58 protein-coding genes and 1 pseudogene (2 of these 59 running past the window's edge) are annotated in these 55,431 nt (G+C 61.6%); 22 read left to right on the forward strand and 37 right to left on the reverse strand.

The window, feature by feature from the left end:
* The 10 genes and pseudogenes from FJ942_RS23565 to FJ942_RS23610 all read left to right on the forward strand — a co-directional run.
* Positions 1-482: the 3' portion of a sugar ABC transporter substrate-binding protein gene (locus tag FJ942_RS23565; protein WP_140899088.1), read on the forward strand. The gene continues 817 nt to the left of window position 1, outside the view; the window shows 482 of its 1,299 coding nt (coding positions 818-1,299); the start codon falls outside the window, past its left edge; its stop codon occupies positions 480-482.
* A gap of 76 nt (positions 483-558) precedes the next feature.
* Positions 559-1,557 carry an ABC transporter permease gene (locus tag FJ942_RS23570; protein ID WP_140632209.1) on the forward strand — a complete coding sequence of 333 codons (999 nt, stop codon included), beginning with the start codon at positions 559-561 and terminating at the stop codon, positions 1,555-1,557.
* Entirely contained in the window at positions 1,554-2,582 is a 1,029-nt protein-coding gene (locus tag FJ942_RS23575; RefSeq protein WP_140899090.1) for an ABC transporter permease, read from the forward strand. The genes FJ942_RS23570 and FJ942_RS23575 overlap by 4 nt, the downstream gene beginning before the upstream one ends.
* A 16-nt stretch (positions 2,583-2,598) precedes the next feature.
* Positions 2,599-4,149 (forward strand): FGGY family carbohydrate kinase, encoded by a 1,551-nt coding sequence (locus FJ942_RS23580; protein WP_140581066.1) that lies wholly within the window; start codon positions 2,599-2,601, stop codon positions 4,147-4,149.
* 5 nt (positions 4,150-4,154) lie between these two features.
* On the forward strand, positions 4,155-5,642 hold the full coding sequence (locus tag FJ942_RS23585) for a sugar ABC transporter ATP-binding protein (RefSeq protein WP_181170011.1): 1,488 nt from the start codon (positions 4,155-4,157) through the stop codon (positions 5,640-5,642).
* 97 nt (positions 5,643-5,739) lie between these two features.
* Positions 5,740-6,741 (forward strand): fatty acid desaturase, encoded by a 1,002-nt coding sequence (locus FJ942_RS23590; RefSeq protein ID WP_140581060.1) that lies wholly within the window; start codon positions 5,740-5,742, stop codon positions 6,739-6,741.
* Positions 6,742-6,747: 6 nt separating this feature from the next.
* A complete protein-coding gene (locus FJ942_RS23595; RefSeq protein ID WP_140899092.1) occupies positions 6,748-7,998 on the forward strand; it encodes an FAD-dependent oxidoreductase in 1,251 nt (416 codons plus the stop codon).
* Positions 7,998-9,103: pseudogene (locus FJ942_RS23600) on the forward strand (zinc-binding dehydrogenase). The gene FJ942_RS23595 and the pseudogene FJ942_RS23600 overlap by 1 nt, the downstream one beginning before the upstream one ends.
* Positions 9,104-9,231: 128 nt before the next feature.
* On the forward strand, positions 9,232-9,948 hold the full coding sequence (locus FJ942_RS23605; RefSeq protein WP_210243348.1) for an alpha/beta hydrolase: 717 nt from the start codon (positions 9,232-9,234) through the stop codon (positions 9,946-9,948).
* Positions 9,935-10,825, forward strand: coding sequence for a LysR substrate-binding domain-containing protein (locus FJ942_RS23610; RefSeq protein WP_140899096.1), 891 nt, complete (start codon positions 9,935-9,937; stop codon positions 10,823-10,825). The genes FJ942_RS23605 and FJ942_RS23610 overlap by 14 nt, the downstream gene beginning before the upstream one ends.
* Positions 10,826-11,119: 294 nt before the next feature.
* On the opposite strand, the gene FJ942_RS23615 is transcribed toward FJ942_RS23610, so the two are convergent.
* Positions 11,120-11,722 (reverse strand): NAD(P)-binding domain-containing protein, encoded by a 603-nt coding sequence (locus tag FJ942_RS23615; protein ID WP_140899098.1) that lies wholly within the window; start codon positions 11,720-11,722, stop codon positions 11,120-11,122.
* An 87-nt stretch (positions 11,723-11,809) separates the two neighbouring features.
* Positions 11,810-12,544: an SDR family oxidoreductase gene (locus tag FJ942_RS23620; RefSeq protein WP_140899100.1), complete on the reverse strand. Its 735-nt coding sequence runs from the start codon at positions 12,542-12,544 to the stop codon at positions 11,810-11,812.
* Positions 12,545-12,821: 277 nt separating this feature from the next.
* On the opposite strand from FJ942_RS23620, the gene FJ942_RS23625 reads away from it, so the two are divergent.
* A complete protein-coding gene (locus FJ942_RS23625) occupies positions 12,822-13,733 on the forward strand; it encodes a LysR family transcriptional regulator (RefSeq protein ID WP_140557395.1) in 912 nt (303 codons plus the stop codon).
* Between the two features lie 99 nt (positions 13,734-13,832).
* Entirely contained in the window at positions 13,833-14,402 is a 570-nt protein-coding gene (locus FJ942_RS23630) for a GNAT family N-acetyltransferase (RefSeq protein WP_140560466.1), read from the forward strand.
* Between the two features lie 109 nt (positions 14,403-14,511).
* On the opposite strand, the gene FJ942_RS23635 is transcribed toward FJ942_RS23630, so the two are convergent.
* Positions 14,512-15,351, reverse strand: a complete 840-nt coding sequence (locus tag FJ942_RS23635; RefSeq protein ID WP_140515124.1) for a hypothetical protein — start codon at positions 15,349-15,351, stop codon at positions 14,512-14,514.
* Positions 15,352-15,907: 556 nt separating this feature from the next.
* Here FJ942_RS23635 and folP point away from each other — a divergent pair.
* Complete coding sequence (gene folP / locus FJ942_RS23640; RefSeq protein ID WP_246679884.1) at positions 15,908-16,684, forward strand: dihydropteroate synthase; 777 nt, start codon at positions 15,908-15,910, stop codon at positions 16,682-16,684.
* A gap of 9 nt (positions 16,685-16,693) precedes the next feature.
* On the opposite strand, the gene pqqE is transcribed toward folP, so the two are convergent.
* The 8 genes from pqqE to FJ942_RS23685 all read right to left on the reverse strand — a co-directional run bounded on the left by pqqE (position 16,694) and on the right by FJ942_RS23685 (position 24,236).
* The gene (gene pqqE, locus FJ942_RS23645) at positions 16,694-17,815 is read right to left on the reverse strand and encodes a pyrroloquinoline quinone biosynthesis protein PqqE (protein ID WP_140557402.1); all 1,122 of its coding nucleotides are present in this window, start codon (positions 17,813-17,815) and stop codon (positions 16,694-16,696) included.
* Entirely contained in the window at positions 17,812-18,108 is a 297-nt protein-coding gene (pqqD, locus tag FJ942_RS23650; RefSeq protein WP_140665675.1) for a pyrroloquinoline quinone biosynthesis peptide chaperone PqqD, read from the reverse strand. Before pqqD ends, pqqE begins: the two co-directional genes overlap by 4 nt.
* Complete coding sequence (gene pqqC, locus FJ942_RS23655; protein ID WP_140498254.1) at positions 18,105-18,863, reverse strand: pyrroloquinoline-quinone synthase PqqC; 759 nt, start codon at positions 18,861-18,863, stop codon at positions 18,105-18,107. Before pqqC ends, pqqD begins: the two co-directional genes overlap by 4 nt.
* On the reverse strand, positions 18,860-19,798 hold the full coding sequence (gene pqqB / locus FJ942_RS23660; protein WP_140899105.1) for a pyrroloquinoline quinone biosynthesis protein PqqB: 939 nt from the start codon (positions 19,796-19,798) through the stop codon (positions 18,860-18,862). The genes pqqC and pqqB overlap by 4 nt, the downstream gene beginning before the upstream one ends.
* Before the next feature lie 413 nt (positions 19,799-20,211).
* Entirely contained in the window at positions 20,212-20,772 is a 561-nt protein-coding gene (locus FJ942_RS23670; RefSeq protein ID WP_140899108.1) for a PQQ-dependent catabolism-associated CXXCW motif protein, read from the reverse strand.
* Complete coding sequence (locus FJ942_RS23675) at positions 20,769-21,662, reverse strand: substrate-binding domain-containing protein (protein WP_140899110.1); 894 nt, start codon at positions 21,660-21,662, stop codon at positions 20,769-20,771. Before FJ942_RS23675 ends, FJ942_RS23670 begins: the two co-directional genes overlap by 4 nt.
* Positions 21,634-22,158, reverse strand: a complete 525-nt coding sequence (locus tag FJ942_RS23680) for a c-type cytochrome, methanol metabolism-related (protein WP_140515133.1) — start codon at positions 22,156-22,158, stop codon at positions 21,634-21,636. The genes FJ942_RS23675 and FJ942_RS23680 overlap by 29 nt, the downstream gene beginning before the upstream one ends.
* A 176-nt stretch (positions 22,159-22,334) precedes the next feature.
* Positions 22,335-24,236: a methanol/ethanol family PQQ-dependent dehydrogenase gene (locus tag FJ942_RS23685; RefSeq protein ID WP_140498243.1), complete on the reverse strand. Its 1,902-nt coding sequence runs from the start codon at positions 24,234-24,236 to the stop codon at positions 22,335-22,337.
* A 686-nt stretch (positions 24,237-24,922) separates the two neighbouring features.
* Between FJ942_RS23685 and FJ942_RS23690 the strand changes: the two genes are divergently transcribed.
* Positions 24,923-25,276, forward strand: a complete 354-nt coding sequence (locus tag FJ942_RS23690) for a hypothetical protein (RefSeq protein ID WP_140498241.1) — start codon at positions 24,923-24,925, stop codon at positions 25,274-25,276.
* A gap of 53 nt (positions 25,277-25,329) precedes the next feature.
* On the opposite strand, the gene FJ942_RS23695 is transcribed toward FJ942_RS23690, so the two are convergent.
* The 6 genes from FJ942_RS23695 to FJ942_RS23720 all read right to left on the reverse strand — a co-directional run bounded on the left by FJ942_RS23695 (position 25,330) and on the right by FJ942_RS23720 (position 30,077).
* Positions 25,330-26,139 (reverse strand): quinoprotein dehydrogenase-associated SoxYZ-like carrier, encoded by an 810-nt coding sequence (locus FJ942_RS23695; RefSeq protein ID WP_246679885.1) that lies wholly within the window; start codon positions 26,137-26,139, stop codon positions 25,330-25,332.
* A gap of 171 nt (positions 26,140-26,310) precedes the next feature.
* A complete protein-coding gene (locus FJ942_RS23700) occupies positions 26,311-27,282 on the reverse strand; it encodes a quinoprotein relay system zinc metallohydrolase 2 (RefSeq protein WP_140899112.1) in 972 nt (323 codons plus the stop codon).
* Positions 27,283-27,316: 34 nt separating this feature from the next.
* On the reverse strand, positions 27,317-28,057 hold the full coding sequence (locus tag FJ942_RS23705; RefSeq protein WP_140560505.1) for an ATP-binding cassette domain-containing protein: 741 nt from the start codon (positions 28,055-28,057) through the stop codon (positions 27,317-27,319).
* A complete protein-coding gene (locus FJ942_RS23710; protein WP_224519073.1) occupies positions 28,026-28,772 on the reverse strand; it encodes an ABC transporter permease in 747 nt (248 codons plus the stop codon). Before FJ942_RS23710 ends, FJ942_RS23705 begins: the two co-directional genes overlap by 32 nt.
* A 77-nt stretch (positions 28,773-28,849) precedes the next feature.
* A complete protein-coding gene (locus FJ942_RS23715) occupies positions 28,850-29,836 on the reverse strand; it encodes an ABC transporter substrate-binding protein (RefSeq protein WP_140899114.1) in 987 nt (328 codons plus the stop codon).
* 31 nt (positions 29,837-29,867) lie between these two features.
* Positions 29,868-30,077, reverse strand: coding sequence for a hypothetical protein (locus FJ942_RS23720; protein ID WP_140498232.1), 210 nt, complete (start codon positions 30,075-30,077; stop codon positions 29,868-29,870).
* A gap of 360 nt (positions 30,078-30,437) precedes the next feature.
* On the opposite strand from FJ942_RS23720, the gene FJ942_RS23725 reads away from it, so the two are divergent.
* A complete protein-coding gene (locus FJ942_RS23725) occupies positions 30,438-30,818 on the forward strand; it encodes a cytochrome c family protein (protein WP_140498230.1) in 381 nt (126 codons plus the stop codon).
* 48 nt (positions 30,819-30,866) lie between these two features.
* Here FJ942_RS23725 and gph read toward each other — a convergent pair whose 3' ends face one another.
* The 10 genes from gph to FJ942_RS23775 are packed head-to-tail and all read right to left on the reverse strand — an operon-like array spanning position 30,867 to position 40,838.
* Positions 30,867-31,568 carry a phosphoglycolate phosphatase gene (gph, locus tag FJ942_RS23730; protein WP_140566588.1) on the reverse strand — a complete coding sequence of 234 codons (702 nt, stop codon included), beginning with the start codon at positions 31,566-31,568 and terminating at the stop codon, positions 30,867-30,869.
* The gene (locus FJ942_RS23735) at positions 31,565-32,122 is read right to left on the reverse strand and encodes a thioredoxin family protein (protein ID WP_140899116.1); all 558 of its coding nucleotides are present in this window, start codon (positions 32,120-32,122) and stop codon (positions 31,565-31,567) included. The genes gph and FJ942_RS23735 overlap by 4 nt, the downstream gene beginning before the upstream one ends.
* Positions 32,123-32,143: 21 nt before the next feature.
* Positions 32,144-32,830, reverse strand: coding sequence for a ribulose-phosphate 3-epimerase (gene rpe, locus FJ942_RS23740; protein ID WP_140899118.1), 687 nt, complete (start codon positions 32,828-32,830; stop codon positions 32,144-32,146).
* A gap of 58 nt (positions 32,831-32,888) precedes the next feature.
* Positions 32,889-33,827 (reverse strand): CbbX protein, encoded by a 939-nt coding sequence (cbbX, locus tag FJ942_RS23745; RefSeq protein WP_140515140.1) that lies wholly within the window; start codon positions 33,825-33,827, stop codon positions 32,889-32,891.
* 7 nt (positions 33,828-33,834) lie between these two features.
* Positions 33,835-34,269, reverse strand: a complete 435-nt coding sequence (locus tag FJ942_RS23750; RefSeq protein WP_140498220.1) for a ribulose bisphosphate carboxylase small subunit — start codon at positions 34,267-34,269, stop codon at positions 33,835-33,837.
* Between the two features lie 18 nt (positions 34,270-34,287).
* Positions 34,288-35,781 (reverse strand): ribulose-bisphosphate carboxylase large subunit, encoded by a 1,494-nt coding sequence (locus tag FJ942_RS23755; RefSeq protein WP_140498217.1) that lies wholly within the window; start codon positions 35,779-35,781, stop codon positions 34,288-34,290.
* A 21-nt stretch (positions 35,782-35,802) separates the two neighbouring features.
* On the reverse strand, positions 35,803-36,882 hold the full coding sequence (gene fba, locus FJ942_RS23760) for a class II fructose-bisphosphate aldolase (RefSeq protein ID WP_140515142.1): 1,080 nt from the start codon (positions 36,880-36,882) through the stop codon (positions 35,803-35,805).
* 11 nt (positions 36,883-36,893) lie between these two features.
* Entirely contained in the window at positions 36,894-38,900 is a 2,007-nt protein-coding gene (gene tkt / locus FJ942_RS23765; RefSeq protein ID WP_140899120.1) for a transketolase, read from the reverse strand.
* A gap of 10 nt (positions 38,901-38,910) precedes the next feature.
* On the reverse strand, positions 38,911-39,783 hold the full coding sequence (locus tag FJ942_RS23770; protein ID WP_140498210.1) for a phosphoribulokinase: 873 nt from the start codon (positions 39,781-39,783) through the stop codon (positions 38,911-38,913).
* Between the two features lie 8 nt (positions 39,784-39,791).
* A complete protein-coding gene (locus tag FJ942_RS23775; RefSeq protein WP_140899122.1) occupies positions 39,792-40,838 on the reverse strand; it encodes a class 1 fructose-bisphosphatase in 1,047 nt (348 codons plus the stop codon).
* A gap of 124 nt (positions 40,839-40,962) precedes the next feature.
* On the opposite strand from FJ942_RS23775, the gene FJ942_RS23780 reads away from it, so the two are divergent.
* Positions 40,963-41,895, forward strand: a complete 933-nt coding sequence (locus tag FJ942_RS23780) for a LysR family transcriptional regulator (protein ID WP_140899124.1) — start codon at positions 40,963-40,965, stop codon at positions 41,893-41,895.
* A gap of 101 nt (positions 41,896-41,996) precedes the next feature.
* Here the strand turns inward: FJ942_RS23780 and FJ942_RS23785 are convergent, their stop codons facing one another.
* From FJ942_RS23785 to FJ942_RS23810, 6 genes are all read right to left on the reverse strand, one after another.
* On the reverse strand, positions 41,997-42,623 hold the full coding sequence (locus FJ942_RS23785) for a hypothetical protein (RefSeq protein ID WP_140581029.1): 627 nt from the start codon (positions 42,621-42,623) through the stop codon (positions 41,997-41,999).
* A complete protein-coding gene (locus tag FJ942_RS23790) occupies positions 42,623-43,483 on the reverse strand; it encodes an ABC transporter permease (protein ID WP_181165322.1) in 861 nt (286 codons plus the stop codon). Before FJ942_RS23790 ends, FJ942_RS23785 begins: the two co-directional genes overlap by 1 nt.
* Positions 43,484-43,494: 11 nt before the next feature.
* Positions 43,495-44,283, reverse strand: coding sequence for an ATP-binding cassette domain-containing protein (locus FJ942_RS23795; protein WP_140899126.1), 789 nt, complete (start codon positions 44,281-44,283; stop codon positions 43,495-43,497).
* A 70-nt stretch (positions 44,284-44,353) separates the two neighbouring features.
* Positions 44,354-44,797: a hypothetical protein gene (locus FJ942_RS23800; RefSeq protein WP_140498197.1), complete on the reverse strand. Its 444-nt coding sequence runs from the start codon at positions 44,795-44,797 to the stop codon at positions 44,354-44,356.
* A 29-nt stretch (positions 44,798-44,826) separates the two neighbouring features.
* Positions 44,827-45,777 carry a YVTN family beta-propeller repeat protein gene (locus tag FJ942_RS23805; RefSeq protein ID WP_246674746.1) on the reverse strand — a complete coding sequence of 317 codons (951 nt, stop codon included), beginning with the start codon at positions 45,775-45,777 and terminating at the stop codon, positions 44,827-44,829.
* Positions 45,778-45,819: 42 nt separating this feature from the next.
* Positions 45,820-47,049, reverse strand: coding sequence for an ABC transporter substrate-binding protein (locus FJ942_RS23810; RefSeq protein WP_140498192.1), 1,230 nt, complete (start codon positions 47,047-47,049; stop codon positions 45,820-45,822).
* 68 nt (positions 47,050-47,117) lie between these two features.
* Between FJ942_RS23810 and FJ942_RS28605 the strand changes: the two genes are divergently transcribed.
* Genes FJ942_RS28605 through FJ942_RS23830 form a run of 5 tightly spaced genes read left to right on the forward strand, consistent with a single transcriptional unit; the run spans position 47,118 to position 51,692 of the window.
* The gene (locus FJ942_RS28605; RefSeq protein ID WP_181170015.1) at positions 47,118-47,342 is read left to right on the forward strand and encodes a hypothetical protein; all 225 of its coding nucleotides are present in this window, start codon (positions 47,118-47,120) and stop codon (positions 47,340-47,342) included.
* Positions 47,339-49,165 carry a (5-formylfuran-3-yl)methyl phosphate synthase gene (locus tag FJ942_RS28940; protein ID WP_140623845.1) on the forward strand — a complete coding sequence of 609 codons (1,827 nt, stop codon included), beginning with the start codon at positions 47,339-47,341 and terminating at the stop codon, positions 49,163-49,165. The genes FJ942_RS28605 and FJ942_RS28940 overlap by 4 nt, the downstream gene beginning before the upstream one ends.
* Before the next feature lie 3 nt (positions 49,166-49,168).
* On the forward strand, positions 49,169-49,720 hold the full coding sequence (locus FJ942_RS23820; RefSeq protein ID WP_140515154.1) for a flavoprotein: 552 nt from the start codon (positions 49,169-49,171) through the stop codon (positions 49,718-49,720).
* Positions 49,713-51,107: a DUF6513 domain-containing protein gene (locus FJ942_RS23825; RefSeq protein WP_140899129.1), complete on the forward strand. Its 1,395-nt coding sequence runs from the start codon at positions 49,713-49,715 to the stop codon at positions 51,105-51,107. Before FJ942_RS23820 ends, FJ942_RS23825 begins: the two co-directional genes overlap by 8 nt.
* Positions 51,108-51,692, forward strand: coding sequence for a DUF447 domain-containing protein (locus FJ942_RS23830; protein WP_140685167.1), 585 nt, complete (start codon positions 51,108-51,110; stop codon positions 51,690-51,692).
* 20 nt (positions 51,693-51,712) lie between these two features.
* On the opposite strand, the gene FJ942_RS23835 is transcribed toward FJ942_RS23830, so the two are convergent.
* Positions 51,713-52,759 carry a hydantoinase/oxoprolinase family protein gene (locus FJ942_RS23835; protein WP_140685168.1) on the reverse strand — a complete coding sequence of 349 codons (1,047 nt, stop codon included), beginning with the start codon at positions 52,757-52,759 and terminating at the stop codon, positions 51,713-51,715.
* On the opposite strand from FJ942_RS23835, the gene FJ942_RS23840 reads away from it, so the two are divergent.
* Positions 52,709-53,500: a HisA/HisF-related TIM barrel protein gene (locus FJ942_RS23840; protein WP_140515158.1), complete on the forward strand. Its 792-nt coding sequence runs from the start codon at positions 52,709-52,711 to the stop codon at positions 53,498-53,500. The genes FJ942_RS23835 and FJ942_RS23840 overlap by 51 nt on opposite strands.
* Positions 53,501-53,635: 135 nt before the next feature.
* Here FJ942_RS23840 and fae read toward each other — a convergent pair whose 3' ends face one another.
* From fae to FJ942_RS23855, 3 genes are all read right to left on the reverse strand, one after another.
* Positions 53,636-54,142 (reverse strand): formaldehyde-activating enzyme, encoded by a 507-nt coding sequence (fae, locus tag FJ942_RS23845; protein ID WP_140498176.1) that lies wholly within the window; start codon positions 54,140-54,142, stop codon positions 53,636-53,638.
* Between the two features lie 148 nt (positions 54,143-54,290).
* Entirely contained in the window at positions 54,291-55,151 is an 861-nt protein-coding gene (locus FJ942_RS23850) for a triphosphoribosyl-dephospho-CoA synthase (protein WP_140515159.1), read from the reverse strand.
* A 12-nt stretch (positions 55,152-55,163) separates the two neighbouring features.
* On the reverse strand, positions 55,164-55,431 hold the end of the coding sequence (locus FJ942_RS23855; protein WP_140515160.1) for a RimK family alpha-L-glutamate ligase. The gene runs 680 nt beyond the window's last position; the window shows 268 of its 948 coding nt (coding positions 681-948); the start codon falls outside the window, past its right edge; it ends in the stop codon at positions 55,164-55,166.

Below are 55,431 nucleotides of genomic sequence, written 5' to 3' on the forward strand. Positions count from 1 at the left end.
GCAACACGGCCGGCTACAAGGTGCTGGCCAACTACCACACCAACAGCCAGCGCACGCTGGCGTTCAAATCGACAGCGGATGCCCTCCAGGCCTTTAAGGACATCTCGGTGTCGTTCAACACCGGCGGCGAGGAGGCCATGGGTGCGCTCGACGCGATCCGCGAAGCCAACCGGCTGAACAGCGCGCCGGGCGGCAAGAAGATCATGATACTCGCCAACGACGACGCCCGCGAGGTGTTGAAGGAGATCAAGGCCGGCAATATCGACATGGTATCGCCCTACACGCCCTTGATCGGCGACATCGGCATCCGCGCCGTCGTCATGCACATCGGCGCCAAGGCGAGCCTCAACGAAGCGCCGCCCAAGCTTATCATGACGCCGAACCTGCCGATGATCACCAAGGAAAAGATGAACATCGAAGGTATCGAGACGCTGACGCCCGACGAATGGCCCTATGCATATGGCCCGGAGGTCTCGGGCTGATATCCGCTCCCAGGACGACCGCCGGCCCTCTCGCGGGAGGGGCGGCGGTTGCTGATCCAAGGCAGGCGAGTGCGTCATGACGATGAATACTCTTGAGACAAAAGTGGTCGAGCCCGCGTTGCCGGCACGGCCTTCCGATGCTTGTCGGCATCTGAGCATCGGAGCGATAAGCCGGGTGGCGGTGCTGGCAGCTCTCGTCATCCTCGGGCAGGTGATCGCGCCGTCCTTTCTTTCCCTTGCCAATATCCACGTGATCCTGCTGGCTGTGGCCGCGATCGGCATCATGGCCTATGGCATGACGCTGGTCGTCATTACCGGCGAGATCGACCTTTCCGTCGCCGGCGCGGCCATCCTCTCTTGTGTCGTGGGAGGGCTGCTGATTCCGACCGGATCGGCGGTGCTGGTCATCGGCGCTACGCTTCTCACCGGGCTGGTCGTCGGCTTGATGAACGGCGTGCTTGTCGCCGTCTTGGGCATTCCGTCGCTGATCGCTACGCTTGGCATGCTGGGGATAAGTCGCGCGCTCGCCAACATAGCGTCCGGCGGGCAGGCGCTCTATCCCGAAGCCATTAGTGCTTACCTCTGGTTTGGCCGTGGCAATATCGCCGGCATTCCGGTCCCGGTCGTGCTGCTTGTCGTTCTCGGCGTCGCCGCGATCGCGCTGACCAAGTATTCGATCTTCGGTCGCGAACTCTACGCCACCGGCGGGAACGTCAGGGCCGCCGCGCTGTCAGGCATCAATGTCGTAGGCGTACGCACCACTGTCTTCATTATCTCGGGCGCCTGTGCCGCGCTCGCCGGCATGCTGGAGAGCGCACGGCTGTCCTACATCAATCCTGCCGGGCTTGAAGGCATGGAGCTTTCGGTGCTGGCGGTGACGGTATTGGGCGGCGCGGCACTCGCCGGCGGTTCAGGTTCCATCGCGGGCACTTTGGTTGCCGCCCTCATCATCGGTATCGTCAACAACCTCCTCAACCAGTTTGGCGTCAGCATATACCTGCAGCAGGTGGTAACCGCGGCGGTCATCCTGGCGGTGGTCTTGCCCGGCATGCGGCAGCGGGGGATCGCGAAATGAGTGCCATTGAACTGTCCGGTCCGTCGTCGTCCCGTGCAGCCCCATTTCCGCAGGGTCTGCTCCGCGACCCGATCGTTTGGTTGATCGCTGTTATCTTCCTGGTCGGCGCGCTGACCTCCGAATACTATTTGACCGCGCTGAATCTCGAAAACCTGATGCGCAACGTGGCCGTCATCGGACTGCTGTCGCTCGGAATGACGGTGGTGCTGCTCACCGGCCGCATCGACCTCTCCGTGGCGGCGCTGATGATCTTTTCGATCATTGTCGGCGTGGTCGCGATGGCGGAGATCGGGCCGATGCTGGGCAGCCGCTGGTTGGTGCGCGGCAACACCTATGCGGGGCCGATCGTGCCGGTGATTCTGATCGCGCTTGCGACTGGCATCATCGCCGGCGCTATCAACGGCGTCGGCGTTGCCTACTTGAAGGTTACGTCCTTCATCATGACGCTGGTCTCGTTGACCGCGCTGCGCGGCTTCAACTACGTGCTCACCAACGGCCATCCCTATTACCTCAAGGCGCCATTCTATGGCTGGATCGGCGACAGCAAGATCCTCGGTATGCCGGTGAGCTTCCTGATCTTCCTCGCGGTGCTCTTGGCGCTCATCGCCTTCGTCAACGGAACTGTGCGCGGCGCTCGCCTCTACGCCATCGGCGGCAACGAGAAAGCGGCACTCTATGCCGGCATCAAGACGGATCGCTACGTACTGCTGGCCTACGTCATCAGCGGGCTCTGCGCCGCCATTGCCGGCGTCGTCTTTACGGCGCGGCTGAAGTCGGTCGACGCACCGCTTGCGGCAGGCTACGAACTGACGGCCATCGCCATCGCCGTCATCGGTGGAACAGCGCTTTCAGGGGGCGTCGGGTCGCCATGGCGCACGTTGCTCGGCAGCGTTGCCTTTGCCGCCGGCTTGAACCTGCTGGCGATCTGGGGCGTCGGCACCTGGTATCAGAACCTGGCGGTCGGCATCGCACTCATCGCATCGGTCGGCCTGTCGAAGATGAGCCGCAAGAAGACACATCCATAATGGGGAGAGGCATTTCATGGGCGGACATCTAACGCTCGGCATCGACATCGGCACGACCAACGTCAAGGCGGCGATCCTCGATACCAACACGGGAAAGGTGGTGGCGTTCGGCTCGCAGGAGCATCCGTTGTTCCATCCGTTCCCCGGATGGGCGGAACAGGAAGCCTCGAACTATTGGGGGGCGGTCGTATCAGCCGTCAGGCAGTGCCTGGAGCAGGGCCGGTTTTCCGACGACATCGCGGCGATCGCGCTGTCTGGCCTGGTCGGCGTCACGTTGCCGGTCAGCGATCAGGGCAAGCCGCTGCGTCCGGCGATGATATGGATGGATTCCCGCTCGGAAGAAGAATGCGAGGATATTCGCCGCAGCGTCGGCGAGGCGACCATCAACAAGAACAACGGTAACCGCGTCGCCCCATGGTTCATCGATCCCAAGGCGTTGTGGATCAAGAAACACGAGCCCCACATCTTCAACGCAACGCACAAGTTCCTGTCGCCATCCGGCTACTGCACCTACCGCATGTGCGGCAACTTCACGATGAACACCGGTGACGCCGGCCTGGCCTATGCGTACGAGTACCAGAAGGAGCGTTGGAACGAATCCATTGCTACGGCGATCGGCATCCCACTGGAGAAATTCCCACGCCTATACCAGTCTCACGAGGTGGTGGGCGAAGTCACCAGGCAGGCGGCGGAAGAGACCGGACTGCGCCCCGGCACCATCGTGGCGGCCGGCGGCACCGACATCAGCTCGGCGGCACTGGGCGTTGGTGTAACCAAGGCCGGCGAGGCCTATTATTCGATGGGCACTGGCTCGAACCTCGGCATCATGATCCCGACCGAGCAGGACGTCCACGAATATCGCATCTTGAAATGGCCGCACGTACTGCCCGGCCTGACCATGTTCGACGGGCCGATGGCCTTCACCGGCGCATCGCTGAAATGGTTTCGCGACCAGTTCGGGGATTCCGAGTTCCGGCTGGCCGAGCGCATGGGTCACAATGTCTTCGATCTTTTCACAGAGCAGGCCAAGCATGTGCCCGCCTGTTCCGACGGTCTGCTCTATTTGCCGTATCTCGGCAATACGCTGTCGCCGAACTGGAACAGCAGCGCCGCGGGTGTCTTCTTCGGCGTGCGCCCGACGACGACGCGCGCGCATTTCATTCGGTCGCTTATCGAAGGCGTTGCATTCGACCTGTACTCGAACGTGCGTATCGCCAATCAGGCCGGCGTGAATGTCGATGGGCTGATCCTGAACGGCGGCCCGACCAAGAGCCGTTTCTGGAACCAGATCACCGCCAGCGTCGTGAATCTGCCGCTCAAGGTGCCGGACATCGGCGAAGCAGCGCCCATCGGCGACGCCATCCTCGCGGGCGTTGCGGCTGGCATATACAAGTCGCCGATCGAGCCCCTCGAAAGCATCGTGCGTATCAAGGAGACAATCGACCCGGATCCGAAGCTGCACGAGCGCTACCAGGATTTCTTCGAGGTCTGGTCCTCGATTTATCAGAATTTGCGTGGCGACATGGATCGTCATCGCGCCCTGCTCAACCAATACCATTCGGGATGACAGCGATGGATACCCCGCTGCTCGAGGTCCAGTCGATCCGCAAAACGTTTCCCGGCGTGGTCGCGCTGGCCGACGTCACCTTCGACCTGAAGGCCGGGGAGGTGCATGCACTGGTTGGCGAGAACGGCGCGGGCAAGTCGACGCTGCTGTCGGTCATGAACGGCCTGATCGCGCCGGACAGCGGGGAGATCCGCATCGATGGCCAGCCGGTCGTGTTAAGCGATCCGACGGTCGCGTTGGCGAACCGACTGTCTCTGGTCCACCAGGAACTGGTGCTGTGCCCGAACCTCAGCGTCGCCCAGAACATCTTCCTCGGCCGCGAGCCCGCGGCCCGCCTCGGCCGCAACAACCGGGCGGCGCTCAACTGCATGGCGCGGGAACTCCTCGACGAAATCCATGTCAGCCTCGATCCCTCGCGTCCGGTCGGCGAACTCAGTCTGAACGAGCAGCAGATCGTCGAGATCTGCCGTGCGCTGGCAAGCCGGCCGAAAGTGCTGGTTTTCGATGAGCCGACCGCTTCGTTGAACGATGATCAGGTGGGTCACCTGCTTGCCGTCATCCGCAAGCTGAAGGCAAGTGGCCTCGGCATAGTCTATGTCTCGCATCGGCTCGGCGAGGTGCTGGACATAGCCGATCGCGTGACCGTGCTGCGCGACGGCCGTGTCGTTGGCACGCGCGACGTTGCCGACCTCGACGAGACGGCGCTCGTCTCTCTGATGGTTGGGCGCGAGCACAAGCCGGGCCAGAGCGCTTACAAGGAGCGCCGGCAAGGTTCCGTCGCCCTGGAGACCAAGGCGATCGGCAAGGCCGGGGTGTTTGACGACATATCCCTTGAGGTGCGTGCCGGCGAGGTCGTCGGCATCGCCGGCCTGCTTGGCTGCCAGCGTGAAGCCGTCGCGCGTGCGATCTTCGGCGCCTCATCGATCGACCGCGGGGAAATTCTTGTGCACGGCAAGAGCGTGGCGTTTCGCTCACCGCGCGATGCAATCGTTTCCGGCATCGCCTTCATGCCGGCCGACCGCAAGGGTGAGGGGCTGGTCCTGCCGATGAGCGTCGGCGACAATCTCGGGCTGACGGTCCTGCGCAGCTTTGGCCGCCGCAGCTTTCTCAAGCGCCGACGGAAAAATGCATCAGCCAATGACCTGGTGCGCAAGCTTGCTATCAAGGCCAGCGGCCTGTCGCAGCCCGCTTCCCAGCTCTCGGGCGGAAACCAGCAGAAGATCGTCATCGGCAAATGGATTGCGCGCGGCGGCGATATCGTAATCGCCGAAGATCCGACGCGGGGTGTCGATGTCGGCGCGAAATTCGAGATCTGGCGTGCGATCCAGGGCCTTGCCGATGAAGGCAAAGCGGTGCTGCTGCTCACCACGGAGCTGCAGGAAATGATGGACGCTTGCGACCGTATCCTGGTCATGAGCCGTGGTCGGATAACCGGGCATTTCCAGCGCAAGGAATTCTCGGCCGAGGCGATAGCTCATTGTTTCGTCGCCTGAACGCAGGATCGATAACGGTATGGAAACAATGAATTTTCTATTTCCCATCCGGGTCGGTAGGTCTCCTCGATAACGATTAATTTGAAGGAGGATCGGCATGCAGGGCGATAATTCTGCCAGCTATGCGGGCATCGGCGGCATCGGCAGCAAGATTTGGCCGCTGACGGGACCCGAGATCATTTCGCGTGACAAGCTGAAAAGGCTTCGCACGCGCACCAACGGACCGGGCCTTGTCCGGCTCGCGGTGCACATCAGCGCGTTGGTGCTTGGCGCTCTCGCCGTCTATCTGTCGTCAGGCACGCCATGGCTCCAGATACCGGCGATGTTCGTCTACGGCGTCGTTATCGTGCTGTTGTTTGCACCGCTGCACGAATGCTCGCACGGCACGGCCTTTCACTCGCGCTGGATCAATCACCTCATTGGCTTCGCCGTCGCCGCGTTCACCTTCCGGCCCTTTCTGTATTTCAAATACCGCCATGCCGCGCACCATACCTACACCCAGCACGAGGACCACGATCCCGATATCGTGCCGTTCCCCACCTCGCTGCGCGACTATTTCGGGCAGATACTCGGCCTGTCCTTCTGGCCCAAGCTCGCCGGTACCCTATGGCGTGGCTCGATCGGGCGCTTCACCGAAGAAGAGCGCGAATTCCTGCCGGAATCCGTCTGGAAGCAGGTGATGTTGGAGATCCGGCTGCTGGTCTTGGCTTACGTCGTCGTCGCTGTCTTCTCGATCTACTACGGAAGCACGATCGCGTTGGTCTACTGGCTGCTACCGCGCATCATGGGCGAACCGGTGCTGCGCGCCATACGCATGGCCGAGCATACCGGTGCGGAAGAAAGCCCTAACCTGCTCGCCAACACCCGCACCACCCTGGCGAATCCGGTCCTGCGGATGCTCTATTGGAACATGCCGTTCCACGCCGAGCACCACTTGGCCTCGTCCGTGCCGTTCCATGCGCTCGGCGACCTTCACAGTGAGGTTTCGCCGCATCTGCAATGCGTCAGCAAGGGATACATCCAGGTGCATCGCGAGATAATCCGCGAAGTGCTGAAGAACGATCGTCCCGGCGCCGCACCAGCCGGCCAGGAGGCTTGATCGGCCGTGGCTGGTTTGGGACGAACGGCCGGCGTGGTGATCGTCGGCGCAGGACATGGCGGCGGTCGTACCGCCGAGCGGCTGCGGCACGGTGGCTTCGTTGGCCCGATCGATGTGATCGGGATCGAACACGAGTTGCCATATGAGCGCCCGCCGCTATCGAAGAGCGTGCTGACCGCGGCCGAGGTTCCGGCGAACGCCTATCTTCTGCCGCCGGCTCGCTGGAGCGAGCTCGGTGTCAGGTTTCATCTCGGTGCCGAGGCGACCAGCATCGACCGGCAGGCCAAGGCGGTGATGCTGGCCGATGGCAACGGGCTGTCGTACCGCAAGCTGGTGCTCGCGACCGGGCTCTCGCCGCGCCGCATCGAATCGCTGGAGCCGGTCGCGGACCGGGTCGCCTATCTCCGCTCGTTTCAGGACGCGCTCGACTTGCGCGACCGCATCCTGCCCGGCTCTTCGGTGGTGCTGGTGGGGGCAGGGCTCATCGGTTTGGAAGTCGCGGCGAGCGCAGTGAAGCGCGGTGCGACCGTGACGGTGCTGGAAACAGCGGATCGTCCGCTGAGCAGGCTGCTCCCGCCTTATATGTCGCAATGGCTGGCGGGCGTTCATCGGCAGGCGGGCGTCAGGATTCTCTGCGGCAGGCAGGTCGCTGCTTCCGAGCCGTTGGGCGGCAAGACATTGCTCCGACTGAACGATGGCACCCAGATCGAGGCCGACGTCGTGCTTGTCGGCATCGGTGGAACACCGAACGATCAGCTCGCCCGCGATGCCGGGCTCGACGTCGACAACGGCATCGTGGTCAACGAGTTCGGCCAGACCAGCGATCCCGATATCTTCGCCGCCGGGGACGTCGCCTCGCATGAGAATCGTCTGTTCGGTAGGCGCTGGAGGCTCGAATCCTGGAAGAACGCCGAAGACCAGGGCGGCATCGTCGCCGCACAGATCTGCGGCACCCCGGCGTCATATGACGAGGTGCCGTGGTTCTGGACCGACCAATACGACCTGAACATCCAGATTGCGGGAATACCAGGCGATCGGGAACCCGCCTATGAGCGCGGCAGGCCGGGCGACCGCACCTATCTCGCCTACTTTGCCGATGCGGAGCGTCTTGTCGGCGCTATCGGCGTCGCCTGCGGACGCGACATCCGCATCGCTCGCGAGACGATCAGGACCGGCGGCCGACTGAATCCTGCCGAACTCGCAGGGAAGGGGTTTGCGGCATTTGGCGCAGCTCAGCCTGAAAGGCTGGCATTGTGATCCGCTCTGTCGCCGCGATCTGTTTCGAGCCGAACAAGCCACTGGCCGTCGAAGAGGTCCAGGTGGCGCCGCCCGGCCATGGTGAAGCACTGGTCGAGATTGTCGCTTCCGGCCTTTGCCATACCGATCTGACCGCGCTGGAAGGCGTCAACGCGACCTGTGTCTATCCATTGATCCCGGGCCATGAGGGCGCGGGTCGCGTGCTCGAGGTGGGCGAGGGGGTTTACGACCTGAAACCCGGCGATCACGTTATCCCGCTCTACGGTCCCGAGTGCATGCATTGCCGGATGTGCCGCAGCGGCCGCACCAATCTCTGCTGGACGATCAAGCCGACGCGCGACAGAGGCGTGATGCCGAATGGCACGTCGCGTTTCGCATTCGAGACCCAGCCCGTGCATCATTTCATGGGAACATCGACACTGTCTCGTTATACGGTTGTCCCGGAGATCGCACTGGCCAAAATACGGCCGGATGCCCGCTTGATAAAGTCTGCCTGTTCGGCTGTGGCGTCACTACCGGCGTGGGCGCCGCGCTGGCCGAAATTCGCGAAGACGACGCCGTCGCCGTTTTCGGTCTGGGCGGCATCGGCATCAATGTCGTGCAGGGTGCGCGGTTGGCGGGCGCCAAGACTATCATCGGCATTGATGTCACCGATCGCAAGAACGCGCTTGCCCGAGCCTACGGCATGACCGACTTCGTCAATGCCGGCCGCGAAGGCGCAAAGGTCGTGCAGGCGATCCGCGACTTGACGGACGGCGGCGTCGACGTGGCTTTCGAATGCACCGGCATTGTCCCGGTCATGCGCCAAGCTTTCGACTGCTGCCAGCCTGCCTGGGGTACGGCGGTGCTGCTCGGTGTCGAGCCTCCAGGTACGGAACTGGGCTTTCCGCCGGTCGGTGTCCGTTACGGGAGGAGCATCCGCGGCAGCTATTTCGGCGGCGTCAAGGGGCGCAGCGGGCTCGGCCGCCTGATCGACTTCTATATGGAGGGTCGGCTGGATCTGGACCGGCAGATCACCCACACGCTTGCGCTCGATGAGGTCAATCGCGGCTTCGACCTGATGCGGGCGGGAGAAACTGTTCGCAGTGTCGTCCACTTCGAGTGAGCGGCATGGGGCTTGCCAATGAAGCCGGCTACGTCTTCCGCGACCGTTATCCGGAGCGCGAGCATGTTTATCGCCGGTTCGACGAGGCGAGCGCCGCAGCGCGCGCTTCCTTTCCATGCCGCCGCGACGTGCCCTATGGCGCGCATCCTCGCCAGATCTTCGACTTGTTTCCAGGAAGTGACGGCGCGCCGCTGGTCGTCTTTGTTCACGGCGGCTATTGGCAGAGCCTCGACAAGGATCGCTATTCGTTCGTCGCGGCGGCGCTCGTGCCGCGTGGTTTCTCGGTGGCGCTGCTCAACTACCCGCTTGCGCCGGCTGCCGGCGTCGCGGAGATCGTCGAAAGCGTCCGCGGCTGCCTGCCAATGGTCCTGGAAGCGCTCCGGCCGCCGCCGCCGTTCTGGATCGCGACTGGCCATTCGGCGGGAGGGCATCTCGCCGCGATGCTGGCAATGACGAGCCTCGCCGCGAATGTGGCGCTCGCGGCCTGTGCGCCGATCAGCGGCATCTTCGATCTCGAGCCTCTGGTGGAAACGTCGCTCAATGCGGCTCTGGAGCTGGATCAGGAGCGAGCCGCAAAACTCAGCCCGATACGCCGCCGGCCGATGGCTTGCCCGTTGACGGCCTTTGTCGGGGCCGCCGAAACATCGGACTTTGCGCGGCAGTCGCGACAGTTCGTCGAACATTGGCGTGCAGCCGGCCAGCATGCCGAACTGGTTTCGCTGCGGGACAAAAACCACTACACGGTCCTATGCGATCTGCTGGAGGAGCGGTCGGAAATAGCCGAAGGGATCATGCGGTTGGCGCAAGCGTTCCGCAGGGAGGAGAAACGGGTTGAGTGGCTCTAACAAGCTGCATTTCGTCAATTTCAGCCAGCTGCGTTCATTTTATGCGGTGGGACGCGAACTGAGTTTCACCAAGGCGGCCGATCTGCTGTGTGTCGGTCAGCCGACGGTGACGACGCAAGTGAAGGCGCTGGAGGAAACATACGACGTTCAGCTTTTCCTGCGTTCGCCGCGCGGCCTCAAGCTCACCGACGCAGGCGAAGCGCTGCTTATCGTTGCCCGCCAGATCTTCTCGCTGGAGGAGCAGGCGGTCGGCATTCTGCAGGCCGAGGGCAACCAGATATCGGGCAAGCTGCGCGTCGGCACCGTTGGCCCGTTCTTTGTCATGGAACTGCTCAGTGCCTTCCACGCGAAATACCCGCTGATGCAGGTCTTCCTCGAGAGCGGTAATTCCGATGTCATCTATAACAAATTGCTGAACTACGAGGTCGACGTCGCCATCATCGGCCGCGACTATGATGATCCGCGTCTCGATCTTGTCCAACTCGGCAGCCATGAAGTGATCATCTTCGTGCATCGCGACCACCCCTGGGGCGGGCGCCAGCAGATCGAGTTGGAGGAACTGGACGGGCAGCGCCTGATCTTCCGCGAACCGGGCTCGATGACACGGCGCGCACTGGAAGAGGTACTCGATAGGAATCGCGTGCGGCCCAATGTGGTGATGGAAATTCCACGCGACGGCGTTCGTGAAGCTGTCGCCGCCGGCCTTGGCGCCGGCATTGTTTCCAGGACCGAGTACCTTCCCGGACGATCGTTTGACGGCGCTTTCGATCTCGGATCACAAGCCGTTCACGCAATCCTTCGCGGCGTGTCTGAAGGTTCGCCAAACGCTACGTCCGATAGAGGCTTTCATGCAACTGGTCAGGGATCATTAGACTGACCGCGGTACTTCCGCCCTTTTAGGGCGTTGCCCAGCAACCAAGTGCCTTTTCGCGCCGCCGCATGGCATTGCTGCCGGCGCAATCGGTCAGTCCGCAGCCCAAAGCTCTACGACCAATTGCGGCCGCCGCATGGCGCACGCTTGGCCGCTCCCCGCTCTTCGAACGGCGCCCATACGCCGTCAATCCCACGCCAGCCTTCGCGACCTTGTGGTCTTCAAATATTCGGTCGCGCGCTGCTCGAAGAAGTTAGCGCGCGACCAGTTCTCGGCGTCGATCACGCGGTCGTAGATCGATTACTGCTCCTTCTTGAACAAATCCTGGAAGATGAGATGGCCCCAAGTGCGGCCGCGTGCGTGCACCAGCGCGCCACCCTCGTCGAGCTTTCCCAGCTTGACGGGTGCGAACCCGAGTTGTTTGGCCAAGGCCGCCACGGGAGCGGTCGTGTCCTCGTCGTCGCTCGACAGGAAAACCACGCGGTGGCCGCCCTCGACGATCGGATCGGCAGCCAGGGTGGCCGCAGCCAGGTGATTGAACCCTTTGACGAGCTTGGCGCCGGTGAACGCCTTCGCGACGAAGGCCGAGGACGGGAGACCGTCCAGCTCTTCGGGGAGAACTCCAAAAGTGTTCATCGCGTCGATGACCGTCTTGCCTTCCCAGTTTGGCAGGGCCTTCGCGACCTCGCGATGCTCCCAGAACGGGACCGCCAAGATGATTGTGTCGGCCTCGAGCGCATCCCGCAGCGACTTGGCGATGACCGTGGGTCCAATCGCCCGAGCCTGCGGCGCCAATGCCTCGGGCGGCCGGCGGCTCGCGACGGCCACCTTGATTTTCTTACGGGCGAAGGCCTGGGCGAGGGCCTGGCCTATCTTGCCGAATCCTACAATTGCATAGCTCATAGTACTTCTCCGATCCGTGTTGATGTCGATTCCCGGCCCTCAACGGCGCTGGTTAATTGAGGGAAGTGGCCGGCCGGGCGTGGCGCCTCAGAGTTGCGCAAGGCCGCCGTCGACGGCGACCTCGCTGGCGGTCATGAAGCTGCTGTCCGACGACGCGAGAAAGGCGGCGACGGCCCCGATCTCCGCCGGATCAGCCATTCGCTGGAGCGGTGTCATCGCGGCGAAGACCTTCTGGCCCTCCTCGCCCAGCGCTTCTTTCGCGAGTTCGGTCGCGGTCGCCCCGGGCGACAGCACGTTGACCCGGATGCCGGTGCCCTTCAGGTCCTCCGCCCAGGTCCGCGCGAGGTTGCGCACTGCCGCCTTGCTCGCGCTGTAGGCGCTCATTGCCGGGGCGCCCGTGGTGCCGGCGCTCGATCCGGTCAGGATTATCGAACCGCCTTGGCCCATCAGCGGCAGCGCCTTCTGGACAGTGAAGATCGTACCCTTCACATTGGTGTCGAAGGTTTCGTCGATGTGCTCGGCGGTGATCTCGCCGAGCGCAAGCTGGCTTCCCGCCCCGGCATTGGCGAAGACAATGTCGAGGGTTCTGCGCTCGGCCTTCACCGTCGCGTAGAGTCGGTCGAGGTCGGCCTCATCCGAGACCGAGCCCGTCACCGCGCGGGCATTGGGCCCGAGCTCGGCCAGAGCCGCGTCGAGCGTTTCCTGCCGGCGGCCGAAGATGAAGACGAAGGCGCCCTCCTCGATGAAGCGCTTTGCCGCGGCGCGGCCGATGCCGGTAGCGCCGCCGGTGATGACTGCAACCTTCCCGTTTAGCTTTCCCATGACTTTTCCTTCCAGGCTCTGCCTTTGATCGTTCGGGAAGAACCCCGAGAGCCTGGAAATAAGTCTGCAGGGGTCAGGCTTTGAGTGCGGAAGTGCGCACATCGGTGGTGCAAAATCGATCCGGTCGGACGACTGCCGCCAGCCGCGACGAATTGGTGTCCGTCGTTCGGAATTGGGCCGCGCTCGTCGACATAAGCTATGATAACTGCCCACACTGCTGTACGACTGCGTTGGATACGGGCTTTGGAAAGCGCACCGCGCGGTGCGGGATCGCGCCATGATCGACTGGGATGATGTTCGCTATTTTCTGGCCGTGGCGCGCGGAGGCTCGGTGCGGGCCGCCGGCGAGCGCCTCGGTGTGAACCACTCGACCGTGCTGCGACGCGTTGGACAGCTCGAGGAACGCCTTGGGGCGCAGATGTTCGAAAAGCTGCCTTCGGGCTACCGCCTGACGGCTGCGGGCGAGGAGGTGCTCGAGCTCGCGAACCAGATGGAAGCGTCGTCGCACCAGTTGGAGACACGCGTCTTCGGGCGCGACCAGAGCGTGCGCGGGCTTCTGCGGGTGACATTGGCTCCGACCCTTGCGACACACCTGCTCATGCCTGATTTCGCCGAGTTCGCGCGTCTGCATCCGGACATCGAGATGGACGTCTTGTCGTCCGGGGAGCTGGCAAATCTGACCAACCGAGAGGCCGACGTGGCGATCCGCGTCGTCTATGACCGCAAAACCCTGCCGCTCAATCTTCACGGCCTGAAGGGGCCAGAGTTGTTCGGCGGCGTCTATATGTCCCGCGATCGACTCGCCGCCTGGCATGCGGGCGCGCCCGATCCCGTCCGGTGGATCGTCATAAGCATTCATGGAATTCCGGACTGGGCTCGCGAGGGCGAGGTTCGCACCACGGAGGTTCCATTCAGGACCACGGACGCCGAGGCACAGATCGTTGCGGTACGGCAAGGGCTCGGGATCACGACACTGCCGTGCTTCGTCGGAGATGCCGACCCCCTGCTGGTGAGGGTGCCGGGTACCGACCTGCACATGTACGGAACGCTCTGGCTTCTCACGCAGGGGGAGACACGCAAGACGAAGCGCGTGCGGCTCTTCACGGAATTCGTATCCCGCAGGCTCGCCGCGTACGCTCCGCTTCTCGCGGGACTGTCCATATCGCGCGACCGACGCCTGGCGGGTTGACGGCCTGCCTTGCCGACGGCTTTCCGGGGGGCTTGCCGGCTGCTTATGATTGCCGCTTTCCGGCTATCATTGGCGCCGCCTCAGGTGGAAAATGCTTCGATGGAAACTGTCCGATTTCCCAAGCTCACGACACCAAGGCTCGTGCTTCGGGCGCCGAGAAAACGGGATATCCCGGCATGGTTTGCGCGCGCGACGGATGTCGAATCCGCCTCTCTTGCCGGCGATCCTGTTCCCGACGACATAAGCGCGGGCGAGCGATGGTTCGCCCGTTCGCGTCAGCGTTTCGCTGACGGTACGGCGATCCAGTGGTCCATAGATCAAGTAGGAGTTTCGGAAGCGATCGGGACAATAACCCTGTCCTTCGGCGCAACCGACGCCAAGGCAGCCGCATTGGGATTTGTGCTCGCGCGTGCGCATTGGGGGCACGGACTGGGCAGCGAGGCGGCGCGCGAAGTTCTCCGCTACGCTTTCGAAACTCTGGCGCTTGAACGGGTGACGGGCGAAGCGGCGGCGCGCAATTTTGCCTCGGTGCGGATATTTGCGAAGCTTGGATTCAAACATGTCGAGAGCTTCATCGATGAGTCCGACGGCGAGCGTTGCGAGCGCTTTACGCTCGACCGAGACATCGGGCCGTCACTGTTGGCAAGCAACGCCATGCCGGACTGCTAGGGCTCTGAGCCATGGCAAATAGCGTTGCTCCGGCGAGTCGATACTGACCTGCGCTTGCGCGCCTCTCTCGACAAGACCAACGGCTGGACGCGATCGAGCGCAGCCAAATTCAGTTGGTGCTGGTTGTGGCTGTGAACCCGCACTGCTTCTGTTCCATATCGATCTGCTTCGTGATGCGGACGGCGTTCTGTGCGTAGGCTTCCGTCACGGAGCCACTATTCACGGTCTTGTCCTTTAGCGGACTCACGCCTGCGCAGAGGTGGAAAACATGCGGCTCGGTGGACTTCGCGGCTCCGTTTTCGGGCGCGATCCAGTAGACGACGTCCTGACCTGCGGGGTGGCTCGCGTCTCGCGTCGCCGCCGCCACCGCGGCGGTGTCCGTGGCGATCGCCTGCGCCTGAGCGGCGACGTCGGGCGAACAGGCAGTGGTGGGCTGCCCCGACTTGATCTGGGCTGCGCATGCGTTCATATCCTGGGTGTATTGTTCGACCGACGGGGGTTTGAAGCTGATCCCCATGACCGTCGCGAGCACGGCCAGCGCAGCGCCGACGCCGCCGGCAACCTTCTTGGTCCGCGGGTCCATGTTTTTGTCGGTGAGGATGAGGAAAACCAGCGGGAGAAAGGCAATCAGCGTGATGATTGCGCCGAGCTGGTTTTGGAAGAAGAACCTGGCCGTGTCGGATGCACGGGCCGGATCATGCCTGTTCGCCGCCTTCCACAGCAAGTTGCCGGCGATTGCGAAAATCGCGATGCCGACCAGAAGGCCGATGATCAGCGGCAGGTGTGCCTGATCGAATTTGTTCTGGCGAAGCAGCATAATCCCGTAGATTTCGCCGCCAATGGCGACGATCCACGAGAGTGCGGCGAAAAGACGAAGACGCGTGGCGGAGGACTTCTGGCCCTGCGTCGCTTGCCAATCCTTGGTAACGTCTGACTTGTTGTCGGTCATTGACCAGATCCCCTGATATCGACACTTAGGCGGGCGGCGTTAGCAGCGTCATTGAACGAGCATTACTTGCCTTAGCGATGCGGGCAAAATGTGAGCGCCACGGCAGGCTTAATCCTCATACATATTGCGCATGAGTGAATCCGTCCATACTCATTGAGGCAGACGCCTATGCAGCGATGGCTCCGTTAATCTCTGGCCCGAACTGACGACACCAGCCGAAAATCGAAATTGCCATTGCCATCTCCGTGGTTCCTTCCTCGGCGGCTTTCGCACACCCTGCGGCGCCCGAACATTCGCTTCTCGCACTGTGGGGTTATGATAGCCTGGGCGACCGAAAGATCGAATACGACGCGAATTCCACAATGACGATGACCACGACACCAACTGCGGTATTGCGTGGCATGGAGCTCAGCATCCCTCGCGAGAATGCACCCGGCAGACTATGTCCGAGCGATCACCAGGGAGGCGTGGCGTCGATGCTCGCCGCGCTCGCCCGATGAACCGTTGGCAACTTGCTCATGGACGGTATCTCGATCTTGGTGCGAGATCGTTACTGATGGGGATCTTGAACGTTACGCCGGACAGTTTTTCCGACGGTGGAGAATTCGATCGGCCGGAGCGGGCACTCGAACAGGCACGGCGTATGATCGGCGAGGGCGCGGCGATCATTGATGTCGGGGGCGAGTCCACCAGGCCCGGCGCCGGCAGCGTTTCGGCGCTTGAGGAACAATCGCGTATCCTCCCGATCATCGAGGCGCTGTCGTCGGACGGCGACTGCATCGTTTCGGTTGACACCTATCGGGCCGAGACGGCGCGTCTCGCGCTCGCGGCGGGTGCACATATCGTCAACGACGTACACGGCCTGCAGCGCGAACCCGACATTGCGCACGTCGCAGCGGAAGCCGGCGCTGGCCTCGTCATCATGCACACCGGGCGCGACCGGAAAAAATTGGCCGATGTAATCGCCGACCAGTTCCTGTTCCTGAACAGATCGCTGGAGATCGCGCGCAACGCCGGCATTCCGGACGACTGCATCGTGCTGGACCCAGGCTTCGCTTTCGCCAAGAGCGGAGAGGAGAACCTTGAACTCATGGCTCGCTTCGGCGAACTGCGCGCTCTTGGTTTTCCATGGCTCGTCGGCACCTCGCGCAAGAGGCTTGCCCATCACCTGGTCGGCGAAAGCGACGAAGGGCGGGACGTTGGCACAGCTGCAACCAGCGTCATCCTGCGGTTGAAGGGTGCTTCGATTTTTCGTGTGCACAATGTCGGGATCAATCGCGATGCCCTGGCTTTCGCCGACGCAGTGCGCGAGCGCGAGAATACGGCGGAATGAAAGAACCTGTCAGGCGGGCTCGGTCACGACGCCGATACGCCGGTAGGTGAATGGTTCGTCCTCCGAAGGAACTGTCGCGGTACGCTTGGCTTCGTCGATCAGCATCGCCATGCGCGCGTGGATCGGCGACTTCGCGCAAGCCGGATCCGTTGCGGCGGCATCGCCGGCGATCGCCATCGCCTGGCAGCGGCAACCGCCCCAGTCGATCTCGCGTCGTTCACAGCCGCGACAGGGTTCCTGCATCCAGTCCGTGCCGCGGAAGGCATTGAACGCCGGCGAATCGGCCCAGATCGAGGAGAGGGTGTGTGGTTTGAAACGCTCGAAGCTGAGCGACGGGATCGTCTGCGCGGCATGGCACGGCAGCACGGTGCCGTCAGGCGCCACCATGAACGCGTCACGCGCCCAGCCACCCATGCACGGTTTGGGGTAGATGGCGAAATAGTCTGGTGTCACGAAATCGATGTTGATAATGCCGGCCAGCCGCTCGCGTGCTTCCGCGACGATTTCCGCCTGCCGGTCGACTGCTGCACGCTCGGGCATCAGCTGATCGCGATTGATCAAAGCCCAGCCAGCGTACTGGACGTTGGCGATCTCGAGCCTCTCCGCGTCCAGCGAAAGGGCAAGATCGATGAACTCCGGTACCTCCTCGATGTTATGGCGATGGATCGGCGCGTTGATGGTGAGAGGCAAGCCGGCAGCTCGCGCGCGGCGTGCCGTCTCCAGCTTCTTGTCGTGGCTGCCTTTGTGGTTGCCGATGCGTTCGGTGGTCTCAGGCCGTGCGCCCTGAAAGCTCAATTGCAGATGGTCGAGCCCGGCTTCGGCAAATGCTTCGATGCGGCCTTCGGCGATGCCGACGCCCGCGGTAATCAGATTTGTATAGACGCCGCGCGCTGAAAGTCCGGCGATCAATTGCTCGAGGTCGCGGCGCAGCGTCGGCTCACCGCCTGACAGATGCACCTGCAGAACACCGAGATCGGCGGCCTCCGAGAACAGGCTGAGCCAGGTCTGTGTGTCGAGTTCGCGATTGGCCTTCTGCAATTCGAGCGGGTTGGAGCAATAAGGACATTGCAGCGGGCAGCGATGTGTCAGTTCCGCCAGCATGCCGATAGGAGGGAGGAGGGGCGTGTTCATAGCTTCACCAGCAGCTTGTCCGACCACTCTTGCAGGAAGGCGATGACGTCGGCCGCCACGGCCTCCTCCTCGGCCTCATAATCCGTGGCAAGGCCGGCGATGATTTCGCCGACCGTGGACCGTCCGTCGCAGCGCCGCAATATGTCGAGGCTGATATCGTTCGGCCAGAATATTCTCTCCGGTGACAGCACGGCGAATGCCTGCCGCACGGAATCGTACTGTATGCGCACGTGCTTCGGCAGGAAGGGTATCGATCCCAGCGACACCAAGGCTCTTTCGCGCAGCATCATCATGGGGCTGCCTCGGGGCGGAAGGCGCCGGGCGGTATGTTTCCCGGCTCGCCATAGGCGTGTTGAAGCGCATCAAGCATGGCCCAGAGTATATCGCATTTGAACACCAGCGCATCTATTGCCTGCTGCTGGCGTTCCGCCGTATCGGCATGGCTGAGCACGTAGGTGAGGGCGAAGTCGGCGTCGCGCGAGGCTTGTTCGGGCCGTTGCTTGAAATAGGCCAGCGTATCCTCGGTGATATAATCGTATTTGGCCAGCATCGCCGGTACGCGCTCGCCGATGATAAGCGGTGAGAACATCTCGGTCAGCGACGACGCGACCGCCTCGAACAGCGTTCGGTTGGTGCAAAAGGAGAGGTATGCCCCCACGGCGAACCGTGTCGCCGGCAGTGCCAGCCTTTCGCTCTTCACGGCCTCGGCATCCAGGCCGAGCGAGGTTGCCAGATGCAGCCAGCGCGCGATACCGCCGCTCCAGCCGTCCTCGCCATCATGGTCTTCGATACGTTTGCGCCAGGCGGCGCGAAACGCCGGATCCTCGGCATGTGCGAGGATCATGGCATCCTTGCGCGGGATGACAGCCTGGTAGCAATAACGGTTCAGCGCCCAGGCCTTCATCTCGGCCTTCGACAGCGCGCCGCTGGTCATCCTGTGATGGAAGGGATGATGATTGTGGTAGCGCTCGGCGCCGACCTGCCTCAGCACGGCTTCGAGATCGCTCGTGGACAGGCCGCCTTTGGCCGCATCGCGGAAATCGTTCAAAATTCCATCTCCATGCCGTCGCCTGCGACTTCCCAGCCTGCCGCCTTGACCGCCGCGTGTTCGGCCGAATTCTCGTCAAGGATCGGATTGGTGTTGTTGATATGGACGAAGACGCGGCGGCCCAGCCTCACATCGGCCAGGCTGGCGATCGAACCCGCGTCTCCCGAAATCGCCAGATGCCCCATGCGCGTGCCGGTTTTCTGACCGACGCCGGCGACGATCATCTCGTCGTCGGTGTAGACAGTGCCGTCGAACAGAAGACAGGCTGCATCGCAAAGACGCGCGCGCAGCGTCGCATCGATGCGCGCGCAGCCTGGGATGTAGAAGACAGAATCGCGGCTGCCAATACCCGCAATTCGGACTCCAATCGTGTCACCGGCGTCGGAGCTGAAATTGGCATCCGGATGGTCTTTGTCCTCCAGATAGAGTGCTATCTTTCCAGGCACCGGAAAGCTCTCGATCATCACGCCGGTCTCGCTGCCTTCGGCATCGCAGATGACCAATTCTTTCGCTGTCGGCAGGATGCGCCGCGGCACGACCGCCGGATCGAGAACGTTGAAAATCGAATTCGCCTCCAGCGTCGCCAGAATCTGCGCCGTTGCATAGATGGCGAAAGGCTGCCGCTCGCGCAGGCTGAGCAGTCCGGCGATATGATCGACATCGGCATTGGTCAGCACCACCGCGCGGATAGGGGTCGAGCGCAGCGGCGCGTCGCCCGCAGGTTGCAACTCTGGCGTTGCCGCGATCTGCTGGCGAATGTCGGGTGAGGCATTGAAAAGGACCCAGCCGACCCCATCCGCCGAGGCGATGACACTTGATTGGGTTCGTGAATGCACGCCAGCCATCCCGGAGCGGGCCGCACGACTGAGACGATAATTGCAATTCCATTGCGGAAAGCCGCCGCCTGCCGCCGATCCGATGATCCTCAAACGCATGAAAATGCCCGCCCCGCGGCTTCTCTGACCAGCAGGCAATTTGCAGCCCTGAAAAGTGCCGCGCGCGCCCTACACGCGTCAAAACCTTTCGCCAAAACCCTTGCGGGGATGCGTGCCCCTGTTGCCAGGGACACGCACCTCTGCGGCCTACCTCTTGGGAGTAATTTCGGCAGGCAGATACCGAGAAATTTCCATGCCCGCAGCAACCTGGCACATGGTCGGTTTTTTCCAGTTCTTCTTCATGACATTTCTCCTCTTATACCAGTCCGTAGGGACCGATCCCTGTTGTTAGCCAACCATTGCAGGGCACCAAAGCAATGGCTCGTCCATCACGTCTCAAAATGGACAAATGAAAAAGTAGGTTTTGAAAAATCGAAAAGCAAAACTACCTGGAATAATTGAATAACCTTTCTTCAATTGTTCGTTTCATATGGTTTTTTCACCTCCAGCGGAAGATTTGCACCTTCCCACCCATCAGCGCCGAGTGGATACCAGATTACCGAACTGTAGCCCCACTCGATCGCCCGTTTAGCGGCATTCCAGGACATCCAGCAATTCGTCATGCAATAGAACAGAATCGCTCGCGATTTGTCCGTGCCGGCCTTGGCTTCGAGGCCTTGGCGAAAATAGCTGGTGGTCTCTTGCGAAATAGCGCCGTATCCCACGTTGGCCAGCCATGTACTGCCTGGAATGTCCTTTCTAACCTTGTCTCTCCATATCGTTCCTGCCGGCAAATTGGTCGGCTTGGGCGTGTTCGGCATCACGTCGAAGAAGACAGCTTTCTTCGCTCGCCACAGCGCTTCAGCTTCCGCCGTCGTCACCACCCTGGCGCCTTGCAGCGTCGGCGGCACCGGCGCCCGATAGTTGTCCATCCGGTACCCGTTGGGTTCGGCGATCTCGCCAGCCCGCGTCGGTTCGGCCAGACCCATAAGGCTCGCAGCGACCAGCAAAAAAACAGTCTCCCTTCCCTTCATTGGGTGATCGGTTTGTCGTGTTCGTCGATCAGCGGCACGTTGTAACTCAGCAGGAGCCTGTTGATCTCCGCCTGGTTTTCCCTGATCACCCGGTTGAGCGTCCGCTTCCATTCCTGGTCGGACGGACGTACGCCCATGGTGATGCGGTAGGACATGCGCGCGCCGGTTTTTTCCTTTACCAGCGGAACAATCGCCACATCGGCTCCAAGTTTCTTGGCATAGTAGCCTGCCATCGGTCCCCACAGGACCGCCGCGTCGATCTTGTGGGCCAGCATGTCCTTGATCATGACCTCCCCCATGGAGGGGGTGACACGCGTATCCACCGCAAGCGGATAGATCTTGGCGGTCCGCAGAAGCTTGTTGGCGGCCATGTTGGCGGTTGGCGGCGTGCGCTCGACAACCCCGATCGTCTTGCCCGTGAGTTTGGGATCCTCGATCGTTTCGACGCCCTCCATATCGTTGCCTTTCGGGTAGACCAGCACATAGGTGGAGCGATAATAGGCGTTGGTGTTCTGCACCAGTTCATCGCCTTGGGCATAGCCCATGATGATGTCGCATCGGTTGGCCCCCAGCGTGTTGCGAACGAAGCCGGTGACAAGTGGAAACCAGGTATAGGCGACGGACTTCCGTCCGGTTTTCGCGGCTACCAGTTCGGCAAGTTTGTTTTCGAAGCCTTCGCCGCTCTTGTCGGTGAAGGGCATATTCGAAGGATCGGCGCAGACGCGCAGAATGTCGGGATCGACCAGTTCTCCCGCCGCGCCGAGGCCGGCGCCTTGCGCCTGCGCGTTCGATGGCAACAAGGCCAGCGCGCCTAGAATCGGCAGAACGACGCGCAGCTTCAATGCACCGCAGCCGTTCATGTCATCCGCCCATGCAGGATGCTTCGGCATCCTTCGCCGCCTGCGGCTTGTCTTCGTGCTTGGGCGGCCTGCCGCGTGGCGCCGCACCATCGGCGCGCGCGCGCAGGTAGACATAGAGATCGTCCAGGTAGCAATAGACGTTCTTGTTGTCGCCAAAGGCAGGCATGACGTTTTCCTTGCCGCCGCCGACATTCTTGCGGCCCTCGGCGACGATCGAGAGGAACGTGGCGTAGTCCATGGTTTTCAAGCTGTTGACCAGGGCCGGCGCGTAGCTCGAACCTGTCGCATCCTGTCCGTGACAGACATGGCAATCGGAGTGATACCGGCGGTAGCCGCTGAACGTGTACCAGTCGACGGTTCCGTTCTCGATCTTGTAGGTCGGATTTCCATCCGCATCCAAATACTTGCCGCCTTCTTGCTTCACCGCCTTGGCTTTTTCCATGCTGTCCTCGGCCCACGCCACGCCTGAGCTTGCCAGAGGCAGCAGAGCCAGGACGAAAGCCGAAATTACAATGCGAACGGACATTCAAACGCTTCCTTCATTTGCCGTGGACACGGTTTTGCTGCCGTGGCCGGCATTGATCGGTGTGTCGGGGGTGCAACCGCATCGAGAGCCCGGCCATGGTTTCGGATGATCCGGGCTCTCGTTTTTCAAACCTCCGGTCCAACAAGACCTGAGGCGCGCTTAAGGTTCCCCGCCCGTCAGTCCGGGAGACCGAAGACGGTGAGCTGACCGCCCAGCGTCGTATAGTCGGCAAGTGCCGCGTAGCCGCCGACGGCACCCAGACCAGCGGTACCAACGACCGCGGACTGATCGCCTTGCGCACGGCCCTGATCGACGGCGCCATGCCAGGCAGCAGCGTTGTCAGGCGAAAGCAGACCGCCTGCCAGACCGATACCTGCCCACCCACCGACGCCGGACAGAACGGCGATGTACTGCTTGCCGTCATGCTCGTACGTGGTGATGTTGCCGATGATGCCGGACGGGGTCTTGAACTTGTAAAGTTCCTTGCCGTCCTTATCGACCGCCTTGATGTAGCCTTCGAGCGTGCCGTAGAAGACGACGTCGCCATCTGTCGCCAACGCGCCCGACCACACGGAGAACTTCTCAGGCTTCGACCAGACGATCTCGCCCTTGGCCGCATCCCAGGCAATGAAGTTGCCCATGCTGCCGTCGCCGCCAGGTGCCGGGTACATCGACACTGTGGCGCCAACATAAGGCTGACCGGCGGTGTAGCTTACCTTGTACGGCTCATAGTCCATGCAGACATGGTTGGTCGGAACATAGAACAGGCCGGTTTTCGGCGAATAGGCAGCTGGCTGTTGATCCTTCGTTCCAAGCGCCGCCGGGCAAATACCCGTCGAGTTGGTGTCTTCGCCGTTCTGCTGGGTCGAATATTTCGCCACGACCTGCGGGCGACCATACTGTTCGCTCTTTGGGTCCATGACGACTTCCGTCGCCCAGTTCACCGCTGGATCGTATTTCTTGGCGACGAGAAGCTCGCCGGTGGCGCGATCCATGGTGTAGGCGAAACCATTACGATCGAAATGCACCAGCACGTCGTGTTTGGCGCCATTGACCTCCATGCCGTCGACGAGGATCATCTCGTTGATGCCGTCATAGTCCCATTCGTCATGCGGGGTCATCTGGTAGAGCCATTTGGCAACACCGGTATCGGCATCGCGGGCCATGATCGTCATTGACCAGCGGTTGTCGCCAGGCCGTTGGACCGGGTTCCATGTCGAGGGATTGCCGGTGCCGTAGTAGACCAGGTTCAGCTTGGGATCATAGGAATACCATCCCCATGTCGTGCCGCCGCCTGTCTTCCATTGCTCGCCTTCCCAGGTGTTGGTGCCGGAATCCTTGCCTACCGGCTTGCCCAGCTGGGTGGTTTTCTCGGGATCGATCAGGGTGTCGGCGTCGGGACCTTCCGAATAGGCTTTCCAGGCAAGTTTGCCGTCTTTCAGATTGTAGGCGGCCAGCCAGCCGCGAACGCCGAACTCGGCGCCGGACACGCCGATGAGTACCTTATCCTTGACCACGACGGGGGCAGCCGTGCCGGATTCGCCTTTGCCGCCGTCGGTCATGTCGCCATTCTTGACCGACCAGACGACCTTGCCGGTCTTTGCATCGAGGGCGACGACCGTGGTGTCGGCCTGATTGAGAATGATCTTGCCGTCACCATAGGCAACACCGCGATTGACCGTATCGCAACACATGATCGGAATGACATTCGGATCCTGCTTGGGCTCGTATTTCCAGAGGATCTTCCCGTCATTCTTGAGGTCGAGCGCAAAGACATTGTTTGGGAAGGGCGTATGGACATACATCACATCGCCGATGATCAGCGGTCCACCCTCATGCCCGCGCAGCACGCCGGTGGAAAAGGTCCATTTGACCTGCAGGTTCTTCACATTATCCGCAGTAATCTGGTTGAGTTTGGAATAGCGGGTGTTGGCGTAGTCACCCGTCTGCATCGCCCAGTTCTTCGCATCCGAAGCGAGCTTTGCAAGATCCTCGTTGGCCGACGCCGTATAGGCCGCGCCGAGCGACAGAAACGCCGCAGTGGTTAGAATATACGTAGCTTTCGTAAGTACACGCATCCGAATTCCTCCCGGGGTTCACAGTGATGAATCGACTGTCAGGCCCACAAGGGCTCGCCCAAGCGATTCACGGGGGGGAAATATTTCCGGCAGCGTGTCACGACCTAAGCCAGATGTGCAGAGGGCACCGTTACTGCCCACCTCACTTTGGCCTACGAAAGACTGTCGCCGCTCCCTAATGACGGTGACGCCCTTGAAGCCGGAAACAGGGAAAGGCTATGTCATCCCAAAAGGCTAGGCAAGCAAAAAAGGCCTAGTGCATTGTTGCACCGCAATATTCTAAATGGTGCACTGCAATATACAGAAATGAACAGAACTACAAGATTAATATGAAGTGTTTTACGCTCCCGCGGTGACCGAGAACCGTACTAAAATAGTCTTACTGTCGGTCTTTTGATTTTAATATACACCGAGGTTATTTGCTAATGTTTATCGCTGCCCATCTTGGATGGCATGTAAAAAGTCTCGTCGTTCTCCGATATTGAGCGAGATACGAAGCGGTCGCGGGAGCCTGGGCGCGGAGCCGGTGATCAAGTCATCATCCATAGCTATCGCTCGTGGACAGCCCTTTCCTCCTTTGGTCGTATACGGAACCCATGGGTGCTTGACTGGCTTTACGGCGCGTTGCCAACTGGCACGCCGATCTCGTCCGGGCGCATCGAACCCGGACCAACCGGAGGTTTCTCATGATCAGATATGTTGGATTTTCGACCTTGCCGCTGCTCTTCACGGCGACACTGGCCATCGCAAACCCGGCGGGTGCTGCGGGAGACTATCCCACAGTAACGGTTGTCGACTACGTGCTCGGCTGCATGCGAACGAACGGCCAGACGCGTCAGGCGCTGGAAAGCTGTTCCTGCTCGATCGACGTCATCGCCTCGATCCTTCCCTACGACCACTATGAGACGGCTGAGACCTTCAAGAGCATGTCTTTGACGACGGGGGAAAACGCGGGGCTGTTTCGCGAAAGCGCACCGGCGAAGGCAGCCCGTACAGAGCTGAAGCGTGCGCAGTCTGAAGCCGACGTGCGTTGCTTCTAAAGATCAAGCGTGCCCATCGCGGTGGCAGTGCGGGCATACCGTATTTCGAGACTTCAGAGCCCCGTTTTCTCCAGCGGCCATTGATTGCGGAATACCTTGCCATCCGTGTCGATCGCTTCGACCTGGATTTCACCATTGCCGTGCGCCGTGAAATCGAATCGGAAATTGGGGTCTTCCGAAATCGATATTCCACCTTCCATCGAGAGGATCGGCCGGCCGGCCTGCGAGATCGACAGCTTCTGAACAAAATGCGCGGGAATGAAATACTGGGTCAACGGATCCCGCTGCAGGCCCGAATTGTTCGGGTGGCGGATCATCAACTGCAACTCCTCTGCCTTGCTCATCGTCTCTTGGGGTGGGAACTGGCGCAGCTTCATCTGCCCCATCGTCGCCATGGCCTCGTCCTGGTTCTTGACCGCAGGGGCGGAGCAGCCGCCTGACGCCTTGACGAAGGTCTGAGCCATGTGGAGTTGGCCGCCTTGAGTCTCCGCTATGGCACGCAAATAGGAATAATCGTTGACGCGCACGCGTGTCGACAGATGTGTCACCCCGGCGTCCTTGCCGATCTGGAACGTTGCCGCCACCGGCGCAGGATTGGCGTCGATGATCAAGGTCACGGATTTGATGCCGTCCGGCGCCTTGGCTGGGTCGACATAGATGTCGACAGGCACGATGGCGGCATCTTGCGCCCGCTTTGGCGCTTCGATCCTGACCACGCCGGTATCGACCAGAATAGCTCGGTCGCCGAACACGTCGCCTTTCAAGTCTTCCCAGATCTTCTCCGAAGAAGCCGTTGTTTGCTGTGCGTTGGCGGCTGAGGAGACGCCGAACAGCGTACCGATGGTCAAGATGATTGCGGCCAAGAATGATGCAAGCGACAAGGCGAACTGCCTGCTCGCGTAAGCGTGATTTTGCATTTCGATGCCTCCACCAATGCAACAGAGATGGTGCCCAGGCTGGCGTTTAGAATATGCCTTTGACGACGCGTTGGCAAATCGCCCCACTTCATGATCTCTGGCGCATGTCGGTGTGGTCTATTCCCATTCGAGTTCAGCAAAAGCAGCCGTTGCGTTGCGCTCATTGTAGTCGTCGAACAGGTGCCATTTGCCCCGTTCGCTTCCGGCGGCGGTTTTGACGGCCTCTCGGAGCGGCGTCCCGTCGGCGATCGCCTTGCGGATATCGCGCGCCAGAATCTCGAAATAGCGCCGTTCTCCTGCCAACGCCTGCGGCCAGTCGGCCGGTACCGGACCATGACCCGGAACGACGCGCGCGGCGCTGATCGCGGCGAGCGCATCCATCTGGCGGAGCCAGCCAAGCAGCGATCCGTCGAGCGTCGGCAAGGAGCCCATGAACACGAGATCGCCGGCAAAGAGAGTGCTGGTCTCGGGGTCGAAGACGGTCAGGTCGTTGTCGGTGTGCGCAGCCTTCCATGCCCGCAGTTCGAGCATGCGCCCGCCGAGATCGAGTTCCAGGCGATCGTCGACCAGCATCGCCGGCGAAACGATCTCGACTCCGTTCATAAGCGCTTCGCCGACCTGTTCGCGATAATTGTGCAGATAGAACGCGCCACGCGCCTCGAGGGCACGCGGCAGATTGCGATGGCCAACAATGGTCGCGCCGATCTCCCGGAATGCCGCATTGCCGAAAATGTGGTCGGGATGCATGTGGGTGTTGATCAGGAAGCGAACCGGTTTTGCGGTTATCTTTCCGATCGCGGCGAGCAAGGCGTGCGCCTCGGTCAGGCTGCCGCCACTGTCGATGACGGCAACCGCGTCGGTGCCGACGACGACGCCCAGATTGCAGATGGCACCGTCGTTGGTGGCGGTCATCAATTCATCCACGCCCTGAAAGGCGAAGACGCCATCGGCGATTTGGCGGACCGAGAACCGCAGGCCACCTGCCGCGGCTAGGGCGGCTCGTCCGAGGCAGCAGGGCAGCAAGGCGGCGCTGACAGCGGTGCAGGCAAACCCACTCACAACCCTGCGTCGTAGCCGATCAATCGACATGGGGTCCTCCGATATGCATTCGCCATCAGGGCGTTCAGGTGACGCCCGGGAACCTTTGCCGGAACGACCGCAGAAGGTCGCTCATCACCTGTGAATTGCGATGTTGCCGAGGCAACCGCACGTCGAACACGCCCAGCACATGTGCTGGTCGCGGCGCGAGCACGATGATGCGATCCGACAGCATCAGCGCCTCGCGCAGATCGTGCGTTATCATTAAGGCGGTCGTAGGCCGTGCCGACCACACCGACAGAAGCAGGTGACGAAGCCGCTCGGCGGTCTGGTGGTCGAGCGAGACAAACGGTTCGTCCAGGACAAGCATCGCCGGCTCGGTAGCGAAGGCCCTGGCAAGTGCTGCCCTGCGCGCAAGGCCGAGCGACAGTTCCGCAGGATAGAGAAAACGCATGCCGGCGAGGCCGAGAGTTTCAAAGAGCCCGTCAAGATTCTTCGTTCTCAAGCTTTTCGGCAAGGCCAGCCTGACATTTTGCTCCACCGTTCGCCACGGCAGCAAGATCGGCTCCTGGAACACGGCCGCAATGCGGTTGGAGCCTCCCTGCGGCAACTGGAAGGATCCGGAAAAATCCTTGTCCAATCCAAGCAGGATACGCAGTGTCGTGGTCTTGCCGCAGCCCGACGGTCCCAGCAAGCAGGCGAATTCGCCTTGCCGGACCTCGAAGGAAAGGTCCTGAAGCGCCGTGATCGAGACGCCTTGCGCGGACCTGAAAGTCTTTTCAGCGATATCGACCCTAAGCGGGACGACGGCGCCAACGGGTTGCATGTCGTTCAACGGGTTGCACCAAAAGAAGTTCGATGACGAGCATCACCGCCACGAAAGCCAGTGTGTAGGCAAGAATGGCGGCGACGTCGAAGAGCTGGAAATAGAGATGGATCTGGAAGCCGACGCCGTTCGACCGGCCGAGCAGTTCGACGACCAGGACGATCTTCCAGATGAGGGCGATGCCGGATCGTGACGCGGCGGCAAGATAGGGTTGCAATTGCGGCAGCAGGATGTGGCGGATGCGATCGAGAGGACCGAAGCGATAGACAGTGGCCATTTCGGCGTAGCTCGGATCAAGCGCCCTGGCGCCCTCACGCATCGTCACTACGACATTCGGGATTTTGTTCACCGCCACCGCGCCGATCGCCGCGGCCTCGTTAAGTCCGAACCAGATATAGCCGAGGACGATGACGACCAGCGCCGGGATGTTGAGGAATAGAATTACCCATGGGTTAAAAAAGCGGTCGGCGCGACGATAGCTGCCGAGCAGAACGCCGATGACCGATCCTATGATCATCGCGACGATATAGGCCGCGGCGACCCGGCCGAGGGTCGCGCCGAGATGATAGAAGAGGTCGCCGCTCGCAGCCTCCCTGAGGAGCACCTGCCAGACCTGTCCCGGCCCCGGGAGGGCACGGCTCCGCCAGACACTCGCCGCAAGGCTCCACAGCAGGCAAAGCCCGAGCAAGGAAACCGCCACGGTCAGCGCGGGCATCAGCGTTGTCGCCAAGCTGGATCGCCCGGACATGCTCGTCGGGGCACCTCGCGTGCCGTTGCTGGTTTCCGGTGCGGTCATTCCGTGCGGTCCTGCCAGAATGTGCCGGGCGCCATCTCGGGCGCGCTGCCGACCAGCTTCGCGCCACCGATCGCCGCCAGCACGTGATAGAGCTTGCCGGCGTCGGCCGCTTCCTCGGCGACCGCCCGCCTGGGGATGCCTTGGCGGTAGCGGTCGCGCAGTTTTTCCAGTTCTTTGCCTTCCGCGCGAATGATCGGCGCCAGGCGCAGCCACTCCTCGTCGGATCTGGCCAGCAGGTCCTTGGCTTGCGCGGAGGCCCTGACGAAGCCCCTGGCGGCCTCCGGGTTCTCGTTCGCCCATTGGTCGTGGAAGACGTAACCGAGTGCCGACACAGGTCCCAAGGCGCCGAGCGCACGCGTCGCATCGTTCACGCCCATCAATCGACGAAAGCCGTTGGCCTCGAGACGGGCGCAGAAATGCCAGAAATTCAGCACCGCATCGAGTTCGCCCTGCATGGCCTTTTCCGAAATCAGCGGTGGCGCGCCAAAGATGATGTCGCTGGTTGCCAACAGGTCGATCCCGTAGTCGCGTCTGGTCAGAGCCTGTATCAGCAGCCAGCTCTTGTCGAGCGGGCCGCCGGCGACGCCGATCTTCCTGTGCTTGAGGTCGGCGACCGTCTGGATCGGCGACCCCTCCTTCACCATGATCGCCCCCACGGCGGTCGAATAGGGAGCTAATGTGAGGTCGCCGCCTTCCGACCGTTGGCGCGAGACCCACAACCAGTCGGAGACGATCATGTCGATCGCACCGGCCAGCAAGGCGACGTTGGTCGCGTCCTCCCCGGCGAAATCGATGATCTCCAGATCGATCCTGTTCGCCACATCGAATTTGTGTTGCCTCAACGTGTCGAGTTCCCAACTCACGGTTCCAAACTTCAGGACACCGACGCGAATCCTGGCTGCTGCAAAGACAGGCCTTGCGGCAAGAGCAGCGACTGTGCCGAGAACCGCTAGACGCAGCGTGTTGCGCCGTGAAATCATCATGACACCTCCTCCCTGGGCTCCAGGACGTCAATCAGATCGCTCGTTCCTTGCTCGGAAATGCGCATTTCCAGCGCATGACCTTGAGGGCCGGGTGTTCCTGAGACCATTTCGCGATCTCGCTAGGTGCAAGGAACATGCATTGGAGCAGAGAGCCGCGGCTCTCGAAATAGAGGTGTTCGTCTCGGCAATTGCCCGGATTGGTGCTGAGGCACACCGTTAATATGAGATCGACCATATCCATTTAGCACCTCTTGCGCTCCGGGACGCCTGTCTCGACTGGTCCGGCCCAATGAGGAGCCTGGACAAAATCGCCAGTTGCCGGATTCCCGAGGTGCCAGTGGAGAAACCGGATGTCTTGAAGCTACGCATTCGCCCGATAGCCGTCAACAAAGACGAATACCGGTACCCTGGGTACTCAAGCCTCTATACCTTTATACGATTGACTTTCACCGCACGCCAACTAGCTTTTCGATTCGCGCGGCGCCGCTTCACAAAGGGAAAGCGGATACTCCACTCCACCGCGTAAGGTGCATGCCAATGGATGAAAGATCGGCATGCGCAAAATCGTCCAGGGCACCCAGACGATCCATGAGGAAATGCCATGCGCGCAATCGCATTTTTCGCAGTCGTGTTTGCTGTGTCCTTCATCACAAGCCAATCCCAGGCACAGGATGCCGCGGCGGGTGAGAAGGTCTTCGCCAAATGCAAGGTCTGCCATGTCGCCGACCAGGACAAGAACAAGGTCGGCCCGTCGTTGAACGGCGTCATCGGCCGGACGGCTGGCACACACCCGGGGTTCAGTTACTCCCAAGCGATGGTCGCGGCAGGCAAGTCCGGCGTCAAATGGGACGAACCCACGCTGACGACTTACCTTCGCGATCCCAAGGCCATGGTCAAAGGAACGAAGATGGCGTTCGTCGGCCTCAAGCAGGACCAAGACATCGCCAACGTCATCGCCTATTTGAAGCAATTCTCGAAATAGCGGCGCCGCCGGCCGTTCGAACTTGCGTCCGGCCGGCGTTCGCCCCGATCAAGCACCGGCTTGCAGCCCCTGTATCGCCGCAGGCAGGTCGAAAAGGCTGTCGCAAACCTGGTCGGCGCCAAGCTCTTCAACCGGAAAATGGGTGTATCCGCCGCGCAGCAGAATGACGGGCATGCCGGCGGCGCGCGCGGCGCCTGCATCGGCGCCACTGTCTCCGACCAGCAGCGCGTCACAGGGGTCGACTCCAAGCTGGGCGAGCGCCAGCAGCAGAGCATCGGGCGCGGGTTTCAGGCATGTCACCGCGTCTCCGCCAATGATCGCACGGAAATATTCCGTCAGTCCGAAATGCAGCAGGATCTCGCGAGTCGCCAACTGCGGTTTGTTGGTCGCCACGCCCATGGCCATTCCCTTCGCGTAGAAGTGTGTGAGAACCTCCCTGACGCCAGGCATCAGTCTTGTCAGGCCGGTCAGATGTCGGCTGTAGATCGGCGCCATGACGCGGTTGGCCTCATCGAGCGCGTTGCCGACGAGCGGCGCTCCCGACGCCGCGAATGCCCGCTCTATCAATTTCCTGACGCCGCCACCGATCATGGCCTTGACCTGGTCCAGGCGCAACGGCGGCAGATCGCGGCTGGCCAGCAACTCGTTGACGGCGGCCGTTATATCAGGCGCCGAATCGACCAGCGTGCCGTCGAGGTCGAACAGGATCGCCTTCGGCGGTCGAAGCGACCTACCTGCGCCGACATTCATGCAGCATCCTTCCACTTGATCGAGCAGCCGATCGAGGCGATTTGGTCGAACGGACCATCCCCGGTTCGAGCAACCTGCTTCATCGCCTCGAACAGATCGCGTCGCAGCCCGAGCGGTCCGGATTCGCGTCGCGACGCGTCCAGCCGGCCGCGATATTGCAGTCTCAGTTCGCTGTTGAAACCGAAGAAATCGGGAGTGCACACCGCTGCGTAGTCGCGCGCTACAGTCTGGGCCTCGTCGTGCAGGTAAGGGAACCTGAAGCCGTTCGTCACGGCGAAGCGCTTCATGTGGTCGAAGGAATCGTCCGGGTAAGTGTCGGCATCGTTGGAGTTGATGGCGACGAAGCCGATACCTTCGGCCTTGAGGTCATTGGCGTCGCGTACGATGCGAGAGATCACGGCCTTCACATAAGGGCAGTGATTGCAGATGAAGGCTACGACCAGGCCATTCGGGCCGGCGTGACCGAAGATGGAATGCGACGTGCCGTCGACGCCGGGCAAAACGGCATCGATGGCGGGCCAGCCGAAATCGCATACAGGTGGGGCCGCAGCCATGTTCGTCTCCCCGACAACGGTTTACGCGGCTTTCCGGATCGCGCCATCGGCCGCCCGTCTGATGGCGCCGATATTGGCACGATAGGCTGCCTCGGTGCCTCCCTTGAATACAGCCGAACCGGCGACCAGTACGTTGGCGCCAGCCGCGGTGACCAGCGGGGCGGTCTCGGCCGTGACTCCGCCGTCGATCTCGATGTCAATCGGGCGATGGCCAACCAAAGCCTTGATCCGTCTGACTTTCTCGACGACCGCTGAGATGAAAGCCTGGCCGCCGAAGCCTGGATTGACCGTCATCAGCAGCACCAGATCGAGCCGGTCGAGCACATACTCGATGACGCTCTCCGGCGTCGACGGATTGAGCGACACCCCGGCCTTCTTGCCAAGATTCCTGATCGCCTGCAATGAGCGGTCGAGATGCGGTCCAGTCTCGGCATGCACCGTGATGATGTCGCAACCGGCATCGGCGAAGGCGGCCAGATAGGGGTCGGCCGGCGCGATCATCAGATGGCAGTCGAAGATCTTGTCCGTTCGACCACGGATCGCCTTGATGACCGGCGGACCGAAGGTGATGTTGGGCACGAAATGCCCGTCCATCACGTCGAGATGGATCCAGTCGGCGCCCGCCTGAACGACAGCTTCGACCTCGTCGCCGAGCCGCGAGAAATCCGCGGAAAGCACGGAGGGCGCGATGATTGTCCTGGTGACCATGGTCGTCGTCTCCAATTTCTGTCTTTCGTCTCGGGGCGCCCGCCAGCCGGCTTCGCCCTCAGCGCGTCTTCGTCTCCGGTTCGCCTTCGAGCTTCCCTTCCGCGAATACGCGGCTGCCGCGGATATCGGATTCCTCGATGGTAATAAGGTCTGCCTTGGTCAGGGCACGGCTTCGCGATGCGAAAAGCCGATTGGCCTGGCGAAGCCGCGCCCGGTCCAGCCCATTGCGCACCGAGCGCGCGTTGGAGAAATGCGGCAGCCTCATGCGGATCGGAAGATACTCTTCGAGGGCCTGGGCGGCCGCCTCGCTGAGGCGATAATTCTGCTCCGCTAGCATGATCTCGGCGATCGATTTCAGCTCACTGACGCCGTAGTCGGGAAAATCGAGGTGGTGAGCGATGCGCGAACGCATGCCGGGATTGCTGTCGAAGAAACGATCCATCTTGTTCTTGTAGCCGGCAAGGATCACGACCAGGTCGTCACGATTGTTTTCCATGCATTGCAGCAGGATCTCGATCGATTCCTGGCCGTAGTCGCGTTCGTTCTCGGGCTTGTAGAGGTAATAGGCCTCGTCGATGAAAAGCACGCCGCCCATGGCACGCTTGATCACGTCGCGCGTCTTGGGTGCGGTGTGGCCCACATACTGGCCGACGAGATCGTCGCGCGTCACCGCGACCAGGTGGCCTTCGCGGACATAGCCGAGTCGATGCAGGATTTCGGCCATCCTCAGCGCCACGGTGGTCTTGCCCGTGCCGGGGTTTCCCGTAAAGTTCATATGCAGTGTCGGTGCGCCCGAGGTCAGTCCGAACTTGCGGCGAAGCCGGTCGACCAGGAGAAGGGCCGCGATCTCGCGGATGCGGTTCTTGATCGGCTTCAGTCCAACGAGTTCGCGGTCAAGCTTATCCATCACCTCGTCGATGTTGGACGCTTCGAACTCGGCCTGCAGATCAACCAATTCGTCCTGCGCGGCTGCGCCTTTGGCTATCGTGTCCAGCATGGCTCAGCTAGCTCCGCTCGCCCTCGGGCCTGTCGGTGGCATAAGGCACGATCGAATAGCCCTGGCTGCGGCCGTCACGCTCCTGGCGCAGCAGCCGGAACCCGGGTTCGCTGGGTGGCCGGTTGACGATGAACGACATGCGCGGCGCTTCCCATCCCTTGGTCGAATCGAAGGCGGTTACCCGGACATACATGTTCGGACAGGCTTTCCGGCAAGCGTTGACTTCGAGCAGGATGCCCGCCGGGTCTCTCAAATCGAACATCGGGTTGCCGTACATTTCCCAATAGGTGTTTCGCGGATGCGGATCGTCCGTGTACTCGACGCTGACGGCCCAGTGGTTCTTCAGCGCATATTTGATCTGCGCCGAAATCTGCTCATCAGTGAGATCGGGCAGGAACGAGAACTGTCCCTGCGTGACCTTGTTTCCCGGATTGGTCATCATGGCGACGGTTCCTTTCTTCTAGAAGCTGGGCGTTGCGGTTGGCACGAAGTCGGCCGTGTCGGTCGATTCATAGTTGAAGGTGACATCCTTCCAGGTCTCCAGGGCAGCCTTCAGCGGGGTGCACCATTTGGCCGCCTGTTCGAGGATTTTGGTTCCTTCGCGCAAATAATCGCGTCCCTCGTTGCGGGCCAGGATCATCGCTTCCAATGCAACGCGATTGGCCGTCGCGCCTGCCTGGATGCCGTCGGGATGGCCGATCGTGCCGCCACCGAACTGCAAGATGACGTCCTCGCCGAGATAATGGATCAACTGGTGCATCTGGCCGGCATGGATACCGCCCGAGGCGACGGGCATCACCTTGTTGAGCGAGGCCCAGTCCTGATCGAAGAACAGCCCGGTTTCGAGGTTCTGCGGCGTGCGTTCCTCGCGCAGCGTGTCATAAAACCCCTTGATCATGAGCGGGTCGCCTTCCAGCTTGCCGACCACAGTGCCGGCGTGGATATGGTCGACGCCGGCCATGCGCATCCATTTGCAGATAACGCGAAAATTCATGCCGTGGTTCTTCTGGCGCGAATAGGTCGAATTGCCGGCGCGGTGCAGGTGCAGGATCATGTCGTTGCGGCGTGCCCACTTGGCCATCGACTGGATCGCCGTGTAGCCGATGACGAGATCGATCATGATGATACAGGAGCCAAGCTGCTTGGCGAATTCGGCGCGCTCGTACATCTCCTCCATCGTGCCGGCGGTGACGTTGAGATAGTGGCCCTTGACCTCGCCAGTGGCAGCTGAAGCCTTGTTCACCGCCTCCATGCAGTAGAGGAAGCGGTCGCGCCAGTGCATGAAGGGCTGCGAGTTGATGTTCTCGTCGTCCTTGACGAAGTCGAGGCCGCCCTTCAGGGCCTCGTAAACGACGCGGCCATAGTTGCGGCCTGACAGGCCGAGCTTCGGCTTCGTCGTCGCGCCGAGCAGCGGACGGCCAAACTTGTCGAGCCGCTCACGCTCCACCACGATGCCGGTTGCGGGTCCCTGGAAGGTTTTGAGATACGCGACCGGGATACGCATGTCTTCCAGTCGCAGCGCCTTGACCGCCTTGAAGCCGAACACGTTGCCGATGATCGATGCGGTCAGGTTGGCGATCGAGCCCGGCTCGAACAGGTCGAGGTCGTAGGCGATGTAGGCGAAGTACTGTTGCTCGGTCTTGGTGCCGGGACCGGTGTTTGGAACCGGCTCGGATCTGAACGCCTTGGCGCGGTAGAGCTCGCAGGCTGTCAGCCTGTCGGTCCACACCACGGTCCAAGTCGCGGTTGAGGATTCACCGGCGATGGCGGCCGCTGCCTCCTCGTGGTCGACGCCGGGTTGCGGCGTGATCCGGAACATCGCGATCAGATCGGTCTCCTTGGGCCTGTAGTCCGGCTCCCAGTAGCCCATCTTCTTGTAAGGGATGACCCCTGACTTGTAGCGTTCCTTGCCTTCCTTGAGCGTACCCGCTGGCAGCATATCGATCTTGTTCATGACAGGTCTCCTGTTTGTTGCTCAGGCGGCTTTCGCGGTTGCGATATGGGGCGCGAGTTTTCCCGCGGCATAGCGTTTGGCCATCTCGTCCATGGCGATGACCTTGATCTTCGAGGCGTTGGACGCCGTGCCGAAACGCTCGAAGCGGTCTCGGCAAAGATCGTGCAAGGCGTCCATGGCGGGCTTCAGGAATTTTCGGGGATCGAACTCGCGCGGATTCTCCGTCGCGACGCGGCGGAACTGCCCGGCCATGGCCATGCGGCAATCGGTGTCGATGTTGACCTTGCGCACGCCGTAGCGGATGCCGCGCTCGATTTCCTCCACCGGGACGCCAAAGGTCTGGGGCATCTCGCCGCCATATTTGTTGATGATGTCCTGCAGTTCCTGTGGCACGGAGGAAGAGCCATGCATGACCAGATGCGTGTTGGGTAGCTTCTCGTGGATCGCCTCGATCACCTGCATGGCCAGTATGTCGCCGTCCGGCTTGCGGGTAAATTTGTAAGCGCCGTGCGAGGTGCCGCAGGCGATCGCCAGCGCGTCCACCTGGGTTGCGGCCACAAAGTCGACCGCCTGATCGGGGTCGGTCAAGAGTTGGTCGTGGGAGAGCGCGCCCTCGGCGCCGTGGCCATCCTCGGCCTCGCCCTGGCCGGTTTCCAGCGATCCGAGCACGCCCAGTTCGCCTTCGACGGAAGCCCCGACCCAATGCGCCATGCGTGTGACTCGTTCGGTTACGGCGACGTTGTAGGCATAGCTTGCCGGCGTCTTGGCATCTGCCATCAGGGATCCGTCCATCATCACCGAGGTGAAGCCGTGGCGGATCGCGGAAAGGCAGGTGGCCTCGTCGTTGCCGTGGTCCTGATGGATGCACAGCGGAATGGTCGGATGCATTTCAGTCAATGCCTCCATCATTTTGGCCAGCATGACGTCGTTGGCGTAGGACCGGGCCCCACGTGAGGCCTGGATGATGACAGGCGCGTCGCAGGCTTTGGCCGCTTCCATGATTGCGAGGCCCTGTTCCATGTTGTTGATGTTGAATGCAGGGACGCCGTAGCCGTGCTCGGCGGCATGGTCGAGAAGCTGGCGAAGGGTGATGCGGGCCATTGTGGGTCCTCCTAGATGATGAGCTTCAGCGCCGCCGCAGCAACCGCTTCGGACGTTATGTTGAAATGCCGGTACAGATCGGGGGCAGGGGCGCTGGCGCCGAAACCGGCCATGCCGACGACAGCGCCCGTCTCGCCGACCCAGCGGTCCCAGCCCAGCCGGGCTGCCGCTTCGACCGCGACGCGCGGCGCGGAGCCGAGAATGGCCTTGCGGGTGGCGCTTTCCTGCTCCTCGAAAAGCTCCCAGCATGGCATCGAGACGACCGCGGCGGCGACGCCATGCTCGGTCTCCAGCCTTTCGGCGGCGGCAACCGCGATCTCGACCTCCGAGCCGGTTGCGATCAGGGTGACGGCACGGTGCCTGGCTGGCTCGCGCAGGATGTATGCGCCCTGGCTGGAGCGGTTCGCGTCGCTGTGCGCCTCACGCAGCATCGGCAGGTTCTGGCGCGACAGCACCAGCACGCTCGGCCGATACCTGCTCTTCAGCGCAAGTTCCCAGCATTCCGCCGTTTCGATGATATCCGCTGGGCGAAAGACATTGAGGTTCGGCGTGGCCCGCAGCATCGCCAGGTGCTCGACCGGCTGATGCGTCGGGCCATCCTCGCCGAGGCCGATGGAATCATGCGTCATCACGTAGATGACGCGCTGGCCCATGAGCGAGGAGAGCCGTATCGCACCACGCGCATAGTCCGCGAAGCAGAGGAACGTACCGCCATAGGGCACGAAGCCTCCATGCAATGCGATGCCGTTCATGGCGGCGGCCATGCCGTGTTCACGAATGCCGTAGTGAATATAGCGGCCGGCATAGTCGCTCGGCGCAATGCGGTTCATGCCATTGGTGATCGTCAGATTCGAGTGCGTCAGATCGGCCGAGCCGCCGACGGTCAACTCCGTGGCGCCGTTGATGACCTCCAGCGCCATTTCGGAAGCTTTTCGCGTTGCCACCTTGGTTGCCTTCTCGACATGCTCTCGGCGAAAGGCATCGAGCGCTTCGAAGACCGCGTCGGGCAGTCTGGCGGCGACCGCGTTCTCGAAGGCCTCTCGCTGCGGCGAGGCGGCAAGCCGCTGCTCCCAGGCGCCCCGCATCGCTTCGCCGCGGCCGGCAATTTCGCGCCAGGCGAAAAGCACGTCGTCCGGCACCTCGAACGGCGCGAAGGTCCAGCCAATGTTCTCGCGGGTCGCAGCGATCTCTGCCTCGCCCAGCGGCGCGCCATGCGTCTTCTCCGAGCCGCCGAGGTTGGGGGCGCCCTTGCCGATCACTGTGCGGCAGGCAATCAGCGACGGTCGATCTGACTGCCGCGCCGCCTCGATAGCCACGGCGACGGCTTCCATGTCGTGGCCGGAGACCGTTTGGACATCCCAGCCGGCGGCTTTGAAGCGCGCCGGCTGGTCCATCGACGTGGACAGGGAGGTTGGCCCGTCAATGGAGATCGCATTGTCGTCCCAGAAGACGATCAGGCGGGAAAGCTTCAGGTGGCCGGCGAGGTCGATCGCCTCGTGGCTGATGCCTTCCTGCAAGCAGCCGTCGCCTGCAATCACATAGGTATGATGGTTGACCAGATCGGCACCGTAGCGGGCAGCAAGCATGCGCTCCGCCAGCGCCATTCCGACCGCCGTGGAAATGCCTTGTCCGAGCGGGCCGGTGGTGGTCTCGACACCAAGCGCGTGGCCATATTCGGGATGTCCGGCCGTGCGGCTGCCCAGTTGCCGAAACCGCTGCAACTCCTCGATCTGCATGTCTTCATAGCCGAGCAGATAGTGCAGCGCGTATTGCAGCATCGAGCCATGGCCGGCTGAAAGCACGAAACGGTCACGGTCGGGCCAGCCCGGCGTGGAAGGATCGATATTGATGAAGCGGTTGAACAGCACCGTTGCGACATCGGCCATGCCCATCGGCATGCCGGGGTGTCCCGAATTCGCTTTTTGGACGCTGTCCATCGCCAGCACGCGAATGGCGTTCGCCATGTCGAGCTCCGAGACGACGGCGGCGGCAGGCTTTAGTGCTGTTTGGCTGGTCATGGCGTCCTCCTCACGACACACGGCTCTTGCGTTCGATCAATTGCAGGATGAGCGGCGTCAGGATCAGCTGCATGGCAAGGTCGAGCTTGTTGCCTGGCACCACGATGGAATTTGGCCGCGACATGAACGAGTCGTGGATCATCGACAGCAGATATGGAAAATCGATGCCGCGCGGATTGGCGAAGCGGATAACCAGCATCGATTCGTCAGGCGTCGGAATCCAGCGCGCGATGAAGGGGTTGGACGTATCGACAATCGGCACGCGCTGGAAATTGATGGCGGTCTGCGAGAATTGCGGGACAATGTAGCGGACATAGTCGGGCATCCGGCGCAGGATCACGTCCATCACCGCCTCGGTGGAATAGCCGCGTGTCGAACGATCGCGATGGATCTTCTGGATCCATTCGAGATTGATGACCGGCACGACGCCGATCTTGAGATCCGCATGCTTCGCCAAATTGATCGTGTCGGTGACGACACAGCCGTGCAGCCCCTCGTAGAAGAGCAGGTCGCTGGGACCGAACTCGCGCCATTCGGTAAAGCTTCCCGGTGGCGTGCCGTACTGCTTTTCCTCTTCCTCGTCATGGATGTAGGTGCGGGTTCTTCCGGATCCCCGGCGGCCGTATTCCGCGAACACCTCTTCGAGAATCCCGAGTTCGTTGGCCGCGGCATGGAAGTGGGTGAAGTTCGGATTGCCGGCCTTCTCCTCTTCGGCCACCTTTGCCTTCATCGCGGCGCGGTCGTAGCGGTGGAATGCGTCGCCTTCGATGAACGCGGCCTCGATGTTCTCGCGCCGGAAGATCAGCTCGAAGATACGCTTGACCGAAGTGGTGCCGGCGCCCGACGAGCCGGTGATGGTGATGATGGGGTGCTTGGCTGACATGGTGCTGCTCAGGCTCTGAAGAGGCCACGGCGGCTGAACAGCGGCGCTCGTTCGCCGATGTTGCTCGGCTCGGTGTGGTAGCGGGTGACGCGCGCGACCTCCCGCGCCGACCCGAAGACCATCGGCACGCGCTGGTGCAGGCTGTCGGGTTCGATGTCCAGGATGCGGTTGATCGTATCGGTGGCCGCACCGGCAGCCTGTTCTATGAGATAGGCAATCGGGTTGGCCTCGTAGACCAGGCGCAGCCGTCCCTGACCGTAGCCCTTGCGCCGGTCGCCGGGGTAGAGAAACACGCCGCCGCGCATCAATATACGGTAGCAGTCGGCGACCAGGGAGGCGATCCAGCGCATGTTGAAATCCTTCTCTCGCGGTCCTTCGGTGCCCTCCAGGCAGTCGTCGACATAGAGCCGCACGGCCTCGTCCCATTGCCGGTAGTTGGCGGCGTTGATGGCGAACTCCTGGGTGCGTTGCGGAATGATCCGGCTCTCGTAGGCCTGGACGAAGGTGCCGAGCCTGGCCGACAGGACGAAGATATGCGTACCGCTGCCGAGCGACAGGACGAGCGCCAACTGCGGCCCATAGATGAAGAAACCGGCGCCCAGCTGATTCACGCCCGCCTGCAAAAAAGAGGCGGCCGGATCGGCATCCGGCGCGCCAGTTGCGGGCAGGAGCGAGAAGATCGTTCCGATCGACACGTTGGTGTCGATGTTGGAAGAGCCGTCGAGCGGGTCGATGGCAATGGCGAGTGGTGCTTGCCTGTCGAGCAGGACCGGCTGCTCCAGCTCCTCGGAAGCGTAGAGCGCGACCGGAGCGTGGCGCATGGCGTCGAGGAAGATGTCGTCGGAGAAGACGTCGAGATCCTTCTGGACATCGCCGTCGGCGTTGGCGCCACGGGTCCCGGCAAAGGCGGCGCCGAGCACACCTTGATTGATGGTATTGCGGATCTTGCTGGCGGCCTGTGTCAGCTGACGGACAGTCGTCACGACCGCGGAGCGAAGTTCGTCCGGCTGGCCGAGATAGGAGTTCAGAAAAGCGTCGAGCGTTGCCGCTGGCATCGTAACCTCCCGATCCAGCCGCGTCTCCTCGGATCGGCTGGATCGGGGGAATGAAAACAAACGACACTTGATAAGTAAAATTCAATAACTTTACGTTGGTACTAAAAATAATTTAGTATGAGACATGAGAAACCTCACGCTCAAGCATTTCAAGACCATCCAGGCCATCATCAGGCACGGAAAAATTGTGAGTGCGGCCAAGGCGTTAGGTCTGTCTCCTTCAGCACTGACAATTCAGTTGCGGCAAATGGAGGAAGAATTCCAACTGGCTCTGTTCGACCGGACGTCGGACGGCATGCGTCCCACTGCCGCAGGTTTGGCCGTCGTTGAGGCAGCGCAAGCTATCGAGGAGCATCTCGGTCTGCTCGAAGACAAGATCGACGCCATCAAGGGCGTTCGTACGGGTAGCTTGAGGCTCGGCGTCGTTTCCACCGCCAAGTATTTCGCGCCGCGGTTGATGGCTGCGTTCATGAAGGAACATCCCGACATCGACATGCGGCTTGCCATCGGCAATCGTGCCCAGACGATCGACAACCTCAAGAATCACGACATCGACATCGCGCTGATGGGGCGCCCGGCGAAAGAGGTCCCGGTGCGTGCTTCGGTCTTCGGCGACCACCCGCTGGTCATCATCGCACCGCCCGAACACCCGCTGGCGGCGGCACGCGATATCTCCAAGGAGCGCATTGCCGAGGAGCATTTCCTTATTCGCGAGCCCGGCTCCGGAACCCGCATCTCGCTGGAAATATTCCTGAGCGACGTGCCTGGCCGCATCGATGAACTCGGCGTCGAGATGGGCTCGAACGAAACGATCAAGCAGGCGGTGATGGCTGGTCTGGGCATCGCCTTCATTTCTGCCCACACGATCGCCGCGGAAACCGAAGCTGGCCGGCTCGTCATCATCGACGTTGTCGGCATGCCGATCCGCCGACAGTGGTTCTCGGTGATACGAACCGATCACGCAATCTCGCCGGCCATGGCTACGTTCAACGACTTCCTGATGCGCAAGGGCGCGATGTATCTGCCCCTGTTCGGTAAGCTTTATCCCGATTCCTGAGCGGGATGACCGACGGATGGCGTTCGGAATCGACCGGAGCGAGACGCCGGACGTGTCGCCGGCCAAGAGACGTGAAATCCGTCGCAAGGTCGACTGAAGGTCTATTTCTTCCGACCGAGCGTTTCCGAGACGGTCCTGGACAATTGATAGAGCCGCTGCTCGATTATCGTCGGCACGTCGCAGACATAGGTCAGCGACTGGACACGTTCGTTGAAAATGCGCGTCGCGAAATTCAACTGGTCGGCACGCCGTTCGACTTCGTCCGGATCGGCGTCGGCTTTGGCACGCAGGGCGTCGACGTCGGATGCTTCCTTGCGCAATTCAGCCGCCATTTCGAGCTGCTTGTGGGCATAGCGGGAAATGCCGGAAATCACGTGCGAACGCTCGGCGTCCATGTGATCGAACATTCCCTGCACCAGCATCGCCATCTTTGGTGCGACCTGCTCCGCCGGCAGGGAAGCCGCGAAGTCCTTGATCTCCTTCTGGGCTTCGGCAATCGGCGTCCGTCGGGCCGCCACCGCCTCGACCAGCGCGGAGACGCCCGAATCCTTCGACCAATCCTTCGCCGCCGGGGGAAGCTCCGGCCCATTCCAGATCTGGCCGAGCGAGAGCTGCGGCACCTTGCGCTGCATGCAGGGCCAGTCGGGATCGGTGTTTGCCGCCCTGGCGTCCATCGGGACAAGCATGGCGACCAGAACCAGGGTGTGCACAAGTCTCATTCGCGCCATCAGCCGTTTCCTCCCGTGTCCTGTTTGCGGGTCATCAGGCCGCGCGAAGGATCGTACGCAATGATGGCGCCGCCCAGAAACAACAGCGTGCAACCGGCGACGACGCCCAGCGACAGCCAGTCGATCTGCCCATAGAAGGCGAAGCGGATCAGTTCGACGGCATAGGTGAACGGATTGGCGAGGCAGATCTTGTAGAGCAGGGGGCTTGCCTCCTGGATACGCCACAAAGGATACAGCGCCGGCGACGCGAAATAGCCTGGAAAGATGACGAAGTTCATGATGCCGGCGAAGTTTTCGAGCTGCTTGATCATGGACGACAAAAGCATGCCGAGCGCGCAAAGCATCATGCCCGACAGGAACAGCGCCGGCAGCACGTAGAGATAGCCGAGCGGCGGCGCCCTGACGCCCCACAACCAGGCGACGATCAGAAATGCGTAGACTTGCACGATCGATACGGCCACGCCGGCCAACATCTTCGACATCAGCAGGAACCAGCGCGGAAATGGGCTGACCAGCAGGATGCGCATGTTGCCCATCTCGCGGTCGTAGACCATCGACAGTGAAGACTGCATGCCGGAAAACAGCAGGATCATGCCGCACAGACCCGGAGTGATGTAGACCTCGTAGAGCACATAGGTCTTGTAAGGAGGGATGATCGACACGCCGAGCACCTGGCGGAAGCCGGCGGCGAAGATGAACAGCCAGACGAGCGGCCGCACCAGTGAGGAAATGAACCGTTCGCGTTGGTGCAGGAAGCGCAGGCACTCGCGCAGGACGATGCCTTTCAGGCAAATGAGATAGTGGCGGAGGCCGAATGGTTCAGACCCTACCGGTTTGATGCCGACGACTTTTCCGGGCATCGCAGGAGCGCTCATGACGATGTCTCCGCCATGCCCGTCTCGTCGACGCGGCTGAGCTTCGAAAAGGCATCGCGAATGGAATTTCCTCCATTTGCCTGGACGACATCCGACACCTTGCCCCTGGCGACCAGGTCACCCCGCCGCAGCACGACGACATGATCGGTATCGTCGACTTCATCGATCAGATGCGTGGCCCAGAGCACGCCGATACCATCGGTTTCGACGAGCTTGCGGATGGTGGCGAGGATGCCAGCACGCGACTCGATGTCAAGGCCGACGGTCGCTTCGTCAAGCAGGAGCAGGGAAGGTCGGTGAAGCAGCGCCCGGGCGATCTCGATGCGCCGCATCTGACCGCCGGAGAGGCTGCGTGCCTTGTCATGCTGGCGGCCCTGCATGTCGACTGTGTCAAGCAGCGCGGCGATGCGCTGCCGGGCTTCGCGTCCGCCAATGCCATGCAGCGAGGCATGGTAGGAAAGATTCTGATAGACGCTGAGATCGAGGTCGAGCGTGCGCGCCTGGAACACGATGCCGACCCGTCTGAGAGCTTCGCCCGAAGCGCTGCGGATGTCGTGGCCGAAGATGCGGATCGAGCCGTGACGCGTGTCATAGAGGTGGCTGATCAGGGAGAACAGTGTTGTCTTGCCGGCCCCGTTGAGGCCGAGCAGGACGGTGAACGTCGCCGGCAAGATCGAGAACGAGACCTCTTTGAGTGCCCGCTTCGGTCCATAGGAGTGGCTGACGGCACTGACGTCGAGCGCCGCCGCCTCGTCTCCCGGTCCGCTTGTTCTCACATGCTGCATGCCCGGATCGCTCCTTCAGGACGCGTTGGCAGGACGCACTGCTATCTAGCGCGCCTCATTGCCTTTGGTCTCACTTGATCGTGATCTTGCCCTTCAGGCCCTTGTCGGCGAGGTCGGGAACCGACCAGGTATATTCGCCCGGGCGAACTGTGTGGAATTGCACCTGGATTGTTCCCGCGTCGTCGAATTCCAGCCAGGCCGGTCCGCCGTCCATATGCACCTCCAGATCGTCGATGACGATCTGGTCCATCCACACATTGCGGAACAGGTCGGTCACGAACTTGTATTCGAAACCGCCCTTGGAGGTGATCTTCCACCGATAGCCTTGGCCGGCGATCAGTTCGAAATCCTTCTGATTGACGGCATAGGTGGAATCGGCCGAGCCGATAATCAATTCCGGCAGGTTCTTGCTGGCACGCGAGGGTTTTGGCGTTGCGTCATCCGCGCTTGCGCCGATCGGAGCAAGCACAAACCCGGCGAGCGCGGCGAAGATAAACCTATGGCGAAATTTCATGTCGCGATCCTCCCCATGATCAATGTCTGCTATTTGGGCGAAATGGCCACACCCCAAGGCTGCTGGCCTACGGTGAGCGATTGGACCGGCTCGTCGGTCGCCGTATCGATGAACGTGATGTCGTTGGAGTTGCCATTCGTGGTGATCAGCGTTTTCTGGTCGGGTGTGAAGGCCAGGTGCCAGACGCGTTGGCCGACGAGGATGTATTTCTCGACCTCGTAGGTGTCGGTATTGACCACGGCGACATGGTTCGCCGGGCCGAGCGCGACATAGGCTTTCTTGCCGTCGGCGCTGATGGCGATGCCTACCGGCTGGATGGTCTCAGCCCGCAATCCCTGAATCGCGAACTGGATCTTCTTCACCACTTCGCGTTTGGCGTTATCGATGACGCTGACGGTGCCGCCGACCTCGGCGCTGACCCAGACCTGCGAGCCGTCCGGCTTGAATTCGGCAAAGCGCGGGCGCGTGTCGACCAGTACGTTATCGGTTACATCGTGGGTGCCAGTGTCGATGAAATGCGCCATGCTGGTGGTTTCCGAGGTGTTGACCATGGTCTTGCCATCAGGGCTGATACCCATGCCTTCCGGTTCCACGCCGACTGGAATCTCGGCCATGACCTGCTTGCTCTCGACGTCGATGGCGGTGACGAGGTTGTCGTCCTCATTGGCGACATAGAGCGTCTTGCCGTCAGGCGAGAGCACGAACAATTCGGGATCGGGGCCAGATGGCAGCGTGCCGACGATCTGCAGCGTCGCGGTGTCGATGATTTCGACCGTGTCGTCGTCACTGGCGCAAAGATAGACGAATTTGCCGTCATGCGAGATGGTGATGCCGCGTGGCCTCTGGCCGACCTCGACGGTCTTCACCACCTGCATGGTGGCCGTGTCGACGACCGTCATCGTGTTGTCCTTCTCGTTGGAAACGTAGGCCGTATAGGCCGATGCCGGGCCGGCCGTGAGGCCGGCCGCGAGAATGGCCAATGCACAAGCTCGTGTCTGCACGCAAATTCCTCCCCTTTGGCCCTACTTGAGAACGCATTTCGTTTCCGGCTGATCGATACCAAGCGTATCGAGTTCGGAGAATTGGTGGAGATAGCCCTCCTGCGGTGATGTCGAAACGACCGACTTGGTGTCGCCAAGCAGGATCGGCTGGCGAAGCTGGAGGTTCCATTTGCGGAAGGTGAGCTTCTGTCCCTTGAAGGCGGCAACCGAGAAATCGCCCGACCGGATGTAGTCATTGATCTTTTTGGCATCGTCGCCTTTGGTGCGCGTGGTGGCTTCGCCGACGGCACGCACTGCTGTCCACGCCGACATGTCCTTGGAAAGCATCCGCCGGCCCGTCGTCTTCAGGAAGCGGCTCTGCATCTGGATGCCGCCCCATTGCTCGCTGGCGGGATGCCACGACGATGCAACAAGCCCGGCCGTGCCGGCGACCAGCCGCGGCGTCCAGGTGCGGTAGGGCACGTAGGTGCCAAACACCTGGCTTTCGTCGGCGACAAGCACAATGTCGTGCTCCGGCAGATCCTGCGTGAATACGGAAATCTGCTGCTGTATCTGCGTGGCGCCGGTGTCGGTACGCCTGGCCGTGCCGGTGTCCTTGAATTCCTTCTCGGCGACGATCTGGCCGCCGAAACGGGTTGCCGCGCGGCGCAACGCGTCGGCGTAGAGATGGTCCTGCTCATGCGAGCCGTAGAGCAGCACCCAATTCGGCCACTTCTTCACCATGAGATACTGCGCCAGCGCATCGGCAAGCATGCTGCGCGTCGGCGCGATATGAAAAACATTGATGCGGCAGTCCTCCTCGCGCAGGCTATCGTCGGTGGCACCGATGTTGAAGATCAGCACGCCCTTGTCGCGGGCTATATCGGCGATCGACAGCAATTGTTTGGCCGAGAGGTCTGCGACGACATAGTGGTCACCTTTGGCGATCAGGTCCTCGAATGCCTGAACCGCGTCGGCTTCGGGTTTGATCTCGGTCACGTCGAGGCTGAATTTCTGGTCGGTGAATTTTCCGGTGGTGTTGTTATCGCCGATTGCCACAGTGGCGCCGGCGACACCTTCGTCACGCGGCGGCAGGTCGAGCATGGAAAGCGTCAATTGCGGCGCGTAGGCCCGCAAATACCCTATCTTGATTTCAGTGACCTTTTTTTCCGGCTTCGCCGCCGCTTCCTGGGCTATCGCGCCCGGAGCGTTGACGGTCAGGGAAAAAAAGCACAAAAAGGCGGCGAGAGTGCCCGGCACCGCGCTCGTCATCGATAGTAATTACCCATTCTTGCGCTGAGGTCCGACGGGTGTCGGAGCAGCGCTAAGTCCAGGTGCCCATGGTCAACTTAGCCGACCCGCAAAATTTATCAAACCCTATCGGACGACTTTTCGCGTCTGCCCTGGCTCGGTGTCTTTTTGACAAACATGCCATGGCGGCTGAAAAGATTGCCATCTTCGATTTCGAGGTCGTTCGCAGCTATGTCATCCGCGACGTGCGCGAGAATCAAGCGGACGAAGGACAAAAGATCTTGTCCTCCAAACTGGAGAAACTGTTCAAATGACCAGAATGCTGGCCAGCGTCACCGGCATCGAAGAGGCGGAGATCGTTCTTTCGAGCGGCGCCGACATCGTCGATCTGAAGGATCCGAAGGCGGGAGCGTTGGGCGCGGTACCCACGGAAACCATCCGCCGAACGATTTCGTTCATCGCTGGTCGGGCTCCGGTCAGCGCGGTCTGCGGCGACCTGCCGATGGAACCCGAAACGATCCGCGCCAAGGCTGAAGAGATCGCGGCGACCGGCGTCGATTATGTCAAGATCGGGTTTTTCCCATCGGCTCACATCCCTGCCTGCGCGGAGGCGCTCGAACCGCTGGCCGCGCGAACGAAGTTGATCGCTGTGCTCTTTGCCGATCTGGCGCCGGACTTCGAGCTCCTGCCGGTATTCGGCAGGCACCGCTTCCACGGCGTGATGGTTGATACCGCGCAGAAGGGAAAGGGCCGGCTGCTCGACCATTTGCCACCGGAGCGGATTCCGGGATTCGTCGATCGAGCCAAGTCGCTCGGTCTGATGGTTGGCCTGAGCGGATCGCTCGAAGCCCCGGATATTCCACGTCTATTGCCTTTCGCTCCCGATTTCCTCGGCTTTCGCGGCGCGCTGTGTGGCCATGCCGACCGCGCGGGTTCAATCAGCGCCGAGGCGGTCTCGCAGATTCGCGAATTGGTCCCGGCAGAGCCTGGGACGGGCGGTAAATCGAGCATCGACTATCGCCTGTTGGCAGCGAGAGGCTATTCGCCGGGCACCGATCCGACACTGGGCACGGACAGGATTTTCGTGCGGGATTTTGTTCTGCCGGTCCAGATCGGTGCCTACAGCTTCGAGCATGGTCATACTCAAAAGGTGCGCTTTGATGTGATCGCCGACGTGCTGCAAGTCACCGACCATCCCGAGGACATGCGCCATGTGTTCTCCTATGACATCATCATGGATGGCATTCGCACCATCGTCGCGCGGGGGCACATTCAGCTCAGCGAGGCTTTGGCCGAGCAAGTGGCGGCGCACGTTCTGGAGAACGAGCGCGTCGTGCGCGTCACGGTAAGGGTGGAAAAACTCGAGCTCGGGCCTGGCGGTGTCGGCGTCGAGATCGAACGCAAGCGCCAATCGGCAGGACGCGGTGTCGCCTCCGGCTCTGCCGGCCGAAAAGACAGAGGCAGTGTTTCCCGGCCGCGCCAGCAAGGCTCCGACGTCCTCGGGCGGGCCGTCGTCAAGCTTGGCGGCAGCACTGCCCATGCGGCGGAAATGACGAGCTGGATCGCGGCGCTGGCGGGTTCCAGGTTACCGATCGTCATCGTGCCCGGCGGCGGCCTGTTTGCCGATCAGGTGCGCGAGACGCAGACCCGCATGGATTTTTCCGACACCGCCGCACATGCCATGGCGATCCTCGCCATGGAGCAGTTCGGCCAAATCATCCTCGATCGGGACGAAAGACTGACGCCGGCACGATCGCTGGAGGAGATTGTGCGAGCATTGGACGAAGGCAAGGTTCCGGTGTGGCTGCCGTCGTCACTTGCGTTGCCGGCACCGGACCTTCCGGCCTCTTGGGACATTACCTCCGATTCCCTGGCTGCCTGGCTTGGCGGGAAGCTGGGCGCGAACGCGCTGTTGCTTATCAAGCAGACCGATGCATTCTTCGACAACGATACCCCTGACAGCCTGAAGGCCAGGGGCATTGTCGACCCAGGCTTTGCCGCCATGCTGCCCGACGGCATCGATTTCCGTCTCGCCGGTCCGAAGGATGCCGCCGAGGCGGGCGCGCTACTCGCATCGGGCAAGCTGCCCGGCATCGGGATTGTGGCTTCGACCCGCTCGGCAAAGAAGGCAGGATAGCCGATGGTGAAGCTGCACGTGCCGCGCTGGGCGTGGGTTTTGACGGGGTCCGGGCATTTTTTCACGGAGAGCTTCGCACTTGTTCGCCAACTCGAACATTGCGATGTCTTCGTGTCGAAAGCCGCCAATGAAGTGCTGCGCATGTACAAGCTCAAACTCGATTTTCCGGAGACGACGCGCGTGCTGCACGACAAGACGGCGAGCGCCATTCCCGTCGGCGAATTTTACCACGGCGTCTACCACACGGTCGTGGTGGCGCCTGCCTCGTCCAACACGGTTGCCAAATGCGTCTGGGGTATATCCGATACGCTTGCCACCAACGTCTTTGCGCAAGCCGGAAAGTGCCGCGTGCCGATCATCGTCTTTGCCTGCGACACCGCACCCGAACTCGAAACCATGGCGCCGCATGGCCTGGTCAAAGTCTATCCGCGCAGGATTGACCTGGAAAACACCGAGCGGCTGAAGGGGTTCGAACGAACCCAGGTCGTCGAGTCGCTCGCGGACCTCAACGCGGCGGTTCAGCAACGCCGGGCCGAGCTGTCCGGCCATGGCTGAGCGGCTGGTCTTTCTCACGGGACATCTGGCCAGGGCACGGTTGGAAAAGCTGCTATCCGGTCTGGGCGAGACGGAGTTTTCGTGGGAGGTGGTCGACATAGGTGTCAAGGTCGCCGCACTGATGACCGAAGACATCATAAAGCGGCGTCTCATCGCGCCCAACGCCGTTGACCGCTTTATCCTGCCAGGGCGCTATCGCGGCGATATCGAGCAATTGTCGAACCATTTCGGCGTGCCCTTTGCGCGCGGTCCTGACGAGATCGCGGACCTGCCGGCCTTTCTCGGCCGTGTCGGCGAGCCGCCGGATCTTACGCGTCACGATATGCGCATCTTCGCCGAGATCGTCGATGCGCCAATGCTGTCGATCGAAGCGCTCACGCTGCGGGCGGGGACGCTAGCTGCGGCCGGCGCCGATGTCATCGATCTTGGCTGCCTGCCTGAAACGCCATTTCCGTTGCTGTCGGAGGCTGTGCGCGAGCTCAAGGCACAAGGATTTCAGGTCAGCGTCGATTCGGCCAGCGCGGACGAACTGTCGATCGGTGCACGCGCCGGTGCGGACTATCTTCTCAGCCTCGACGAGAACACGCTGCCGTTAGTGTTCGGCCATGGGGCTACGGCAGTGTTGATCCCGTCCGCCCCCGGCGATCTGGATTCGCTTGGCCGCGCCATCGATGCGGCGCAAAGGGCTGGCATTTCCTTTATCGCCGATCCCGTGTTGGATCCGATCCACTTCGGCTTCGCCCAATCGCTCGGCCGCTTCATCGAGGCGCGCCGCCGCTGGCCGGAGATCGAATTGCTGATGGGCACCGGCAATCTCACCGAACTTACCGACGCCGACAGTTCCGGCGTTACGGCCGTTCTAACGGGGCTCTGCTCGGAACTCGGGATTCGAAACGTGCTAGCCGTGCATGTCAGTCCGCACACGGTGCGGACGATCGAGGAGCACGACATTGCCCGCCGCGTGATGTTTGCCGCCCGCAATGACGGTGCACTGCCGCGTAGCTATCACCCAGGCTTGCTGCAGATCCACGATCGCAAGCCCTTCACGGCCTCGACCGATGATATCGCTGGATTGGCGGCCGAGGTGCGCGACGCCAACTACCGTATCGCGGCAGCGGAGGACGGCATTCATATTTTCAACGGCAAAGGGCACGCGGTTGCCACGGATGCGTTCGAATTCTTCGCCGGACTTGGCGTGGAGACCGATGGTGCGCATGCTTTCTATCTGGGCGCGGAACTGACGAAGGCCGAGATCGCGTGGCGCCTCGGCAAGCGCTATGTTCAGGACGAGCCGCTCGCATGGGGCGTTGCCGCACCGGCTCCCGAAACCGACCGTACCCGTCTTGCCAAACCGGGCGAAACGCTTCGCGCGAAGAAGGAGGGCTAGGTGCCTTACATTCGCGAGACAATCATCACCACTGTCGACAAGACAGGAAAGGTCCATATCGCGCCGATCGGCATAATCTCCGAAAAAGACGGCTGGGTCATCGCACCGTTTCGTCCCTCGGTTACGCTCGACAATCTGGCGGCGGTGCCGTTCGCCATCGCCAACTACACCGACGACGTGCGCGTCTTCGCTGGATGCCTGACCGGGCGCAAGGACTGGCCGACCGTTCCCCTTGAAGATTTTCTGGTTCCCCGGTTGGCGACTGCGCTGGCGCATTCGGTTCTCGAAGTCGAGAGCGTTGACGATGATGGCGTGCGCCCTCGCCATTTCTGCCGCGTGGTTCGAGAGGAAATGCATGCGCCCTTCACCGGCCTGAACCGCGCCAAGGCGGCTGTTCTGGAACTGGCCATCCTGGTCAGCCGGCTCGGCATGCTATCCCGCGACAAGATCGAGGCCGAGATCGCGTATCTTTCGATCTCTATCGAAAAGACAGCCGGCGCCGACGAATGGGAAGCCTGGGGTTGGCTGATGCAGCGTGTCAGCGATCACCTGGCCGCCAAAGGGTCCAGCAGCGGGGACGCGTGAGCATGACGGCGCGAGCGCCGCTACGCTGCTTGTGATCGATATCCAGCCAGCAGCGCCACCGCCGATGCTGGTGCGGCGCGGCTGGCCTCACCGCGAACAGCGTCATGGGCGGGGACGATGTCGGCGAAATCGACAAAGCGACGTTCCATGCGCTCGGCCAGCCGCCTGATCTGCCAGCGGCCCGTTCCGGCGCCGACGATCGGAACATCTTGAGCAAGACCCCAGGCAACCAGGGATGCTGCGTCGTGGATTTTCCGCAATTGCTGCTCGCTGAACCAGCGTGCGACTTCACCCCATTCCGGCGGCGAAAGTTCAGCGGCGTCGCGCCCGACCATGCGCGCCAGTCGCGCGATTGAGCCGTGGACGGTCTTTTCCTTGCCGTCGGCGGAAGGGTGCATGTCGTCCTCCTCATCGAGCACGCCCAGGATCCGGTGCGCGTCGGCGATCGAGGCGAAATACTCGTTCATCAATGGCGTCAGCCTTCGATGGACCGGAACAGACGAGGCTACACCGAACAGAAATGTCCTGGTAAATCCCGTATAGACCAATTCACCAGTCAGAAGCCGTCCGGCATCGGTGTAGCCCTCATTGACGACGGCGCCGTCCTTTATGGCGATAATGTCGGTGGTGGTGGAGCCCATGTCGACGAACAGGGCATCGCCGGCCAATTTTGCCACCAAAGAGGCTGTCGCGTGCCAGTTGGCGGAGGCGACATCGGTGCTCAGCCGCGCTGCCTGCTCGACCTCGACAAAGCCGGATGATCCGGCATAGATCAGCTTTTCGCCTGTGGGAAAACGGTTGGAAATCTGATCCAGCAGCGTCGTCACGCCGATATCGCGGGACGCAAAGATGTCCGACAGTTCGCCCGTCATGGTGAACGCGTTGAGATCGGCTTCCGCATAGATCGGAGCTGTTTCGTCGAGGGCCGAGGTCAGGCTGTGCAACCCTTGCCAGAGCGGCGTGGCGATCGTTACCGCGCCGACGATGCGGCCGCCTTGCGCGCGCGTCACCTTCAGATGCGCGCCGCCAATGTCGAAGCCCGCAATGATGCTCTTTCTTTTTTCCACACTTCAAGCTTTCATGACAGCAGTTGGTCGGCGAGAAAAACGTTGCGCATCATTCCGGTTCTCGACTTGAAAGGCGGCGAGGTCGTTCGCGCCCAGCAAGGAAAACGCGATCGCTACCGGCCGATCGTTACCCCGCTCAGCCGAAGTTCCGATGTCCTCGCCGTCGCCGAAGGGTTGCGCACGCTTTATCCCTTTTCGACCTTCTACATCGCCGATCTGGACGCCATCGGAGGCGGTACTCCAAACAGCGACGCACTTGCCCGGCTGAGGGCGATGACGCAGCCGCCTGAGCTCTGGGTCGATGCCGGCGTAGCAGACAGGAAAACACTTTCGGCGGCGCTTGCTGAACGTTCGGTGCACCCCGTGTTGGGCTCCGAATCGCAGCAGGACGATGTGCTGCTCCGGCATTTTCGCGATCATCCCGATCTCATCCTGTCCCTTGATTTCCTTGGCGATGATTTTTGCGGACCGCGTTCTCTTCTCGCTGAGCCCGAGCTTTGGCCGCAAAAGGTGATCGTCATGACGCTGGCCAAAGTCGGTGCGGCCGCCGGCCCGGACTTCAGGCGGCTGGAGGAGGTCAAGGCCAAGGCGGGAAGTCGCGCGGTCATCGCGGCCGGCGGCGTCCGCGATGACAACGATATCCACGCATTGTCAGCGATGGGCATCGCCGCAGCGCTGGTCGCAACCTCACTGCACAACGCCACGCTCACACCTAGTCACCTGGCGTCGTTCGGCGCCTGATCACAGTTGCTCCTCACCCCCGAAAGGCGGGCGCCCTTCGGGAGTGTCGCTTCAAAAGCCCAGAACCCTTTTCAGCCGGCGCAACAGACCATCCGTTTCGGAAGATGGCTTTTCCTGTGCGGGGCTGTCTCTTGTCTAGGCCGCGAACGGATGCTTGACGTTGTCGCGCTGAGCGGTGGCTTCGGCGGCGGTCGGGGTTCCTGCGATAGCGCGCTGGATGGCCTCCTTTGTCGCCTCGTAGTTGTATTTCTGGATCTTGGCGTCGTCGGCCGCGTCCCAATGGATGAATACGCCAACGCAAATGAACACGTCGTCCGCTTCGTTTGCCGGAATTGTCCCGTCCGCGACGCTGTCCTGCACTGCCTTTGCAACGGCGTGCTGCGCCGGGCCGAACATCTGTACAGCCTGCTTGGCGCCCTTGATCGTGACCTTGTTGAACATCACCGTATTGGGCTTGCATTGAAGATTGGGCGCGATCACCGCCAAAAGCGAGGTAAAACCGTCCTTGTTGTTGGTGAGCGCGTTGCAAAATGCCGTTTCGACTGCGCTCCCTCGCGGCCCGATGAGCAGGTCGACATGCGCGACTTCGTTGCCGTCCCCGACCAGCGATTCACCGACCATTACCTTCGAGATTTTTGCCATGCCAATTTCCTCCAAGACACAATTATGATGTCCACGGACGCTGCAACCGAGCAGGCGCTCGATGGACAGCTATCCTTGTTGGCAGCGCCCGGATTGCCCGGACCGGTTGGCTAGATAGCCGCGGAAGCACAGCTCCCGCTTTTGGAAGTCAAGCACCAACGCCGCGATTATGCAAGCGAGTGCCTAGAGTGTGGACTAAAAGAGTAGCCACGGTCAGATCGGCCGAGGTGCCGGGGTTTACTTTGTCCGCCTTCAGCCGGCGGTCGAACTCCATGAGCAGGCGAATGCGTGACGGCTCGTCGCCGTTGGCATGGAGCGTCGCCTGAACGGAAAGAGCGTCCTGTCGCACCTGATTTGCGACTTCAATTCCGTGATTGCGCACCACGTGACTGTCGGGGAAGCCTGCGAGAAACGCCATATAGGCGAACACGGTCGGCCACATGCCGCTTTCTCCGCGAGCTAGCGCCCCTACCAGCGCGGCCAGCCCTACCCCGAACACGTCGCCGAAACAGGTGTCATACTGGCGGGCGATCATATCGCGGTCGGCAGCCTCCCGCATTGCTTCCAAGAGATGAACCTTCGGCTCCTGCCGCACATCATTCGCGGCATCTCCCAGGCCGCCTGGCGCTGCCATGGCGATCGCCTCGAACACTGCCCTGGTATCGTCCATGCTCAACGCGCGCAGCAGCGAGTCGAGATTGTCCTGCAAGCTGCCACTCCTCATTTCGGCGGCGCCTATCAGAGGCCCCGCCAGGAGGACGATGCCGAGATTGGTGTTGGTTGCTACCGCCAGGCGTGTCGCACGCACCGCCTCCAGCATGCGCTGCCCGACCGAGAGGCGAGGATCGGTCAGCGGCTCGGACGAAACCTCGGCACTCATCATGAACTGGGCGGCGGACATGCCGTGTCCGTCGGCGAACAGGTGGACATTGCCCGGCTTCAGAGCTTCGATCTCCATCCGGCAGGCATCCTTGTAGCTAGCCCGGAGGCGTTCACGCGATAACGCCATCCTGCCGCTCCGTTACGAATTCGCCGGCGCGGTGAAACGGAAGGGCCGCGGCGCGGCGGTCGCTTCGGTGCGGTCGGCCAGGAATTTCAGCAGGGCATCGGCGATCGCCTCGGCGATGTTCACAGCGACCACCGATTGCAGTCCTGACCAGGCGGGCATGCTGTTCACCTCGAGTACGAACAAGCTGCCATCGTCGGCTCGCACGATGTCCACGCCGGCGAAATCCGCGCCGACGGCGGCTGACGCGGCGACAGCCAGCGATGCCAGCTCAGCCTTGCCA

It is taken from the genome of Mesorhizobium sp. B2-4-2, assembly GCF_006442845.1.
Taxonomy (GTDB): Bacteria; Pseudomonadota; Alphaproteobacteria; order Rhizobiales; family Rhizobiaceae; genus Mesorhizobium.

Excerpts from the sequence above, each read along its gene's own strand:
- FJ942_RS23570 (WP_140632209.1), top strand. The coding sequence starts at position 559 with ATGACGATGAATACTCTTGAGACAAAAGTGGTCGAGCCCGCGTTGCCG.
- FJ942_RS23575 (WP_140899090.1), top strand. The coding sequence starts at position 1,554 with ATGAGTGCCATTGAACTGTCCGGTCCGTCGTCGTCCCGTGCAGCCCCA.
- FJ942_RS23580 (WP_140581066.1), top strand. The coding sequence starts at position 2,599 with ATGGGCGGACATCTAACGCTCGGCATCGACATCGGCACGACCAACGTC.
- FJ942_RS23585 (WP_181170011.1), top strand. The coding sequence starts at position 4,155 with ATGGATACCCCGCTGCTCGAGGTCCAGTCGATCCGCAAAACGTTTCCC.
- FJ942_RS23590 (WP_140581060.1), top strand. The coding sequence starts at position 5,740 with ATGCAGGGCGATAATTCTGCCAGCTATGCGGGCATCGGCGGCATCGGC.
- FJ942_RS23615 (WP_140899098.1), bottom strand. The coding sequence starts at position 11,722 with ATGAGCTATGCAATTGTAGGATTCGGCAAGATAGGCCAGGCCCTCGCC.
- FJ942_RS23620 (WP_140899100.1), bottom strand. The coding sequence starts at position 12,544 with ATGGGAAAGCTAAACGGGAAGGTTGCAGTCATCACCGGCGGCGCTACC.
- FJ942_RS23625 (WP_140557395.1), top strand. The coding sequence starts at position 12,822 with ATGATCGACTGGGATGATGTTCGCTATTTTCTGGCCGTGGCGCGCGGA.
- FJ942_RS23630 (WP_140560466.1), top strand. The coding sequence starts at position 13,833 with ATGGAAACTGTCCGATTTCCCAAGCTCACGACACCAAGGCTCGTGCTT.
- FJ942_RS23635 (WP_140515124.1), bottom strand. The coding sequence starts at position 15,351 with ATGACCGACAACAAGTCAGACGTTACCAAGGATTGGCAAGCGACGCAG.
- folP (WP_246679884.1), top strand. The coding sequence starts at position 15,908 with ATGGGGATCTTGAACGTTACGCCGGACAGTTTTTCCGACGGTGGAGAA.
- pqqE (WP_140557402.1), bottom strand. The coding sequence starts at position 17,815 with ATGAACACGCCCCTCCTCCCTCCTATCGGCATGCTGGCGGAACTGACA.
- pqqD (WP_140665675.1), bottom strand. The coding sequence starts at position 18,108 with ATGATGATGCTGCGCGAAAGAGCCTTGGTGTCGCTGGGATCGATACCC.
- pqqB (WP_140899105.1), bottom strand. The coding sequence starts at position 19,798 with ATGCGTTTGAGGATCATCGGATCGGCGGCAGGCGGCGGCTTTCCGCAA.
- FJ942_RS23670 (WP_140899108.1), bottom strand. The coding sequence starts at position 20,772 with ATGAAGGGAAGGGAGACTGTTTTTTTGCTGGTCGCTGCGAGCCTTATG.
- FJ942_RS23675 (WP_140899110.1), bottom strand. The coding sequence starts at position 21,662 with ATGCCGAAGCATCCTGCATGGGCGGATGACATGAACGGCTGCGGTGCA.
- FJ942_RS23680 (WP_140515133.1), bottom strand. The coding sequence starts at position 22,158 with ATGTCCGTTCGCATTGTAATTTCGGCTTTCGTCCTGGCTCTGCTGCCT.
- FJ942_RS23685 (WP_140498243.1), bottom strand. The coding sequence starts at position 24,236 with ATGCGTGTACTTACGAAAGCTACGTATATTCTAACCACTGCGGCGTTT.
- FJ942_RS23690 (WP_140498241.1), top strand. The coding sequence starts at position 24,923 with ATGATCAGATATGTTGGATTTTCGACCTTGCCGCTGCTCTTCACGGCG.
- FJ942_RS23700 (WP_140899112.1), bottom strand. The coding sequence starts at position 27,282 with ATGTCGATTGATCGGCTACGACGCAGGGTTGTGAGTGGGTTTGCCTGC.
- FJ942_RS23705 (WP_140560505.1), bottom strand. The coding sequence starts at position 28,057 with ATGCAACCCGTTGGCGCCGTCGTCCCGCTTAGGGTCGATATCGCTGAA.
- FJ942_RS23710 (WP_224519073.1), bottom strand. The coding sequence starts at position 28,772 with ATGCCCGCGCTGACCGTGGCGGTTTCCTTGCTCGGGCTTTGCCTGCTG.
- FJ942_RS23715 (WP_140899114.1), bottom strand. The coding sequence starts at position 29,836 with ATGATGATTTCACGGCGCAACACGCTGCGTCTAGCGGTTCTCGGCACA.
- FJ942_RS23720 (WP_140498232.1), bottom strand. The coding sequence starts at position 30,077 with ATGGATATGGTCGATCTCATATTAACGGTGTGCCTCAGCACCAATCCG.
- FJ942_RS23725 (WP_140498230.1), top strand. The coding sequence starts at position 30,438 with ATGCGCGCAATCGCATTTTTCGCAGTCGTGTTTGCTGTGTCCTTCATC.
- gph (WP_140566588.1), bottom strand. The coding sequence starts at position 31,568 with ATGAATGTCGGCGCAGGTAGGTCGCTTCGACCGCCGAAGGCGATCCTG.
- FJ942_RS23735 (WP_140899116.1), bottom strand. The coding sequence starts at position 32,122 with ATGGCTGCGGCCCCACCTGTATGCGATTTCGGCTGGCCCGCCATCGAT.
- rpe (WP_140899118.1), bottom strand. The coding sequence starts at position 32,830 with ATGGTCACCAGGACAATCATCGCGCCCTCCGTGCTTTCCGCGGATTTC.
- cbbX (WP_140515140.1), bottom strand. The coding sequence starts at position 33,827 with ATGCTGGACACGATAGCCAAAGGCGCAGCCGCGCAGGACGAATTGGTT.
- FJ942_RS23750 (WP_140498220.1), bottom strand. The coding sequence starts at position 34,269 with ATGATGACCAATCCGGGAAACAAGGTCACGCAGGGACAGTTCTCGTTC.
- FJ942_RS23755 (WP_140498217.1), bottom strand. The coding sequence starts at position 35,781 with ATGAACAAGATCGATATGCTGCCAGCGGGTACGCTCAAGGAAGGCAAG.
- fba (WP_140515142.1), bottom strand. The coding sequence starts at position 36,882 with ATGGCCCGCATCACCCTTCGCCAGCTTCTCGACCATGCCGCCGAGCAC.
- tkt (WP_140899120.1), bottom strand. The coding sequence starts at position 38,900 with ATGACCAGCCAAACAGCACTAAAGCCTGCCGCCGCCGTCGTCTCGGAG.
- FJ942_RS23770 (WP_140498210.1), bottom strand. The coding sequence starts at position 39,783 with ATGTCAGCCAAGCACCCCATCATCACCATCACCGGCTCGTCGGGCGCC.
- FJ942_RS23775 (WP_140899122.1), bottom strand. The coding sequence starts at position 40,838 with ATGCCAGCGGCAACGCTCGACGCTTTTCTGAACTCCTATCTCGGCCAG.
- FJ942_RS23780 (WP_140899124.1), top strand. The coding sequence starts at position 40,963 with ATGAGAAACCTCACGCTCAAGCATTTCAAGACCATCCAGGCCATCATC.
- FJ942_RS23785 (WP_140581029.1), bottom strand. The coding sequence starts at position 42,623 with ATGGCGCGAATGAGACTTGTGCACACCCTGGTTCTGGTCGCCATGCTT.
- FJ942_RS23790 (WP_181165322.1), bottom strand. The coding sequence starts at position 43,483 with ATGCCCGGAAAAGTCGTCGGCATCAAACCGGTAGGGTCTGAACCATTC.
- FJ942_RS23795 (WP_140899126.1), bottom strand. The coding sequence starts at position 44,283 with ATGCAGCATGTGAGAACAAGCGGACCGGGAGACGAGGCGGCGGCGCTC.
- FJ942_RS23800 (WP_140498197.1), bottom strand. The coding sequence starts at position 44,797 with ATGAAATTTCGCCATAGGTTTATCTTCGCCGCGCTCGCCGGGTTTGTG.
- FJ942_RS23810 (WP_140498192.1), bottom strand. The coding sequence starts at position 47,049 with ATGACGAGCGCGGTGCCGGGCACTCTCGCCGCCTTTTTGTGCTTTTTT.
- FJ942_RS28605 (WP_181170015.1), top strand. The coding sequence starts at position 47,118 with ATGGTCAACTTAGCCGACCCGCAAAATTTATCAAACCCTATCGGACGA.
- FJ942_RS28940 (WP_140623845.1), top strand. The coding sequence starts at position 47,339 with ATGACCAGAATGCTGGCCAGCGTCACCGGCATCGAAGAGGCGGAGATC.
- FJ942_RS23820 (WP_140515154.1), top strand. The coding sequence starts at position 49,169 with ATGGTGAAGCTGCACGTGCCGCGCTGGGCGTGGGTTTTGACGGGGTCC.
- FJ942_RS23825 (WP_140899129.1), top strand. The coding sequence starts at position 49,713 with ATGGCTGAGCGGCTGGTCTTTCTCACGGGACATCTGGCCAGGGCACGG.
- FJ942_RS23840 (WP_140515158.1), top strand. The coding sequence starts at position 52,709 with ATGCGCGCCGCCAATGTCGAAGCCCGCAATGATGCTCTTTCTTTTTTC.
- fae (WP_140498176.1), bottom strand. The coding sequence starts at position 54,142 with ATGGCAAAAATCTCGAAGGTAATGGTCGGTGAATCGCTGGTCGGGGAC.
- FJ942_RS23850 (WP_140515159.1), bottom strand. The coding sequence starts at position 55,151 with ATGGCGTTATCGCGTGAACGCCTCCGGGCTAGCTACAAGGATGCCTGC.